This is a genomic window from Pseudoalteromonas atlantica (assembly GCF_043641955.1).
Lineage (GTDB): Bacteria > Pseudomonadota > Gammaproteobacteria > Enterobacterales > Alteromonadaceae > Pseudoalteromonas > Pseudoalteromonas atlantica_A.
The window spans coordinates 1-57,671 of sequence record NZ_JBHZRV010000014.1 but is presented as its reverse complement, the minus strand read 5'-3'; the positions used below and the strand labels follow the sequence as shown (position 1 = coordinate 57,671).

At 40.3% G+C, this 57,671-nt stretch carries 53 protein-coding genes and 1 tRNA gene (1 of these 54 running past the window's edge); 34 read left to right on the top strand and 20 right to left on the bottom strand.

Annotated features, from left to right (window positions below; all coding sequences use genetic code 11):
- Positions 1–6, bottom strand: partial view of a cation:proton antiporter gene (locus ACHUE3_RS18510; protein ID WP_394193789.1) — the 5' portion only. 1,848 nt of this gene lie to the left of the window's left edge; 6 of the gene's 1,854 nt are visible here — the first part of the coding sequence; its start codon is at positions 4–6; its stop codon lies beyond the left edge, outside the window.
- Between the two features lie 894 nt (positions 7–900).
- Here ACHUE3_RS18510 and proB point away from each other — a divergent pair.
- Entirely contained in the window at positions 901–2,007 is a 1,107-nt protein-coding gene (gene proB, locus ACHUE3_RS18505; protein ID WP_135474746.1) for a glutamate 5-kinase, read from the top strand.
- Positions 2,004–3,251, top strand: coding sequence for a glutamate-5-semialdehyde dehydrogenase (locus tag ACHUE3_RS18500; RefSeq protein ID WP_394193788.1), 1,248 nt, complete (start codon positions 2,004–2,006; stop codon positions 3,249–3,251). The genes proB and ACHUE3_RS18500 overlap by 4 nt, the downstream gene beginning before the upstream one ends.
- Positions 3,252–3,633: 382 nt before the next feature.
- On the opposite strand, the gene ACHUE3_RS18495 is transcribed toward ACHUE3_RS18500, so the two are convergent.
- Positions 3,634–3,709, bottom strand: a tRNA-Ala gene (locus tag ACHUE3_RS18495).
- A gap of 172 nt (positions 3,710–3,881) precedes the next feature.
- Here ACHUE3_RS18495 and ACHUE3_RS18490 point away from each other — a divergent pair.
- Together ACHUE3_RS18490 and ACHUE3_RS18485 are read left to right on the top strand one after the other, a co-directional pair.
- Positions 3,882–4,268 carry a hypothetical protein gene (locus ACHUE3_RS18490; RefSeq protein WP_394193787.1) on the top strand — a complete coding sequence of 129 codons (387 nt, stop codon included), beginning with the start codon at positions 3,882–3,884 and terminating at the stop codon, positions 4,266–4,268.
- Complete coding sequence (locus ACHUE3_RS18485; RefSeq protein WP_394193786.1) at positions 4,269–4,769, top strand: prolyl-tRNA synthetase associated domain-containing protein; 501 nt, start codon at positions 4,269–4,271, stop codon at positions 4,767–4,769.
- Here ACHUE3_RS18485 and ACHUE3_RS18480 read toward each other — a convergent pair.
- On the bottom strand, positions 4,736–5,878 hold the full coding sequence (locus tag ACHUE3_RS18480; protein ID WP_394193785.1) for an MFS transporter: 1,143 nt from the start codon (positions 5,876–5,878) through the stop codon (positions 4,736–4,738). The genes ACHUE3_RS18485 and ACHUE3_RS18480 overlap by 34 nt on opposite strands.
- Positions 5,879–6,208: 330 nt before the next feature.
- Here ACHUE3_RS18480 and ACHUE3_RS18475 point away from each other — a divergent pair, with 330 nt between their 5' ends.
- From ACHUE3_RS18475 to ACHUE3_RS18460, 4 genes are all read left to right on the top strand, one after another.
- Positions 6,209–6,748 (top strand): DUF2058 domain-containing protein, encoded by a 540-nt coding sequence (locus ACHUE3_RS18475; protein WP_394193784.1) that lies wholly within the window; start codon positions 6,209–6,211, stop codon positions 6,746–6,748.
- 197 nt (positions 6,749–6,945) lie between these two features.
- Positions 6,946–7,269 carry a c-type cytochrome gene (locus ACHUE3_RS18470; protein ID WP_099296873.1) on the top strand — a complete coding sequence of 108 codons (324 nt, stop codon included), beginning with the start codon at positions 6,946–6,948 and terminating at the stop codon, positions 7,267–7,269.
- Between the two features lie 160 nt (positions 7,270–7,429).
- Positions 7,430–8,197 carry a class II aldolase/adducin family protein gene (locus ACHUE3_RS18465; RefSeq protein WP_099296872.1) on the top strand — a complete coding sequence of 256 codons (768 nt, stop codon included), beginning with the start codon at positions 7,430–7,432 and terminating at the stop codon, positions 8,195–8,197.
- 9 nt (positions 8,198–8,206) lie between these two features.
- On the top strand, positions 8,207–9,382 hold the full coding sequence (locus ACHUE3_RS18460; protein WP_058560482.1) for a mandelate racemase/muconate lactonizing enzyme family protein: 1,176 nt from the start codon (positions 8,207–8,209) through the stop codon (positions 9,380–9,382).
- Positions 9,383–9,560: 178 nt separating this feature from the next.
- On the opposite strand, the gene ACHUE3_RS18455 is transcribed toward ACHUE3_RS18460, so the two are convergent.
- The 9 genes from ACHUE3_RS18455 to zapB all read right to left on the bottom strand — a co-directional run bounded on the left by ACHUE3_RS18455 (position 9,561) and on the right by zapB (position 16,907).
- Positions 9,561–9,941, bottom strand: coding sequence for a hypothetical protein (locus tag ACHUE3_RS18455; protein ID WP_394193783.1), 381 nt, complete (start codon positions 9,939–9,941; stop codon positions 9,561–9,563).
- Between the two features lie 7 nt (positions 9,942–9,948).
- The gene (locus ACHUE3_RS18450) at positions 9,949–11,502 is read right to left on the bottom strand and encodes a S41 family peptidase (RefSeq protein WP_394193782.1); all 1,554 of its coding nucleotides are present in this window, start codon (positions 11,500–11,502) and stop codon (positions 9,949–9,951) included.
- A gap of 73 nt (positions 11,503–11,575) precedes the next feature.
- A complete protein-coding gene (locus ACHUE3_RS18445) occupies positions 11,576–12,415 on the bottom strand; it encodes an amidohydrolase family protein (RefSeq protein WP_394193781.1) in 840 nt (279 codons plus the stop codon).
- Between the two features lie 13 nt (positions 12,416–12,428).
- Entirely contained in the window at positions 12,429–13,157 is a 729-nt protein-coding gene (locus tag ACHUE3_RS18440; protein ID WP_394193780.1) for an SDR family NAD(P)-dependent oxidoreductase, read from the bottom strand.
- Positions 13,158–13,170: 13 nt separating this feature from the next.
- Entirely contained in the window at positions 13,171–13,659 is a 489-nt protein-coding gene (locus ACHUE3_RS18435; protein WP_394193779.1) for an FKBP-type peptidyl-prolyl cis-trans isomerase, read from the bottom strand.
- 71 nt (positions 13,660–13,730) lie between these two features.
- Complete coding sequence (locus ACHUE3_RS18430) at positions 13,731–15,200, bottom strand: transglycosylase SLT domain-containing protein (protein ID WP_394193778.1); 1,470 nt, start codon at positions 15,198–15,200, stop codon at positions 13,731–13,733.
- Positions 15,201–15,284: 84 nt separating this feature from the next.
- Positions 15,285–16,295, bottom strand: coding sequence for an MBL fold metallo-hydrolase (locus ACHUE3_RS18425; RefSeq protein ID WP_394193777.1), 1,011 nt, complete (start codon positions 16,293–16,295; stop codon positions 15,285–15,287).
- A gap of 82 nt (positions 16,296–16,377) precedes the next feature.
- On the bottom strand, positions 16,378–16,677 hold the full coding sequence (locus ACHUE3_RS18420) for a cell division protein ZapA (RefSeq protein ID WP_394193776.1): 300 nt from the start codon (positions 16,675–16,677) through the stop codon (positions 16,378–16,380).
- A complete protein-coding gene (gene zapB, locus ACHUE3_RS18415) occupies positions 16,677–16,907 on the bottom strand; it encodes a cell division protein ZapB (RefSeq protein ID WP_394193775.1) in 231 nt (76 codons plus the stop codon). The genes ACHUE3_RS18420 and zapB overlap by 1 nt, the downstream gene beginning before the upstream one ends.
- A 275-nt stretch (positions 16,908–17,182) precedes the next feature.
- Here zapB and ACHUE3_RS18410 point away from each other — a divergent pair, with 275 nt between their 5' ends.
- Positions 17,183–18,022 (top strand): 23S rRNA (adenine(2030)-N(6))-methyltransferase RlmJ, encoded by an 840-nt coding sequence (locus ACHUE3_RS18410; protein WP_394193774.1) that lies wholly within the window; start codon positions 17,183–17,185, stop codon positions 18,020–18,022.
- A 59-nt stretch (positions 18,023–18,081) separates the two neighbouring features.
- On the opposite strand, the gene ACHUE3_RS18405 is transcribed toward ACHUE3_RS18410, so the two are convergent.
- Positions 18,082–18,876, bottom strand: coding sequence for an META domain-containing protein (locus ACHUE3_RS18405; RefSeq protein ID WP_394193773.1), 795 nt, complete (start codon positions 18,874–18,876; stop codon positions 18,082–18,084).
- A 144-nt stretch (positions 18,877–19,020) separates the two neighbouring features.
- On the bottom strand, positions 19,021–19,587 hold the full coding sequence (locus ACHUE3_RS18400; RefSeq protein WP_394193772.1) for a PhnA domain-containing protein: 567 nt from the start codon (positions 19,585–19,587) through the stop codon (positions 19,021–19,023).
- A 265-nt stretch (positions 19,588–19,852) separates the two neighbouring features.
- On the opposite strand from ACHUE3_RS18400, the gene ACHUE3_RS18395 reads away from it, so the two are divergent.
- The 7 genes from ACHUE3_RS18395 (at position 19,853) to ACHUE3_RS18365 (ending at position 29,112) form a co-directional block, all read left to right on the top strand.
- Positions 19,853–21,127 carry an EAL and HDOD domain-containing protein gene (locus ACHUE3_RS18395; protein WP_394193771.1) on the top strand — a complete coding sequence of 425 codons (1,275 nt, stop codon included), beginning with the start codon at positions 19,853–19,855 and terminating at the stop codon, positions 21,125–21,127.
- A gap of 47 nt (positions 21,128–21,174) precedes the next feature.
- Positions 21,175–21,783 (top strand): paraquat-inducible protein A, encoded by a 609-nt coding sequence (locus ACHUE3_RS18390; protein WP_394193770.1) that lies wholly within the window; start codon positions 21,175–21,177, stop codon positions 21,781–21,783.
- Between the two features lie 76 nt (positions 21,784–21,859).
- Positions 21,860–22,231: a hypothetical protein gene (locus tag ACHUE3_RS18385; protein WP_394193769.1), complete on the top strand. Its 372-nt coding sequence runs from the start codon at positions 21,860–21,862 to the stop codon at positions 22,229–22,231.
- 96 nt (positions 22,232–22,327) lie between these two features.
- Positions 22,328–23,653 (top strand): TolC family protein, encoded by a 1,326-nt coding sequence (locus tag ACHUE3_RS18380; protein WP_394193768.1) that lies wholly within the window; start codon positions 22,328–22,330, stop codon positions 23,651–23,653.
- Complete coding sequence (locus tag ACHUE3_RS18375; protein WP_394193767.1) at positions 23,643–25,367, top strand: efflux RND transporter periplasmic adaptor subunit; 1,725 nt, start codon at positions 23,643–23,645, stop codon at positions 25,365–25,367. The genes ACHUE3_RS18380 and ACHUE3_RS18375 overlap by 11 nt, the downstream gene beginning before the upstream one ends.
- 8 nt (positions 25,368–25,375) lie before the next feature.
- Positions 25,376–28,495, top strand: a complete 3,120-nt coding sequence (locus tag ACHUE3_RS18370) for an efflux RND transporter permease subunit (protein ID WP_394193766.1) — start codon at positions 25,376–25,378, stop codon at positions 28,493–28,495.
- Between the two features lie 161 nt (positions 28,496–28,656).
- Positions 28,657–29,112: a hypothetical protein gene (locus ACHUE3_RS18365; RefSeq protein ID WP_394193765.1), complete on the top strand. Its 456-nt coding sequence runs from the start codon at positions 28,657–28,659 to the stop codon at positions 29,110–29,112.
- 37 nt (positions 29,113–29,149) lie between these two features.
- On the opposite strand, the gene ACHUE3_RS18360 is transcribed toward ACHUE3_RS18365, so the two are convergent.
- From ACHUE3_RS18360 to ACHUE3_RS18350, 3 genes are all read right to left on the bottom strand, one after another.
- Positions 29,150–30,637 (bottom strand): Ppx/GppA phosphatase family protein, encoded by a 1,488-nt coding sequence (locus ACHUE3_RS18360; protein WP_394193764.1) that lies wholly within the window; start codon positions 30,635–30,637, stop codon positions 29,150–29,152.
- On the bottom strand, positions 30,630–32,717 hold the full coding sequence (ppk1, locus tag ACHUE3_RS18355) for a polyphosphate kinase 1 (RefSeq protein ID WP_394193763.1): 2,088 nt from the start codon (positions 32,715–32,717) through the stop codon (positions 30,630–30,632). The genes ACHUE3_RS18360 and ppk1 overlap by 8 nt, the downstream gene beginning before the upstream one ends.
- A gap of 119 nt (positions 32,718–32,836) precedes the next feature.
- Positions 32,837–33,343, bottom strand: a complete 507-nt coding sequence (locus ACHUE3_RS18350) for a glycine cleavage system transcriptional repressor (RefSeq protein WP_394193762.1) — start codon at positions 33,341–33,343, stop codon at positions 32,837–32,839.
- Between the two features lie 376 nt (positions 33,344–33,719).
- Between ACHUE3_RS18350 and ACHUE3_RS18345 the strand changes: the two genes are divergently transcribed.
- The 10 genes from ACHUE3_RS18345 (at position 33,720) to ACHUE3_RS18300 (ending at position 44,544) form a co-directional block, all read left to right on the top strand.
- Positions 33,720–35,954, top strand: coding sequence for an ABC transporter permease subunit (locus ACHUE3_RS18345; RefSeq protein WP_394193761.1), 2,235 nt, complete (start codon positions 33,720–33,722; stop codon positions 35,952–35,954).
- Positions 35,955–35,969: 15 nt separating this feature from the next.
- A complete protein-coding gene (pstA, locus tag ACHUE3_RS18340) occupies positions 35,970–37,619 on the top strand; it encodes a phosphate ABC transporter permease PstA (protein ID WP_394193760.1) in 1,650 nt (549 codons plus the stop codon).
- Positions 37,620–37,638: 19 nt separating this feature from the next.
- Positions 37,639–38,466, top strand: a complete 828-nt coding sequence (pstB, locus tag ACHUE3_RS18335) for a phosphate ABC transporter ATP-binding protein PstB (RefSeq protein WP_058560459.1) — start codon at positions 37,639–37,641, stop codon at positions 38,464–38,466.
- Positions 38,467–38,520: 54 nt separating this feature from the next.
- Positions 38,521–39,222 (top strand): phosphate signaling complex protein PhoU, encoded by a 702-nt coding sequence (gene phoU / locus ACHUE3_RS18330; RefSeq protein WP_394193759.1) that lies wholly within the window; start codon positions 38,521–38,523, stop codon positions 39,220–39,222.
- A gap of 171 nt (positions 39,223–39,393) precedes the next feature.
- Entirely contained in the window at positions 39,394–40,071 is a 678-nt protein-coding gene (locus ACHUE3_RS18325) for a TIGR00153 family protein (protein ID WP_394193758.1), read from the top strand.
- A 39-nt stretch (positions 40,072–40,110) separates the two neighbouring features.
- The gene (locus tag ACHUE3_RS18320; RefSeq protein ID WP_394193757.1) at positions 40,111–41,379 is read left to right on the top strand and encodes an inorganic phosphate transporter; all 1,269 of its coding nucleotides are present in this window, start codon (positions 40,111–40,113) and stop codon (positions 41,377–41,379) included.
- A 93-nt stretch (positions 41,380–41,472) separates the two neighbouring features.
- On the top strand, positions 41,473–42,381 hold the full coding sequence (locus ACHUE3_RS18315) for a hydrogen peroxide-inducible genes activator (protein ID WP_394193756.1): 909 nt from the start codon (positions 41,473–41,475) through the stop codon (positions 42,379–42,381).
- A 122-nt stretch (positions 42,382–42,503) separates the two neighbouring features.
- Positions 42,504–43,046 carry an RNA polymerase sigma factor gene (locus ACHUE3_RS18310; RefSeq protein WP_394193755.1) on the top strand — a complete coding sequence of 181 codons (543 nt, stop codon included), beginning with the start codon at positions 42,504–42,506 and terminating at the stop codon, positions 43,044–43,046.
- Positions 43,039–43,623, top strand: coding sequence for a hypothetical protein (locus ACHUE3_RS18305; RefSeq protein WP_394193754.1), 585 nt, complete (start codon positions 43,039–43,041; stop codon positions 43,621–43,623). The genes ACHUE3_RS18310 and ACHUE3_RS18305 overlap by 8 nt, the downstream gene beginning before the upstream one ends.
- Positions 43,624–43,632: 9 nt before the next feature.
- Positions 43,633–44,544 (top strand): hypothetical protein, encoded by a 912-nt coding sequence (locus tag ACHUE3_RS18300; RefSeq protein ID WP_394193753.1) that lies wholly within the window; start codon positions 43,633–43,635, stop codon positions 44,542–44,544.
- Positions 44,545–44,570: 26 nt separating this feature from the next.
- On the opposite strand, the gene ACHUE3_RS18295 is transcribed toward ACHUE3_RS18300, so the two are convergent.
- The gene (locus ACHUE3_RS18295; RefSeq protein ID WP_394193752.1) at positions 44,571–44,795 is read right to left on the bottom strand and encodes a hypothetical protein; all 225 of its coding nucleotides are present in this window, start codon (positions 44,793–44,795) and stop codon (positions 44,571–44,573) included.
- Between the two features lie 211 nt (positions 44,796–45,006).
- Positions 45,007–47,523, bottom strand: coding sequence for a two-component system response regulator (locus ACHUE3_RS18290; protein ID WP_394193751.1), 2,517 nt, complete (start codon positions 47,521–47,523; stop codon positions 45,007–45,009).
- A gap of 162 nt (positions 47,524–47,685) precedes the next feature.
- Between ACHUE3_RS18290 and queA the strand changes: the two genes are divergently transcribed.
- The 8 genes from queA (at position 47,686) to ACHUE3_RS18250 (ending at position 56,574) form a co-directional block, all read left to right on the top strand.
- A complete protein-coding gene (queA, locus tag ACHUE3_RS18285; RefSeq protein ID WP_394193750.1) occupies positions 47,686–48,717 on the top strand; it encodes a tRNA preQ1(34) S-adenosylmethionine ribosyltransferase-isomerase QueA in 1,032 nt (343 codons plus the stop codon).
- A gap of 172 nt (positions 48,718–48,889) precedes the next feature.
- Positions 48,890–50,017 carry a tRNA guanosine(34) transglycosylase Tgt gene (tgt, locus tag ACHUE3_RS18280; protein ID WP_099296838.1) on the top strand — a complete coding sequence of 376 codons (1,128 nt, stop codon included), beginning with the start codon at positions 48,890–48,892 and terminating at the stop codon, positions 50,015–50,017.
- 36 nt (positions 50,018–50,053) lie between these two features.
- Positions 50,054–50,392 (top strand): preprotein translocase subunit YajC, encoded by a 339-nt coding sequence (gene yajC / locus ACHUE3_RS18275; protein WP_099296837.1) that lies wholly within the window; start codon positions 50,054–50,056, stop codon positions 50,390–50,392.
- Positions 50,393–50,414: 22 nt separating this feature from the next.
- Positions 50,415–52,274, top strand: coding sequence for a protein translocase subunit SecD (gene secD, locus ACHUE3_RS18270; RefSeq protein WP_394193749.1), 1,860 nt, complete (start codon positions 50,415–50,417; stop codon positions 52,272–52,274).
- A 9-nt stretch (positions 52,275–52,283) separates the two neighbouring features.
- On the top strand, positions 52,284–53,231 hold the full coding sequence (gene secF, locus ACHUE3_RS18265) for a protein translocase subunit SecF (protein WP_394193748.1): 948 nt from the start codon (positions 52,284–52,286) through the stop codon (positions 53,229–53,231).
- Positions 53,232–53,303: 72 nt separating this feature from the next.
- Positions 53,304–53,834 (top strand): hypothetical protein, encoded by a 531-nt coding sequence (locus ACHUE3_RS18260; RefSeq protein WP_394193747.1) that lies wholly within the window; start codon positions 53,304–53,306, stop codon positions 53,832–53,834.
- A 73-nt stretch (positions 53,835–53,907) separates the two neighbouring features.
- Positions 53,908–55,695, top strand: a complete 1,788-nt coding sequence (locus tag ACHUE3_RS18255) for a GGDEF domain-containing protein (protein WP_394193746.1) — start codon at positions 53,908–53,910, stop codon at positions 55,693–55,695.
- Between the two features lie 66 nt (positions 55,696–55,761).
- Positions 55,762–56,574 carry a substrate-binding periplasmic protein gene (locus tag ACHUE3_RS18250; protein ID WP_394193745.1) on the top strand — a complete coding sequence of 271 codons (813 nt, stop codon included), beginning with the start codon at positions 55,762–55,764 and terminating at the stop codon, positions 56,572–56,574.
- 39 nt (positions 56,575–56,613) lie between these two features.
- Here ACHUE3_RS18250 and suhB read toward each other — a convergent pair whose 3' ends face one another.
- Complete coding sequence (suhB, locus tag ACHUE3_RS18245) at positions 56,614–57,417, bottom strand: inositol-1-monophosphatase (RefSeq protein ID WP_394193744.1); 804 nt, start codon at positions 57,415–57,417, stop codon at positions 56,614–56,616.
- Between the last annotated feature and the right edge of the window lie 254 nt (positions 57,418–57,671).

Sequence of the window (57,671 nt, the reverse complement as noted above, 5' to 3'; positions counted from 1 at the left end):
TGACATATATAAAGTATTCCTTATCTATTACTTTGATTTAGAGAAAAGACTATCAAACTTATAATACAGGGATATACACGTGTATGATCATTTCTCCTAATAGAATTTTAGCTGCTTATGATTTTTTTGTAGAAAATATCGTGGTTATTGAGCTAGTCCGTTTCATTAAAAATTCATTATTCTTTAACATTATGAAATATATGGATAATTTATGCTCTCATCTTGATGTGATCCAAGCGCATAAAATATAACCTTGATCTTACAGTCGATTTTAGCGTATTATAGTTAGTGTTCAAACAATTTGTTATCTAAATAGTTCTGATTGAGCTATAAGCGAATACATATAGTTATTTTTAATTTAGTGCGAATAAAGCTAACTTAAATGCAGGTTACTATATTTATTTGTTTAAAAATCAATAGTTTTTTGTTTTGAATAAAATTTGTATGTAATTACTCATTTTTGGGTATTGGTTTACTTAAAAGCATATTGCCTTTAAAAGGCTATTTTTATATTTTGAGTTGAATTATTACCTGTTCAATATTTGGCACCCATCGTGGTGAACAAATCTCGGTCCTTAAGTCATCACCCTATCTGTTGGTGTATCTGACTTTAGAGGCTCTATGTATGTTGTTAATAAAGAAGCTTCACACAGCTTTTTACAGCGATGCATAAACAACACTTTTTATTTTACTTTATAACTGTTCAATCTAATGATTGGATGAAAGTTATGCTATATCTAAAATTCACTATTTCAGATAGAAATGGGTGTATTTTGCTGAGTGCTAAAAAGTGTATAGGAACATACAAATTGTAAACTCGCAGCTTAGTAATGATGCTAAGTGATTGTTTTCTTACTTCTCTTTGAGAAGTTACAGTTAAATGGAAAGTTGAAATACATTATGCAAAAGTTAAATTGGCGACGTATTGTACTTAAAGTGGGCAGCGCATTAATTGCCCCTGATCAAGATGGTTGTCGTTCACGTTATTTATTAACTATCGCACAGTTTATCGTTCGTTGTCGTAGTCGCGGCATTGAAGTTATTTTGGTTTCATCTGGCTCTGTTGCAGCCGGTGCTCATCTATTCCCTGATCAGCAAGAACGTACAGTGACCATGAAAAAAGCTATGGCAGCTGCTGGTCAAACAGAAATGATGGCAATGTGGGACCGTTTTTTCGATTTCCCTTCAGCACAAATTTTATTAACCCACGGTGATTTACGTGACCGTGAACGTTATGAAAGCATCCGTGAAACCGTATTCACATTATTAGAGCATGGTGTATTACCAATCATGAATGAAAATGACACGGTAACCACTGATGATTTAAAAGTTGGCGACAATGATAACTTATCAGCAATGGTTGCAGCTGCGGCAGATGCTGATGCATTGATGATATTTTCGGATGTTGATGGGTTATACAATAAAAACCCGAACTTACATGATGATGCTGTATTGCTTCCTGAGATAGAGTCTATAGACGAATCTATATACGCTATGGCTGGGTGCGCGACCAGCGCAGTGGGTACAGGTGGTATGAAAACGAAGATAGAAGCCGCAGAAAAAGCAACTTCACATGGTATTACTACATACATTATTAATGGTTTTAAAGAGCAAACATTTAACCAGTTATTAGAGGGTATAAACCCTGGAACAGTCTTTTTACCTTATGAAAAACCAATGCAAGAAGCTGTGCATTGGATGACTCACACGGCAAATGAGCAAGGTGAAGTTGTGGTCGAAGGTTCATTTGATGAATCTCTTGAAGGTGAAACAGGCTGTATTCGCGGTGACGAAATCGTTGCCGTGCATGGTGAGTTTGCTATTGGTGATACTATCTTAGTTCGTAGTAACGATGGTACACGCTTAGCTAAAGCAACAGCTAATTACAGCAGTTGTTTATTGAATTTTATAGCCGATAACGAACAAAGCGAGTTTAGTGATAAGATGCAAGATTCGATTGGCCCAGTTATTTCAGAGAAAGATATCGCATTATTGGAGAAGTCATGAGTTTAATTACGGATATTTCACGTCAAGCAGCAAAAGCTGCACACCAGTTAGCTTTACTCGATACCGAGACAAAAAACCGTGTGTTGCTGGAAATGGCTAGTGCACTAAGAGAACAAAAAGCATTCATCATTAAAGAAAATGAGAGTGATTTAAGCGCGGCACGTGACAATAATTTAGCTGCATCAATGATTGACCGCTTAACGCTTAATGACGAACGTATTGAAGCAATGGCTGAGGGCATTGAAGTGATCGTTTCACTTGATGATCCAGTCGGTCAATTACGTGACATCACAGAGCGTCCAAATGGTATTAAAATTCGCAAAATGCGCGTACCGCTTGGTGTAGTGTGTATGATTTATGAAGCACGCCCAAATGTAACTGCTGATGCGGGCGCATTGTGCTTTAAATCAGGAAACGGCGTAATTTTACGCGGTGGTAAAGAAGCGCTTAAAAGTTCACAAGCAATCGCAAGCGTAATGCACCAGGTATTAGAGAATAATGACTTACCGGCTGCACTTATTTCTGTTATCCCAGATCCAGATCGTGGGTTATTAATGGAATTAATGCAACAAAGGGACAGCATTGATTTAATTATTCCACGTGGTGGCGAAGGCCTTATTAATTTTGTCACAGACAACAGTACTATTCCTGTTATTCAGCACTTTAAAGGTGTATGTCATTTATATGTAGATAAAGACGCTGATTTAGAAGTGGCGGTGAATTTACTACTCAATGGTAAAACACAACGTACTGGTGTATGTAACGCGCTAGAAGGTTTAGTAGTACATGAAGCAGTAGCCGATGAATTTTTAAACTTGTGTGCGGTTGTACTTCGTCAAGAAGGTGTGAAAATTAACGCCGACAGCAAAGCGGCACAATACTTTGATAATGCAACCGTGCTTGCTGATAATGAGTTTGGTCAAGAGTACCTTGATTTAGAAATTGCTATTCGTGTAGTGCCTGATTTTGCTGGAGCAATTGATCATATTGCTCAGTTTGGTTCAAACCACACTGAAGTTATTTGTACTAAAAACCAAGATGCGGCTAAATTATTCCAGCGTAGTGTTGATGCATCAGTTGTAATGGTTAACGCATCATCACGCTTTTCTGATGGCTCACAACTAGGTTTAGGTGCTGAGATCGGTATCGCTACATCTAAGTTGCACGCATATGGTCCTATGGGCTTAGAGTCACTTACAACTGAAAAATACTTAGTAGATGGCGAAGGTCAAGTTCGCGAATAATCTAATCCATACCGTTGTAATGGGCGGTAGAAAATTAAATCGGTGCTGACGAATGTTGGGGCCGATTTTTTTGCGCTAAATTATTAACCTGAACTCTGGATAATAAATCTATCTCCAGCGGCTACTTTCAACGCTAACTGCGTTGAATTTACTTGCAATAGGCTAGCTATTGACGCGTAAATTCGCCTTGTTATCGCTAAAACTCTCCGGCTGGAGACTAATAAATATATTTGTGATTTAATTTCAATATATTAGTACATCTCTTAACCAGAGTTCAGGTTAATTTATTAAAAAATTAAAATGATTTAATAGGATTCAATATTATTGGAAGATGATCTAGTTCAGATGGTGTTTGATTTATTCTTTAGAAGAGGTAGGAAAGTGGTGGAGCTAAGCAGGATCGAACTGCTGACCTCCTGCGTGCAAGGCAGGCGCTCTCCCAGCTGAGCTATAGCCCCACATTCCTAAAGTTACAAACTTTGTAACCTACTTGAGTTTCCCTTTCAAGCGGGACGAACTTTAATGAGATTTATAGATTTGGTCAAGTGTTTTTTAATTTTTTATGAAAATTCACGTAAGTAAAGTTTTTTTGATAGACTAGGGGCTAATAAAATACAGATAGAAACTAAAATGAAAAAATATACTTGGGTGTTACTCCTGTTTCTATTCGGTTGTGCAAGCCAACAAGAAGATGCGCCGTTTGAAATCAATAACAAGCAATTGTATAAAAAGTTAGATGATCAAGGTAATAAAATCTTCGCATATGTAGTGTCTGTAAAAGCAAATAGCAGAAAAAGCCGCAACTCTGATCGGCCTTTAACACGCAGCGAATTTAAACGATTTGCTGAGCAAGAGTATTTTGAAGAATCAAATAGTTTAAAGTTAGAGCTTGAAAACCAAGCTGTAGCAATGTTGAAAACAGAGTTAGAGCAACAGCAATATTGCCCTGATAAATATGAAATTGATGAAGTCATGTGGCGTGATTTAAGTGTTCAATTAAGAGGTCGTTGTTTATAAATGCTTGCAGATAAAAATAAGCTGATTGCATACCTTGCGCATTTAAGTATTGATTACCAAGTAATAGAGCATCCACCTTTGCACAGCAGCTTAGATGCGGATGCGTTTTTGGTCGAAAGGCCCGGTACCCGTTTAAAAAATTTATTCTTGCGTGATAATGAAGGGAAAAACCATTTCTTAGTGATTACGGCTCATGATAAGCAGCTTGATTTAAAAGCGTTAGCTAAATATCAAGGCTTATCCAGGTTGGGATTTGCCTCCGATGAGCGGCTAGCGCGCTATTTAAAAGTCGCTCCTGGGTGTGTGTCTATGCTTGCGCTTATGAATGATAAGCAAAATAATGTCACTGTTTGGCTAGATCAAGATATTTGGTTTGGTGATTTATTCCATTGCCACCCATTTGAAAATACGCAAACGTGGATTATGGCTAAAAGTGACTTAGAGCGCTTTTTTGCAAGCACTGGGCATCAACCTAAAGTGGCTTTTTTACCCGCTAAATAACTACTTAACACCAACATAAACCCGCAAAAGCATACCGCTAAAAGCGTAATCATGAACGCAATGTGTCCGTATTGTTGGTACACCAGCCCTGGTAAAAAGGAGCCTAGCGCTCCTCCACTATAATAAAAAGATACATAACCACCATTGGTCACACTAGCTGGTGCCTTGCTTATTTTATTTACCAAAGGTGCAGCGGTTGAGTGGATCATAAACATCGCAGCACAAAAACCGGTGAAAGCCACTAAGAAGATTATGAGTTGGTTACTCATTAAGATTAATATTGTCCCACAATAAAAAATAAACACTCCACTGAGTAAGTGCCAAGCCCCCGAACTGCGCTTTAATAACCAAGGTGTAGCAATCGATGCTAAGGCACCAATAAGATAGCCACTGTAAACAAAGCCAATATCGCGGGTATTAGTTATTAAAAAGGTGTCTTGTAAAATAAATGGGAGGTAATTAAGCAAAGCAGCAAAGCAAAAAAACATACAAAATACAGCACTGTAAAGTTTTAATATGGGTGCAGTTGCTAGCTGTTTTAAATAACTAAGTGGTGATTGCGGTTCTTTCGTTGCTTGGTATGTGCGGTTAGTCATTGTCAATGCAAGTAATATCAAACCGGCAGCTATCACGTAGTAAAAGCTTTGCCAACTCCACAAATCAGCAAACACCGCAGCTAGCACACGGCCAAAATATCCGCCTGCAATTGTACTGCCGATGTACAAACTCATCTTTTTTTGCATGCAATCTGCTTTATATGACATGCCAATATAGGTTGTCATGGCCGTGAGTGCGGCAGGTAAGATTAACCCCTGTATAAAGCGGATAAGTAAAAGTAGTTCAAATCGTGGAACTAAGGTAAAAATAATACAGCTGACTGCTAGCCCAAGCATCGCATAACGTAAAATCTGTAATGGATTATGCTTGGCGAGTATTAAGCCATATATGAGAGGGGCAATCGCCAATGGCACCATTGTTGCAGTCATCAAGCTGCCCGCAGCGGCAGGACTGACAGAAAATTGAGTCGCAAATAACCCTAAAAGTGGCTGGGGCGCATACAAAACAAAAAATATAAATAATGAGCACAGTAATAAATGAAAAATACGCATTTATTTAGCCTAATATTAAAAGCAGATAGCTTACGCTTAGTTGTCGTTAAATCAATTGCAAAAGCGATTTAAGTTATTATTTTAGATAAAGAAATACAATTTAATTGCGCTAAATCAGGTTTTGCACTTTTAGCTTTGCTACTTTATACCAATTCGCATAATTAAGCGGGTTGGTATTACCAGCATAAAGATGGTAAATCTTAAGTATTAATCCGTAGCGCAATTAATGGGTTGGCAAAATTGGTTGAATTCTAGCGCAACTCGTATCTTGAGGTGTGGTGGGTATCGGTATAAAATAATTCCAATATCAGTTTTTCATGGAACAAGACAATGGGTTCATTACAAGACCAGTTACTTCAGGCAGGGTTAACAACGTCGCACAAAGCGAAAGTTGCAAAAAGTGAGAAACGAAAGCAACAAAAAAAACAAAAGAAGGGCGCAACCAGTAACCCAAGTGATTTGCAAAAACATATTCAGCAAACAAAGTTAGAACAGCAAAAGAAAGCTGAAGAACTAAATCAAGCTCGCCAAGGTGATCTAAAGCAGCGTGAACAGGTTGCACGTGTTAAGCAAATATTAGAGCACCACAATCAAGATGAAATCCGAGGTGAGCGCACCTTTAATTTTACTTTTGAGAATAAAGTAAAAGAACTCGATGTAAATGAAAAAACTCAAAAAGCGTTATCAGGCGGGCGTTTAGCAATTTGTGTGCTTGAAGGTCAGTTTTATGTACTGGAAGATGAGCCAGCACGCAAAGTCGCTGAAGTTGATGAAAAGTATATCGTATTCCATGTTGAACCAGATGATAAAGATAAAGACGATAATGACCCATATGCTGACTTTGAAGTGCCAGATGATCTTGTGTGGTAGGTAATCTTGTAGGTGTCTCTTTAATGGTTTATGAAGTAGGTTATTTTTAACTATTATTGGTACAATAAGTAAAGTACACCTATGAGGTATCAGTGATCTACACAGTGTATGATTTACGTACAAATTAGCAAGTTAGTGTGCATGGTCTACACTTAATTAGATAAATTTCTAAACCGTTAAAAAGAAGAGAAAATATAATGAGCAAGATAAAAACACTACTTTTAGGGGCAAGCCTTGCTGTGGCTGCAAGTGCTTCATTTTCAACAATGGCTGCGGACGGTGAAGCGCTTTATACCGCTAAAAACTGTCAAACATGTCATGGCGCTGAAGGTAAATCACCTATCATGGCAATGTATCCTAAGCTAAATGGTCAAAACAAAGAATACTTACTCGCACAAATGAAAGACATAAAGTCAGGTGCTCGCGCAAATGGCATGAGCATGGCAATGAAAGCCATGGTTGCGAATGTATCTGAAGAAGAAATGGCAGCAATTGCTGATTACTTATCAAACGTTAAGTAGTTAACACGTTAAGCTGAATACTAGTTAACGCTTAAACAGCCACATCAATTTATTTGATGTGGCTGTTTTGTTTCTAACGGTTGATTGCAACCCTAGACTGCTTTAGACTTCTATACATCTATTTCGCATTGTACTCAGTGTGTTTATACAAGGCATAAATATGTTTGAATTACCGCAACTTGATTTAAAAAATAAAGTATCAGAACAGGAGTGGCAGTTACGTGTTGATTTAGCCGCTTGTTATCGTTTAGTTGATCACTTTCGTTGGGGTGATTTAATCTACACGCATTTATCGGCACGCCTACCTGGCACAGATCATTATCTTGTAAATGCGTTTGGTCTCACATTTGACGAAGTAACGGCATCAAACCTGGTGAAAGTGGATTTATCGGGCAATATATTAGATGACACTCCATTTAAAATTAATCCGGCTGGTTTTACTATTCACAGTGCTATTCATGAAGTGCGTGACGATGCCCACTGTGTTATTCACTTACATACTAAAGAAACCATCGCAGTAGCAACGCAAAAACAAGGCTTGTTGCCACTTAGTCAGTATTCGATGTTTTCATTACCGTCATTGTCTTATCATGGTTATGAAGGACTTGCAGTGAATGATGATGAAAGAAAACGACTGCAAGATGACCTTGCTAATACCAATCACATGTTATTAGTAAACCACGGTGGCTTAACTGTAGGGCCAACAGTAGGCGACGCCTTCATGCGCTTTTATGATTTACAGCGCGCGTGTGAAATTCAACTCGCACTGCAATCAAGCGGTGCAGATGTCACGCCAGTACCGCAAGCTATTATCGATAATATTTATAATCAAGCCAATGTTGTGCACAGTGGTAGTACGGGTGGTCAGTTAGCTTGGCCTGCAATGCTACGCAAAGCCTATCGTCTTGATCCAAGTTTTGCTAATTAAGGAATTTTCATGAAAGTTAATCGCGTTGAAGTATTTGATATTCATTGCCCTGAGCGTCCAGCGTGGACTCCTGTATTTGTTCGTATTCACACTGATGAAGGAATTAGCGGTGTTGGTGAGGCGGGTCTGGCGTACGATTTAGGCCATAGTGCCGCTGCTGCTATGATCAAAGAAATGGCTGATGCGTTTTTGATTGGTCATGACCCATTTCAAACAGAAAAGTTATGGTCACGTATGCTACGTGAAAGTTTTTGGGGTCTAGGTGGTGGTCCTGTCGTGTATGCCGCAATGAGCGCCATTGATACTGCACTTTGGGATATTAAAGGTAAAGCACTTGGTTTACCTGTTTACCAGTTACTCGGCGGTAAAGTTAACGATAAGCTACGTACTTACGCCTCGCAATTACAGTTTGACTGGGATAGCGAATTTAAAGCCCTAGTACAACCACAAGAATATGCAGAAGCCGCTTTAAAAGCGATTGCTGAAGGCTACGACGCAGTAAAAGTTGATCCTATTCAGTATGATAAAGATGGTAATACATATTATGATCGCACCAAGATCATTTCACGTGCTGAAATGAAACTATACCGCGCGCGTATGCAAGCTATTCGAGAAGCAGTAGGTGACGAAGTCGATATTATTTTTGAATGTCATAGTTTGCCAGGGGCAACATCTGCCATTCAAATCGGTGAGATAGCTGAAGAATTTGACTGCATGTATTACGAGGAACCAGTCAATTATTTAAACCACTCATTGCATGCAAAAGTTGCAGATAAAGTTGCCGTACCAATCGCTGGTGGTGAACGTTTATATAACCGTTGGGGTGTGCGCCCATACCTTGAAGATCAAAGCATCGACGTACTACAACCTGATATAGGTTTATGTGGCGGGTTTACCGAGACTAAAAAGGTGTGTGATTACGCTGATATTTTTGATGTGCGTATTCAAGCGCATGTGTGTGGCGGACCGGTTGCGACTGCTGCATCATTGCACCTTGAAACGGCTATTCCTAACTTTTTAATTCATGAACATCACACTTATGCAATCAAAAAGTGGAACCGCGAATTGTGTTTACAAGATCCACAGCCAAAAAATGGCTTCTTTGAAGTATCAGAAGAGCCAGGTTTAGGTATTGAGCTAAACGACGAGATTGTCATGCGTTCACAAAGAGTAGAGATCAAGTAAAAACCTGAATTACGAGAAGCAAGCTAAGCTTGCTTCTCGTAAATACTATTTTGATATAACCCTGCTAAGTAGACACGGGATTTTAATTCATTAACCTCTTGCTAGCACCTAGCACCTAGCACCTAGCACCTAGCACCTAGCACCTAGCACCTAGCACCTAGCACCTAGCACCTAGCATCTACTTATTATTCACCTTACATTTCACATTCGGCAATGGCTCAGTTGCTTTGCTATCCAAATGGCGAACAAAGCACAGATCATTTTTGATCAGTAGCTCAAATCTGTCAGGCATATTAAGTTGTCTACCCATAATTGGGTTACCTAATTCATCTGTTTTAGTGACGTTATCCACTACCATTAGGCTGCGTTGCATAAATACATCTTTTGCAACGGCAATATTATTGCTGCGCATGAGCCGCGCTATACCTTGCGCAATTAATTCGCTTTGCGGCTCTTGTAATAGTGCATGCTGTAATTTGGGCGTGGGCTTATCAGCTGATGCTGTACAACCCAATAACAAGGTGCTACTTAGTATGCAAATACCAAAGGTGCTTTTCATTATAAATTCACTCATTATCAGCTTTAGGTAACACTTTGTTCTGCTCTGCAAATGTGATGGCTCGTGTATCAATCACCTTAGGCGTGTCACTTTGATGTGAAGGCGCAAAACCTTGCAAGCTGGCCGTTGATGTAGGGATAGGGCAACTACCTGTTTCACGATAATTAAGCGCTGTTGCTAAAAGTGCTTCATCAGGGTCGCCTAACTGACGAGTAAAGTCATCAGCCACAGCACAACCAGGAACACGCACGGGTAAGCGTTCGGTGTTAACCGTATTTTGTGGGGCAAAGCCATTAGCATACTCACCAAAGCCCTTGTTGTTTTCACCGGTAAATTGAATGGTAAAATAGGTAACGTCGCAGTTATCGGTAGCATAAAACCCATACGGTTTACCGCAGGTACCAGCTCCAATTTGTATTACCTCAATATCAACCCCCCGCAAGCCGTTAATAATGGCTTCACTAGCTGAACATGTACTACTTGTTGTGAGTAAATAAACGCGCTCTAAGTTGAGGGTGGGTAGTTTAGTACCAGGGTTAAGACTTGGATTTTCAGCAAAGCCGACAAATTCATCGGTAAATAATACGGGCTCTAAACGCTGACCTGTTACAGGATTAAATACAGGGTGTTTATCGTTAAAAATAGTGCGTTCAAAAATTTTATTATTCGTATTCGCATCACCTGCAATCATATAAGCCACTTGGCTTGCCATTTGTAAAAAGCCACCGCCGTTGTAGCGAATATCGATGATTAAATCAGTGATATTATTGTTTTTTAAAGTATTAAACGCATCATATAAGGGTTTTTCTGCCACTGCATTATGGCTATTAAACTGAAAATAACCGACACTCCCATCAGCCAGTGTTTTTACGTTAGTTACCGGTTGCGTTGCTATTGATTGAGCGGTAAGCGTGACTTCTCGTATTTCTGATGTAGTAACGCTTTTGAACGTAAACGAGGTGACTTTACCCGACTCTTTAGGGAATAAGCCGGCATTGATCGTGTCGACGTCCTCTTGTGTGCTGGCATTTACAAAGTCGACACCGTCTACTTCTATGATTTCAAAGCCACGTGTGAGGTTCGCTCGACTAGCGGGGGAATTAGCCTCTGTGTAGCTAATAACTGCTTGGCGAGGTGCTGTTGGGCTAATTAACTTAGTTTTAAATCCATAACCAAAAGTGATTCCAGACTGACTTTGTGCTTGCCATTGCGGCGTGGGTAAGCTGGAATGAAAGTTGTCTTTATTAGCGCCGGAGTTAGTGATTTCTTCAGTCTTTAATAGTTTAAAGTAATCAGCAACAGAGTCGGTTAGTGCGGGATCGCGGTCAACAATTTCATCATACCAAAGGTAGGTTTCATTACTCCATGAGCGTAGCCAATGCTTCTCATTAAGCGCTTGGCATTGCTGCTGAAAATTGCGCGATGATTTAAATTCACCTTGTGTCCAATTAATTACTGTTGGCCCTGAAGAGTTGCTGTCAGAGGAACCTGAGCCACACCCTGATAAAACACCCAGTGATAGGGCTGACACGACAGCTAGTTTATATTGTGACTTATTCATTAATCGTACTCGCACTTAACTACGTTTAGTAGAATATAGCGCTTTTTATTTGTACAAGATAGCCACATTAAATTTAAAGCTGGTAAAAGCGAAGTGCGTTGTCGTAACTCAACTTTTGCCACAAAATTGGATTTTTACATAGTGCATGATGGCTTTGCCAAATAGCCTCATAACTATGCTGTATTTGGCAAACCGGGAAGTTGCTAGCAAACATCACGCGTAACTCGCCAAATTGCTGGAATATAAAATCAAAACACCTAAGTTGCTGTATTTTTGAAAGAGTAAGCAGTTCAAACCCCGAATATTTAATATATACGTTTTGTTTAGGTGCTAAAGCTGCAACTCCTGTTTTCCAGTCATCTATTTTTTGAGGTAACCCGGCATGATTAATAACTATTCGTAGGTTGGGTAGCTGTGCGCAGTAGTCAGCAACGCGCTGGCTAACAGAGGTGTTTTCTAACTCAAATTGCGCTTCAAAATGTAACCCTAACTTGGCTAAGTAAGCCAGATTAGTAACAGTGTTAGGGTTAAGCAAACGCGAGCTTTCCTCTGCTTCTGTGATGTCTCTGATACCAACAAGCGATGGGTGTAGTAAACTTGCGATTGCTTGTTGGAAAGTTTCAGGGCAATCATCAATTTTTGCATAACCAATTGCTTTATATTGAGTCTGTGCTAAATGCTTACTGAGCCAATTTAACTCTTCAATTGGGTGATTATTATTAAACCCAGCCTCTATGTGAACAAGGGCCTTTAACTCAAATGGGCAATGCTGCATTAACTTAGCAGCAGTGATGGGCGCTTTTATTTGGTCAAGGTGTGGCCATGGAGGCGGTGTGCCTCCTTGTAACCACGTGTATTCACCTTCAATTAGATTGAAAAAATGCACATGAGGGTCAATTATTTTATTATGCATTTTATTAACCTAACTATTGGGCTGTGTAGCCGCCATCAATGTTTTGCAAGCTGCCGGTGATAAAGCTTGCATTGTCACTTGCTAAAAATGCTGTTAATGCGGCTACTTCCTCAGGCTGCCCTAATCGACCTAATGGTTGTAATGCAGCTTCTTGGGCAACGATATCAGCTTTATTGGCGCCACTACTTTTGCAGTAGGCGTCAATAGCATTATGAAATAAAGGTGTTTCAATTGTGCCTGGGCATACAGCATTAGCACGAATGTTAAAGGCTGCATAATCTAAAGCCGTTGTTTTTGCCATCGATGCAAGGGCGTGCTTTGTCAGGTTATAAGCAAAAGAATTGCTTTTGCCAATACTTGCTTGATCAGAGGCGATAAAAATTATCGCCCCATTTTTTTGCGCTTTCATGCTCGGTAATACTGCCTTTACAGCGGCGTATGCCCCTTTAACATTGAGCGCAAACAAAGAATCAAAAGTTGCTTCGTCGGTGTCTTCTATAGTTGCGCTAAGATGCTTACCTGCGTTCGATACGAGCACATCAATACGGCCTTGGCTTTGCGCTATTTTTGCGATTGCCAGCTCTACTTGTGCGCTCTGGCTAACATCACAGTCGTGCCAAGTACCATATTCACCATTTTGAATGTCTAAGTTAAATACCTTGAAGCCATCACTTTCTAAGCGCTGACAAATAGCACGACCAATACCTAAGCTTCCACCGGTTACTATTGCAACTTTTGTCATTATTTGTCCTTAATTAGTGATTGTGACCACAGCCGCCTTCGCTATGAACGTGGCCATGAGACAGCTCTTCACTCGTGGCTTCACGTACCGAAATAACGTCTACATCAAACGTTAATGTTTTGCCTGCAAATGGGTGGTTTAAATCACAATCAGCATTAAAACGGCCAACTTTAACAATAGTAACTTGGTGCTTACCTTGGTTTGAATGCACCATAGCAGTCATGCCTGGTTTCCATACTTTGGTATCGCCTTGTAAGTGCTTAAGTGGGATGCGTTGAATTAAATCATCAACGCGTTCGCCATAAGATTCACTTGGTGCTAATGTCACGGTTAAATTGTCGCCGGCAGATTTTCCTTCAAGGGCTTTTTCAAGACCAGGTAGCATACCTTCAAGGCCATGAATATAGCTAAGTGGCGCGTCGTTTTTACTACTTTCAAGTTGCTCACCCGCTTCACTTAAGGTGTAGTGAAACTCAACTGCTGAATTTTTACTGATTTGCATGCCAATCTCTTATAGAAAAATATAGATAAAGGCTAATTTTACGCTAATTGTGACAGATCTGAAACTATTGACTATTGCGACTTATTTAAGGTTTTTTCTAACCCCGAAAGCATGCCTTCGTCATTAATTTGGGAAGTGGGCTTTGTAGCTTGAGGTAAATGAAGTACTAACAAAGCACCGGGCTTTAAAATACTTGATGCGCTAAGCTGGTTCCACTGAGCTAAATCTTTGTGAGGCACATCATATAACTGGCTTATTCCCCATATAGTGTCGCCGGGTTTTACTTGATATTCCACGGCTATGGTGGGTATGGCGATTTCAGTGTGTTCAAGGTATGGGCTGATTTTATAATCTATTGTTAAGGTGTCAGGCATGGTGCGTGGCTGGCCGACAATTAACGTTTCACCAATATTAATTAGGTTTGATAGTTTATTATTCATCATCTTTAACTTTTTAACTGGCATGTCAAAGCGACGCGCAATGGCATACAAAGTATCCCCTTGTTTTACGATATACTCTCCTGCAAAGTTACGTTTAAAAAATTGACTCGTCAGAAGGTTTTGCTGTGCCATAGGGATTAAAAGGGTATGAGGTCCATTCGGTGAGCTTTGATTTTTTAAATACCCAGAGTTGAGCTTATGAAGTTGCTTACGACCAATCCCAGATAAATTAGCGATAACTGAAAAATCAAACTGCTGGCCAACGTCAAATTCTGTTGTGATTGCTTTGTTGGCTAACTTAGGGCGCTTTAGGCCTTGATTGGGGTTTTGTACTAAGTAACTTAGAGCAAGTAGCTTTGGTACATATTCAGCGGTTTCTTTGGGTAAATTTAATGACCAATAATCAGTGCTTTTACCACGTTTTTTATTTTCTGCTATAGCACGTTTTACTCTGCCTTCACCGGTATTATATGCAGCTAAAGCATGTAACCAATTACCATTAAAACGTTTGTGTAAGTATTTTAAATAGGCCAGTGCAGCGTCTGTAGATGCCAGCACGTCTTGGCGGCCATCGTACCATTGGTCTGACTTTACTCCAAAATGATGAGCCGTTGCGCCAACTAGTTGCCAAACACCAACAGCATGTTGGGATGAGCGTATGGCAGGTCTAAAGTCACTTTCTACAAAGGGTAATAAAGCGATTTCCATAGGGAGCTTTTGTTGCTCTACTTTTCGTACAATATGATATAAGTAAGGGGCGGCCCGTTTATTAACTGTTGTTAAATAATGAGGTTGTTTAACATACCACTTGATACGCTTTTTTAATGCTTTGTTGAGGTATATTTTAAACTGTAAATTGTGTGCAATATGCTGCCATAAATCTGTGTGGCGCTGATTTTGTGTTGCTATTGAAGTGATTTTTGGTGTTGTTTTCTCTGGCGCTTTTATACCTAACGGCACATCGCTAATGTGAGTTTTTAAGGCTGTAGTCGGTAGTGTGTTTGATGGCTTAAAATGATTAAAAATAACCGGGGCTTGAATTGTTTCATCAGATTCAACTGGGTGCTCGATTGTTTTACATCCGAAAAGCCAAAAAAACATTAGCAATAAAGCACAAAAATATCTGCACATAAAAACCACCCAACTTCAGTCCTTGTTTAAGTTTAGCACAACCCTGTGCGGCTGCTATTTTGACTGTTTAGCTCGTTTAAGTCCAGCTTGCAGAAACATTGGGTAAGCTTTGGCTGAAATACCATCGGTAATGTACTGGTTAGCAAATTGTTTTTTAAAACTTTGTTGAAGCTCAGTTAAGTTTTGTTCTGGGTTGTTTTGCACATGCTCTTGTATAGCAGTTAAAAAAGCGTGAGATTGCTGAAGGTTTTTTACTGTTAATGGTTCACCGTGGCCGGGTAAAATAATTTGCTCAATGGTGCTTGTAGTTAATCCTTTTAACAGTTCTTGCCAGCTAGTTAAATTTCCGTGCCCTGGGTAAGGTAAATAGTCGACAATATCTCCACCGATTAAAATTGTTTGCTGCTCTGCAAAAAGCATTAAATCAGCATCAGTATGTGCTTGGTAGGCATTGATTGTTATAGGGTAGTTACCCAAATCCAGTGTGAGTGAGTCAGTGACTGTTAAAGTAGGTGAATGCAATGCGTACTCTCGCCATCGCAGCAGCCGCTCTTTAGCTAGTTCAAGTTTATCACGCCAGGCTGGTTGTTTATCTTTAGGTTGCTCGGCCAAGCGCTGAAAGCTTAATTCAATACTTTGCTGGTAGTTATCTAACTTATTGGTATACGCCTGTTGAAAATCTGCAAAGTTTGTTGCTAATTTTTTGTGTGTAATTAATTTAGTATCAGGGTAATGATGCTGTAATACTGCCATTCCAAGTAGGTGATCGTCGTGAAAGTGGCTTGCGACTATATAACATAAAGGGACTTTAAGAGTTTGCTTTAGGTGTTTTACCGTTGCCTCAACTGCTGAAAAATTGCCACTAGCATCAAACATGAGTGCGCAACTATTGCCCTTGATTAGCACTTGGTTTGAATCGTAAAAACGTAAATTAGCGGGCTGTTGAAAAAAATCGACTTGGTTAGATATTTTTTTCCATTGCGCATTAGCCTGATTGACGGAAAAAAAACAACAGGCCATGACGAATAAGTGAGTTAAACGCGAGCGCAAAAAATGGTGAACCATGCATCCATACCTAAATTAGAGTTGCTTTTTATATGTGAATCATTTTTTAGCATATAAAAAAACAAGCGCATAGTGCGCTTGTTTATTTATGATTAGAGTCGTTTAAATATAAACTAAGTTTATCTATAAGCTCATCTTGTTGTTGTTGTGCTGTTGCTTGTTGCTTTTGCACTTCTAACAACTCGTGGCTGATGTTCAATGCTGCCATAAGCAAGGCTTTTTGATCGTTTCTTACGGTAGAGCGTTGTTTCATTTGCTCTACTAAATCATTGAGGTGCTTTGCAGCAGCAATCAGTGCTTCCTCTTGGCCTTGTGGGCAAGCAAATTGCTGCTCTTTGCCAAGTAGCTCAACAGTGACCCGCTGGTTTTGCAACTCAGACATTAGCTAGCCTGTTGGGCGCTTTGCAATTTCTCTAATAGGCCGCTGAGTGTTGAGCTTGTGTCTTTTTGCTTTTCTTCGCTATCAAGTACTTCAAGCTGTAAGGTTTCGTTTTCGTCAATTAGCTGACCATTTTTTTCAGTCAGGCTTTTTACTTCAGCTTGTAGCTCATTGTTACGAGTGATTAATTGGTCGATCAGTTGTTCGAGTTGAGAAAGAGTTTCGTTGTTCATAAAGGCGCTCATATAACTGTTATTAATAACTTGCAAATGTAAAGCAAAGTTACACTATATGCTAGCACTTACGCAGCTTTTAGCTGTTTTTTATTTGATGTTAAGGGGAAATTCAGCTGGCCAGCTTCTTTATTCAGAATTGGTTCACTTTAATTGCTTGTATTGTGATGTTTAAGGAGGATATTAATTTCATCATAAACTCGTATCTTAGATAAGCTTGGGTATAATGAGACCGTTCACAGCTCCTATCAATTGGTTATAGCGAAACTTAAATTATGCTCAGTTACAGACATTCATTTCATGCTGGAAATCCAGCCGATGTTCTTAAACACCTCGTGCTTGCGCAGGTATTAAGTTATCAAACAATTAAAGATAAGCCACTTGATTATATCGACACTCACTCAGGGGCGGGCTTTTTTGAATTAGCTTCTGCTGATGCACAAAAAACACAAGAATTTCAAGATGGCATAGCAAAGCTTTATCAGCACGGCAGTGATCACGAAGCTTTAAATGACTATATAGCATTGATCAAATCTTTTAATGAACAAGGAGAGCTTGCTTTTTATCCAGGCTCACCAAAAATAGCTGAACATTATTTACGCCGCCAAGATAAAGGTTGGTTTTTTGAGTTGCACCCTAGGGATCTGGTGTTACTCGAAGAAAACATGCAAGGCAAGCGCTCAATCCGTGTACGCGGTGAAAATGGTTTTGCGGGGCTTATTGGTTTGTTACCCCCAGCATCACGCAGAGCCTGCGTATTGATTGACCCACCTTATGAAATCAAAGACGACTACGATACAGTTGTTAAAACGTTAGTTAAAGCTCATCAGCGCTTTGCTACGGGTACTTACATGATTTGGTATCCAGTTGTTGATAGAGAACGTATTGATCGTATGGAAGAAGGGCTTATAGCTTCAGGAATGCGTAATATTCAATTATTTGAGCTAGCTACACAAGCAGATACTGACGAACATGGTATGACAGCATCAGGCATGATTGTAATTAACCCACCTTGGAAGTTAAAACAAACCATGGATGCAGTGTTACCTGAATTAGTGGGGTTGTTAAGCGATACTAGCGGCTTTTACCGCAGCGAACAATTAGTTGAAGAATAACCGTTTGAAGCTGTTTTAAAAAACGCCCAACTTTGCTTGAGCGTTTTTTATGCAAGAGTCTAATTAAAGTACGTTGCTTGGAAGGTTGCTGTGACTTCACCTGCAGCATTTTTCATTGTGAGTGTTTCACCATCAATAGCAAATTCGCTGGCGGTATCAAGAACTGCTGACATCGTTGTTTCAATATTCATTTGCTCAATACACATTTTTTGAGTGCTTGCTAATGGCTTGAAAGTAAGCGCTTGTTCACTTACTTCGTAGCTACCAGTAAAGTTATTACATCCTAAAAAGCCATGTGTAGTGCCATCGGCTTTAAATTGAATAAAAGGCTCTTTGGTCTTCACCTCAATAGCTTCACCATTGAAGCTTATAGCTTTCCAGTAAGTGTTTGTTAGGGTTACGTCTGGCTTAGGTGCAGCGGCTTTTGACACGATTACTTTATAAGGTTTATCTGTTTGCTGTTGTGCAAAAGGGTCATTATTGGTTGTGCTAATGTAAAGCAATTGGCCTTGGTTTTCGATACGTGCACTAACACTATAACGATGGCCAGCTTTAATTTTTGACTGCTCATATTGCAGCGACACATCATACGGCGGACCACCATTGAGCTCTATGACTTGTTCGCTGATTACGTCTGCTTTGACGTCCATTTTAGATACATCCAAAAGCTTAATTGTCAAAACGGAGCCTGGGCGTAACATACTGCGGTCTAAATAGGTGACTTGGGTGTTAAGAGTCGCCATTGTTTTTTGCTTTGTTGTATTGTCGGGGGCTTTTTCCTGAGTACAACCAGAAAGAGCAATACTTGCGGTTAATAACGCAACGCAGCCTAATGATGATTTTTGTAACGACATAAATTTTCCTTGAATGAGCTAAAGCTTGCAGCACACGCGACTGCATAGCAAATCAAGCGTATTCCTTTCACACTTAATCTTAGCTTAACTCACAAAAAAATGGGCGCATGGCCCATTTTGAAAAATTAAACTGCAAGGTTGAGCTTATTTTTTTACATACTTGGTCAAAATAACTATACGTTGACCGTCTACACGCCCTTCAATGTGTTCAGGGTTATTGGTTAAGCCAATATTACGCACGGCGGTACCACGTTTAGCAACCAAGCTACTTCCTTTAACATCAAGGTCTTTGATAAGAGTAACCGTATCGCCAGCTTGTAAAACTACACCATTACTATCAAGGTGTTTAATATCATCTTCTTCAGCAAGAACTTTTTGTGCCCAGCTCAGTGTGTCTTCTTCAAGATAGATCATATCTAAAGCGTCTTGCGCCCAGCCATTCTCTACTGCAAGGCGAGTTAGCATTCTATAAGCGACAACTTGCACGGCTGGAGTCTGGCTCCACATGCTGTCATTTAGGCAATGCCAATGTGTTGGTGTTAGCTCAGTAGTTGCTTCAATTTGCTCTTTACATGTTTGACAAACATAAATGCATTTATCTGAATGCGCTTCAGCGACTGGTGGTACTTCATAAACCGATAGGTTATTAGTACCACTGCATAACTCACATTGGTTATTGCTGCGCTCAATTAAAGTGTTTTCAATACTCATATTTTTAGATTCTTTTGGTGTGGGGCCGAGATAAGAGCTAAGTATACCACTGTAGACCATCACAATGACATATCCCCTATAAATGTAAGGGTATTTTTATTATTAAATTCATCAAATCAGAAAGTTCTGGTTGCTTTGATTGAGGGGAATAATTACTTTTAAACATAGTTTGTACATGCAAGCTTTTAAAAAATCACTATACTAATTTAATATATGAATACTAACTTGATGAACTTAAAAAGCAGTAGCATCAGAAGGGCTAGAAATGGCGAATACTAAAATAACAAAAACAATGCCCACAATGGTGACGCAGTATATTGCGCGTCAGCCAATTTTTAATACCGAAAAAGGCATTTTTGCTTACGAACTATTGTATCGTGATTCTGTTAATAATGTTTTTCCTGTTGGCACGTCTGATGGCCAAGCCACGGGGCGATTATTTTTTAACGCGCTCATGCTAATTGGTTTAGATAAACTAACAGCGAGTCAGTATGCTTTTATAAATTTATCTTCAGATGCATTATTGGAAGATTTTCCTCGGTTATTACATCCAAGTAGTGCAGTTATTGAAATCGTTGAGCGTGCCAGTAACATTGAGAAGGTTACCCACCGCGTTAAATCATTAAAAAGTGAAGGCTACACGTTTGCTCTTGATGATTATGACGGCGATGAAAAGTGGGAACCTCTTTTAGAGCTTGTTGACTATATAAAGCTAGAAGTTGAAGAGCCTATAATTAAGACCAACATGGTGTTAAAAAAGCTTAAACGCCGCTTTCCAGAGATAAAAATAATTGTTGAGCGTATAGAAACGCATGAGCAATTTTTGTCGTTAAAAAATGCAGGATGCGACCTTTTTCAAGGTTTCTTTTTTGCTCGTCCAGAAATGCTGACATATCAAAATGTTGAACCGTCAAAACTGGCAGTTTTTGATTTATTGAGGTGTACTTCACGCTTGGATCTTAATTTTGATGAAATACACCAGCGAATTGCAAAGGATGTAGGTCTTACCGCACGGATTTTAAAACTAGTTAATGGTCGTTCAGAGAGTAAGAACTTAGTTATTACGTCAATTTCACAAGCTGTTATTTACTTGGGGGAAGATGCTATTCGCCAATTTGTGCGAGTACTTGCTTTAAGTGAACTAGGGGTAGATAGGCCAACTGAATTAACTAAACTTGGCTTAATCCGTGCGCACTTTATGCAGCTAATGCTGGAGCCTGGCGGCAAAGACATGTCAGAGCAAGGTTACTTAGTGGGTTTAATTTCAATCCTTGATGCGGTCTTAAATATAGAGCTAGATGTTATCGCAAAAGAGTTCTGTTTAGGTGATGAGTTATCAGGTGCGCTGCTCAATTATAATGGAATGCTAGGGGCAACATTGCAATTGGTTCGTGCTGTTGAAGAAGAGAATTGGTCCTTAGCAGAACAGCTGCTTGAAACAATCCGCCCAGCTTCAAATATAGAGGTTGTCTATAATATTATGCTCAGTGCGCGAGAATATGGTGATGAGGTGTTAGCGTCTATTATTGAACAAGTATAATAGTTTCAGTACTATGCGATGCAATTAACCTTTTTTGAAGACGATTTATGCGTAAAATTTTACCATTAACAATTATACTTATAGCACTCGCATTATTATTACCAGGTATTACGCAACCGGTGTTAACTCTTGAGGGTAAAATAGACAAATCGCAATTAGCTCAAGTGGGCATTGAAATGCTGGCAGATGAAGGTGACCGTAATACCCGCAATATGCTGATGATGGCATCTAGTATGTTGGGGCTTGATAAACTTGAAGGTGAAATTAGCGCTTACCAAAAAACGCGGAGTATTTGGGGCACGGTTAATGAACTGGCCGATAACAAAAATTACTTAGTCGCAGCATTAGTGGCATTTTTCTCGATAGTGATCCCAACCTTAAAGTTATTAATACAATTGTTATATATTTTTTTACCAGTGAATAAATTCAAGCACATGCTCGGTCAAGTTATACAAGGTGTCACTAAGTGGAGCATGGTAGATGTATTTGTGATTGCCATAATCGTCGCCTATCTTGCAGGCAATGCCGATGGCCAAATGGGGGATTTGATCCACATGCATGCCGAACTTGGTGCAGGTTTTTGGTATTTCACCGGCTATTGTTTATTTGCCATCGCCGCCAGCAGCTTAATTAAAGTTACGCCAAAAAATAGTTAAACATTTGTGTTAACTAAGTAGTTATCATAAACTTCGCTAGAACCTAGAACCTAGAACCTAATTTATAAAAGGCATTGTGTTGCAACGTATTCACCAGAGTTTATTGGCCATCGTTTTGTTACTCACTTTAGTGGGTCAAGCTGTTGCGTCTGTAACTATGTCATGCGAAATGCCTCATATGAGCCAACCCCAGTCGCAAGTTGTTGATACTACTGATATGCACCATGATATGTCGGCAGGTATGATGAACATGGATTGCTGTGATGACGACGCAACAAACAACCAAGAATGCGCTTGCCCAATGAGCGCCTGTAGTACGCACTCTATGCTGAGTATGGGTAGTTTATTTACTGCAGTGCTACTCAGTGCCGAAAAAGTACAACTCTATACTCCGCAAGATCAACGTTATATAGCCAGTTCGTTATATCGCCCTCCTATGTCTGCTTAATCGCAGGATAGGTGCGTCTAAAATTTACTAAACCTCGGTTAAAGTCGCCTTTTCTGCTCCTAAATTAATCATTTTTTAATTTTTCTGGAGAGCAGTGTGAATCACTTTTCTATATTTAAAGCCAGTATTTTAGCTTTGCTGCTAGGTACTGCAACATCAGCATACAGTAACGGATTAAGCCTTGAACAAGCGCTCGATTATGCGCTTAATAACGAACCTTGGCTGACGGCCAATAAATATCAACAAGCTGCTGTACAAGCACAAAGCTTAGCCGCAGGCACGTTACCTGACCCGGTGTTAACCTTAGGGCTGATGAATTTACCAACGGATGGCTTTGCTTTCGATCAAGAAGGCATGACCCAGTTAAAAGTGGGTGTAAGCCAAATGTTTAGCCGTGGTGACAGCCTTAAACTCAAACAGCAAGCTTTAGCTCAATCAGCGCAGCAATATCCTTGGTTGCGTGCCGATAGACTTGCACAGGTTAAAACCTTAATTATTGAATCTTGGCTCAATGCTTATCGAGCTCAGCAAAGTATTGCGCTGATTGAGCAAGATAAAGGTTTGTTTACACAATTGATTGATATTACTGAATCAAGCTATGCCAGCTCGGTAGGTAAAACCCGCCAGCAAGATATTATTCGCGCGCAGTTAGAATTAACCCGCCTTGAAGACAAGTTAGTGATGCTAAAGCAGCAGTTTGAAAGTGCCAAAAAACGGATGTCGCAATGGCTACCGATGAGCATGTTAACTCAACCTGTGAGCGCTGAGCGTGGTGATATCAAGCTATTAGTAGACTTTACAGGGCTTAAATTTGATCAGCTCATGAAGTTGTTGATGGCACACCCTGCCATTGTTGCCATAGAGCAAAGCATTACTGCCAAGCAAACCGAAGTTGCAGTAGCTAAACAAGGCTATAAACCACAACTTGGCGTAAATATGGGTTATGGCTATCGCGATGACACACAGATGGGCGACTCCCGTGCCGATTTGTTTTCAGTGGGTATTAGTATTGATTTACCGCTATTTACCGACAATCGCCAAGACCAACAGGTCAATGCGGCGATTGCTATTGCTGAGTCGGTGAAAACAGAGAAATTGCTCGCACTACAAAAGCTCAAAGGGATGTATTTTAAAGAGTTTAGCCAGCTTGCAAGGCTACAGCAGCGTGACGCGCTTTATCAAACAAAGTTATTGCCGCAAATGGCAGAACAAGCACAAGCGACATTAAATGCTTATACCCGCGATGATGGTGATTTTTCAGAGGTAATGCGCGCCCGCATTAGCGAACTTAGCGCCAAAATAGACGCATTGAACATCCAAATAGATCGACAAATTATCATAGCTCGCTTGAATTATTACGCCAGCAGCAAAGATGCTGCTGTGATGGCTGAGTTATTAGGAGGAGCGCATAATGAATACTAATTTAAAATTGCTTATTGCCGCACTCGTTGGTGCAGCCATTGCGGCAACGAGTTTAACCTTACTGATGAGTGATAGTACAGACACAGTCAGCACTAACACACAGAAGAAACCCTTGTATTGGGTTGCCCCTATGGATAGTAATTATCGCCGTGATGAACCTGGGCTTTCACCAATGGGGATGGATCTAGTGCCTGTATATGCAGAAGGCGAAGGTGACGACCAAGATGGCCCCGGTGCTGTGACAATATCTCCTGCAGTAGTGAATAACCTTGGCGTTAGAACCGCAAAAGTACAGTTTAAGGCACTGCAAAGTGAAGTGAGAACTGTGGGCTACGTACAATATAATCAAGATCAGTTAGTACACATTCATCCGCGTGTTGAAGGCTGGGTCGAAACTTTATACGTTAAAGCCGCTGGCGATAAAGTTGAACAAGGTGAGCCACTGTATACCTTATATTCACCGCAGCTGGTAAATGCACAAGAAGAGTTTGTACTGGCAGTGAATCGTAATAATCCCGTGCTGATTCGCGCGGCCAAGGCGCGCTTAAAGGCATTAAATGTGTCAGACGGCTTTGTTGAGCGTTTACAGGCAAATAAAAAAGTGATGCAAAACATTACCTTTTACGCTCGTCAAAGCGGTGTGATGGATGAACTTAATATCCGCGAAGGTTTTTATGTGAAGCCTGGTACTTCAATGATGAGCATTGGTCAGCTTGATGAAGTGTGGGTCGAGGCAGAAATATTCGAACGCCAAGCGCAGCTTATAGAAGTGGGTTTACCGGTTACCATGACACTTGACTATATCGCAGGGCAAAGTTGGCGAGGCAGAGTTGATTATATTTACCCAACGCTAGATGCTAAAAACCGTACATTACGAGTTCGCTTACGCTTTAATAATCAAGATCATCAACTAAAGCCAAATATGTTCGCGCAAGTGAGCATTCATGGCAAAGCCGCACAGCAACAACTTATTGTGCCAAAAGATGCTGTTATTCGCACCGGCTCTCAAAACCGAGTCGTGGTGGCTTTAGGTGAAGGTCGCTTTAAATCAGTAGCAGTAGAGCTTGGTCGCAGCGATAGTAATAACACGGTTATTTTAGCGGGTATTAAAGCGGATGATGAGGTCGTCACCTCAGCGCAATTTTTGTTGGACTCTGAATCAAGTAAAAGCTCCGATTTTAAACGTATGCAAACACCAGCGCTCGTTACTAGCGTGTGGGGTAAAGGCGTGGTGAATAGTGTTATGGCAGGGCACCGCATGGTGAATATTAGCCATGAACCAATGGGTGAATTAGATTGGCCTAGTATGACCATGGACTTTACGGTTGCCGATGGCGTTGATTTTCAGGCGCTACAAGCAGAGCAAACTTTGCATTTTGAGCTAACTAAAAAAGCGGATGGTAACTACCTAATAAGCGCAATTCATATTATGGATTCAACTCATGTAATGAATGAAGCTGACAACATGGCTACGGTAACAGGCACTATCAATACTGTTGATAAAGCCAAACGAATTGCCAATATAAGCCGCGGCGCAATTAAAAAATGGAATCGTGGTCCTGCCACTATGGACTTTGTGTTTGCTGAAAATATCGATTTAACCGGCTTAGTCCCGCAGCAACAGCTGACTTTTACTTTTAGTGTACAGGCGGGCGAATTTATCATCCAGCGTATTGATATTCCATCAAGCATGCAAACACACAGTGGTCACTAGGGGGCATTATGATAGCAGCAGTTATTCGTTGGTCCGTTACTAATCGCTTTTTTGTCTTGTTACTCACAGCAATATTAATCGGTGGAGGTGTTTTTGCGGTAAAAAATACCCCTATTGATGCCTTACCTGATTTATCTGATGTGCAGGTGATTGTAAAAACATCATACCCTGGGCAAGCACCACAAGTAGTGCAAGATCAAGTCACATTTCCGCTGACCACTGCCATGCTTTCGGTGCCGGGAGCAGAAACAGTGAGGGGTTTTTCATTTTTTGGTGACTCCTACGTATATGTCATCTTTGATGAAAATACAGATTTGTACTGGGCACGAAGCCGAGTGCAAGAGTATCTAAGTCAAGTCTCTAGTCGCTTACCGGATACCGCTACCGCCGAGCTTGGCCCAGATGCCACGGGTGTTGGTTGGGTATATCTATACGCGCTGGTGGATAAAACTAATCAGCACGACATTAGCCAACTACGTAGCTTGCAAGATTGGTTTTTAAAGTTTGAATTGCAAACCGTACCCGGCGTGTCAGAGGTTGCTTCTGTTGGCGGTATGGTTAAGCAATACCAAGTTAGTGTAGAGCCAGATAAACTGCGTGCTTATGGTATTCCGCTAAGTTTAATCCAAACCGCTATTAAGCAAGGCAACCAAGAAATGGGCGCCTCGGTAATCGAAATGGCCGAAGCTGAATACATGGTAACCAGCACGGGTTATTTAAAAAGCGTAGCTGATTTAGAGTCTATACCGCTGGGCGTTAATGCCAATGGCACACCACTGCAATTGCGTGATGTCGCTGACATTCGCCTTGGCCCACAAATGCGCCGTGGTATTGCTGAGCTAAACGGTGAGGGTGAAGTTGCTGGTGGCGTAGTGGTGATGCGCTTTGGTGAAAACGCGCAAAAAACTATAGAGCGGGTAAAGGCAAAACTTGAATCGCTGAAAAAAGGTCTGCCTGATGGAGTGGAAATTGTGCCTGTGTATGACCGCTCTAATTTAATCAAAAGTGCAGTGGATAACCTCAGCAATAAATTGCTTGAAGAGTTAGTGGTCGTGGCACTTATTTGTATTGTGTTTTTGTTTCATGTGCGCTCATCATTAGTGGCAATAATTACTTTACCGCTGGGAATTCTAACTGCCTTTATCATTATGTATTGGCAAGGTATCAACGCTAATATTATGTCGCTCGGCGGTATTGCCATTGCTATTGGTGCAATGACCGATGGCGCAATCGTAATGATTGAAAACATGCATAAGCATATGGAAAAAACTCCACTAACCGATGAAAACCGTTGGCAAGTAGTTATAGATGCCGCCAGCGAAGTCGGCCCTGCGCTATTTTTTAGTTTAATGATCATTACCGTAAGCTTTATGCCGGTGTTTATTCTAGAAGCTCAAGAGGGGCGTATGTTTTCCCCTTTGGCGTATACTAAAACTTATGCCATGGCAGCCTCTGCAGGTCTTGCAATCACTTTAGTGCCCGTATTGATGGGTTATTTTATCCGTGGCAAAGTCATTTCAGAGCAGAAAAACCCGGTTAACCGTTTACTGGTCAACAGCTACAAACCATTACTGAATCTGGTTTTACTATTTCCTAAAGTGACCTTACTAATGGCTCTGTTAGTGGCGGTTATTGGTTTTTACCCAGTGAACAAAATAGGCAGTGAGTTTATTCCGCCGCTGGATGAAGGCGATTTAATGTATATGCCAACCACTTACCCAGGTTTGTCGATTGGTAAAGCGCGTCAGATTTTACAGCAAACCGATAAGCTCATCGCAACAGTACCAGAGGTACTAACGGTATTTGGTAAAGTTGGGCGGGCTGAAACGGCCACCGATCCTGCACCACTGACCATGATTGAAACCTTTATTCAGCTCAAACCTAAAGATCAATGGCGCGAAGGCATGACTTTAGAAAAGTTGAAAAAAGAACTCGATGGCTTGGTGAAGTTTCCAGGCTTAACTAATGCGTGGGTTATGCCAATCAAAACCCGCATTGATATGCTTGCAACAGGGATTAAAACGCCGGTAGGCATTAAAGTCGCGGGGCCAAATTTGAAGGAGATTCAAAAAATTGGTCAGCAGATTGAAGTTTTACTTAAAGATGTTCCCGGCACGGCTTCTGTTTATTCTGAGCGAGTAGCAGGTGGGCGTTATATCAAGGTGGATATCAACCGTGAAAAAGCCGCCCGTTATAGCTTAAATATTGCCGATGTGCAGCAAGTGGTTTCCACTGCAATTGGTGGAATGAACGTTACACAAACGGTCGAAGGGCAAGAACGTTATCCGGTAAACTTACGTTACCCGCAAGATTACCGTGATTCACCAGAGGCTCTCATGTTATTGCCAGTTGTTACGCCAACAGGTCAGCGTATTGCTCTTGCTGATGTGGCTGATATATTTATTGAAGACGGGCCTGCGGGCATTAAAAGTGAAAATGCACGGTTAAACGGATGGAGCTTTATTGATATTGATGGCATTGATATTGGCAGCTATGTAGACAATGCACGCCAAGTGCTTGACGAGCAATTAGTGTTGCCAACAGGTTACTCAATAACGTGGGCAGGGCAGTATGAGTACATGCAGCGCGCCAAAGATAAGCTCGCTTATGTGTTGCCACTGACTCTAGCGATAATAATTGTGCTGTTGTATCTCAACTTTAGAAGCTTTGCTGAAGTGGCAATAATTATGATCACGTTACCGCTGGCAATGATCGGTGGCGTTTGGCTCATGTATTTAGAAGGTTTTAACTTCTCAGTCGCTGTAGGTGTCGGGTTTATTGCCCTTGCCGGGGTCGCGGTGGAAATTGGCGTGATCATGTTGGTGTACTTAAACCAAGCTTATCAAGAAAAATCAGTACAAGCGCAGTTAGCTGGTAAAACACTTAGCTTTATTGAGCTTAAGCAAGCCATAGTTGAAGGTGCTGGTATGCGAGTACGTCCTGTGATGATGACCGTTGCCACAATTATCATCGGCTTACTCCCTGTGCTATATGGCACAGGAACAGGCAGTGAAGTAATGAGCCGTATTGCCGCTCCTATGGTCGGTGGTATGTTCAGCGCGATAGTATTGACATTGTTGGTTTTACCCGCGGTATATTTACTGTGGCGAAAGCAATCATTGAGGTAGTTTGAACGGTCTATAACTTTTACAGGTGGTGTGTAACTTGTACTTTTAAAAGTGCAACATGTTTCGCGCCACATGTATTTATTATTGATTTTAAAGGATTTAATTCTTTGGCATGAAACCCGCATTTAGTTACTAATCACGTGAGTAAAAAAGGAATACACATGCAAGTTAAAACAATACAAGAAGTGTACGATTGGACAATACTTTTTCACACCCAAATGGCAGCAAACTTCCATAGTGTGAAAGACAATCTTAATGAACATAATCAAATGTTGGTTGAATATTACTTGGAGTATGAAAAAAAATTAGCCGAGGATCTGGTTGGTTTTAAAGCGATCACTGAAATCAATACACTCGATACATACTGTTATGAGTATTTCGCTAAAAATCCAGAGTTGCTAACATTTAACGATCTTGATCAAGGTGAACAGGTCGATGAGCACGTTATTCAGGCATATTTAACGGAGCAACACCAAGCGGTGATTGAGTTATATGAGTACTTATTGTCGCGAGCTAAAACCCAAAACGGTAAAGAAAAAATAGCGCAGTTACTAGAGCTTGAACAGCAAGGCATCAAACAAATGATGCAAAGCTCAAATCGACATATGGATATGTAAAAATATACGGGTAGCACTGGCTACCCGTATATTTCAATCAGACAAAGTCGATTAAAAACCCCACCTTTTTCAAGTATTTTTGCTCTTGCTGTAAGTCAGCCAAAAGCAATGTTTGTTCGCTTAGCCACCCTACAGGGAATTGCAATAGCATACTATTTCCCTTTACAGTTACTGCCAGCTCTTGGTGTTGATCACTCAGGCGCTTCTGATTTAATAATACCGCTAACCTGAGTAATACAATGAGCTGTAAGATCTGAAAATGGGGTAACGAAAGTAGTTGAGGGAATGCTTCTAAGCGAATCTTTTTACGATAAAAACGTATCAAACAACTCAGTAATGTTTGCTGTTGCTGCGTAAAGCCAGGCAACTGGCTGTTTTCAACAACATATGCACTGTGCTTATGCAGACCTGATGAGTTAATACTCAAGCCTATTTCATGTAATTGTGCAGCCCAAACCAGTAACTGATGGTTATCTAGCGAGTCCAGTTGCCACTCTTTTTGCACTTGGATAAAAAGCCAATCAGCGGTGTTTGCGACTCGTCCAGCGTGCACTTTATCAATAGCATTTCTTTCACTTAAGTTAGCAATTGTATTGGTACGAATATCTTTTAGTGCCAACTTTTGCTGCATTTCATGAAGTAGCCCTTCACGTAATGAGAAGTCACTGTAATCCATTTCGTCGATGCTAAATAATTTAAAAATAGCGATTAAAATAGCCAATCCGCCGCAAATGCTGACTTGCCGCTCAGGACTTAACCCCGTGATAAGTAAGTTATCAATTGTTTTAGCTGCGATAAACTGTGTTTTTAATTCAAGTAATCGCTCTAGGGTAATAGTTTTTTGCTGTGGATCATTTGCAATGATCATTGCAAGAATCGACTTTATTGTTCCCGAAGTACCTACCACAGCGCTCCAGCTGGCACTCATATAGCTGGCATAAATAACCTCAAGTTCTTGTTCTGCTCTGATTTGCGCTTTATTAAAGCGTTTCCCATTAATGATCCCATCAGCAAAAAACTGTTTACTATAACTAACACACCCCATATTACGGCTACTGAGCAATGAGTGCTTAAAGTGTTTACCAATTATTAGTTCAGTACTGCCACCACCAATGTCGACAACTAAGCGATTTTCATCATGATGGATATAGTGCGCCACACCTTGATAAATTAAACGAGCCTCTTCCTGCCCTGATATAACATCAATATGATAAGGAAAAACCTTACTTGCTTGTGTTAAAAACGCATTAATGTTCTTGGCGCGCCTTAAAGTATACGTTGCCGCTATTTTTACATTACTCGCCGGGAAGTCCTGCAATGTAGTGGCGAACTGTTTTAATACGGCTAAAGCACGCTCGGTTGCAGCTTGGCTAAGTTGGTACTTATCATCCAACCCATCAGCTAAATATACGCGTTGTTTCTCTTTGTGTAGAATTTGCAAAGAGCCATCCACTTCTCTTGCTACCACTAAGTGAAAACTGTTTGAGCCTAAATCAACGGCAGCGATCGAAGGATAATCATTCATTATGGTAATTGTATTCCCATTTTTTTAAGAGGTCATGGATTGCTATTTGCGAGCGAATCTTTTTGCGGTTACCGCGTTTAACATAGAGATTTTTTTGTTCACTATCAATAATACGTGCTTTTGTGCGGTCTTTAAATTGTAAGTCGATGATATCAATAATGAGTTGTTTCAACTTTTCATCGTAAATGGGAACACCCACTTCAACACGATGATCTAAGTTTCTTGTCATCCAATCTGCTGATGAGATATATACTTTTTCTTCGCCTTTAGTACCAAATATCATGACTCTAGGGTGCTCTAAAAAGCGATCGACAATACTTATTACACGAATATTATCGCTAAAATTTGCAATGCCGGGGACTAAAGAGCACATGCCACGTACTATGATCTTAATCTTGACCCCTTTGCGCGCAGCGAAATATAGATTATCAATCAATTCTTTATCGACAAGGTTATTGACTTTAATCGATATTTTGCCCGATTTACCATTCTCGACGTTTGTTACTTCTTGTAAAATCAATTCATTAAGAACTGTTCGTGCATTAACAGGCGAGATCATTAAGTGCTCAAAAACAAACGGTTTATAGCTGTTCTCTATAAATTTAAATACGCTGTCACTTTCATCACAAATGCCGCTATGCTTGGTAAATAAACTAAAGTCAGTGTAAATTTTAGCGGTTTTCTCGTGAAAATTGCCGGTGCCTATGTGTGCATACTTTACAATTTGGCCTTTTTCACGGCGGTGGATAATACATAGTTTACTGTGTACTTTTAATGCGGGGATACCAAAAATAACTTTAATGCCTGCAGCGCTTAATACCTTTGCCCATTTAATGTTATTTTCTTCATCAAAGCGTGCTTTTAGTTCCACCATTACGGTGACTTTTTTTCCATTTTTTGCCGCATTAATTAGTGATGAAATCAACCGTGATTTACTGGCTACACGATAAATATTTACTTTTATTTGAGTCACTTTTGGGTCAAACGCAGCCTGACGTACATATTCAAGTAAGTGATTAAAGGTGTGGTAAGGGTAGTAGAGTAAAATATCCTGCTGAGTAATCGCGTCAAACACACTTGCATGGGTGTTAAATGAGCTGCTTTGTAAAACAGGTAAGTTTTTATTTTCTAGATATTGGCGCCCTATATTAGGGAAGCCGATAAAGTCCCTAAAGTTACGATAGCGTCCACCGGGTATGAGGGCATCATGATGGGTGACGCCTAAACGCTTTTTCATCACTTTAAGCATCGACTCAGGCATTACTTGATCATATACCAGCCTAACAGGCTCTGCATAAACTCGTTGCTTTAAGCCTTTGGACATTTTATCAAGAATGCCTTCTTCAAGTTCGTCGTCTAAGTTGTACTCGGCATCACGGGTGAGTTTGATTGAGTGGCCTTGTATTTCGTTAAAACTAAAAAAGTTACTAAATACATCGTTAATAAAAAACAAAATAATATCATCGAGTAATACAATTGTTTTGTGACGACGCGTTTTCTCAGGAGGTAAAATTACAAACCTAGGGACTCTATCGGTTGGTACTTCGAGCATCGCATAATGGCTCTTGTCACTGAGCATTTCGACAAAAATGTAGGTCATTGTATCGTTGATGTGATCAGAGTAATCTTTATTTTCATCCAGCATGATGGGAGAAATATGCTGAAGAACTTTGTCATGAAAAAAGGTTTTTAACCAATTGATATGAAAATCACTGAGCGCCTCTGGGCGATCAACGTGGATGTTATGATCATTTAAGTCGCAGAGGATTTGCTGGTGAATGGCATTGAATTTTTTGGTTAATTGCAGAATTTTTTGCTGAATCTCAGCAAGTAATATCTCGTCTTCATCAAAGTTAGTATCAGGCAATTTATTGAGTAGTATTCTGCGTTTTACATCAGCAACACGAACTCTAAAAAACTCATCTAAATTATTAGAAAAAATCCCTAAAAAGCGCATGCGCTCTATAATAGGGTTACTTTCGTCAGCAGCTTCTTGCAACACTCGGTCATTAAATGACAGCCAACTTAACTCAGGGGCAAAGTAGGTGATTGTTTGCGACACATTTGAGCAAGCATTCATGATTCATTCCTTAAATAACGTCTCCTTAAAAGATAGTACAAAAAGATGACATTATCATGACAAACATGTCACTTACATTACACGTTTGTCATGGGAATTTACTAAGGTCGGAAGAAGGTTTACGCTGACTCAATGTCGACGATCAAATCTGCTGTAATAGCTTCTAACGCATTAACAACTTCGTCTTTATTCATGCCCTCAGGAAGTTCAATTGTTGCCACTGCGCTGAAGATCGGCACCCCCCAATTTGGCGCGCTTTGCTGTTTAGAGTTTAAGTGAGTAATACTGGCGCCCTTATGTCGAATAACACTGGCAAGCTCTTGCACTATCCCTGGGCGGTCATTGCCCGTGATAACAAAGTTCAGTGTCTCAGCAGGAGTATTTTCAAGTGCTTCTACACCATTTTCAATTTTGACCTCTAGGTCTGGCAATTCATCAAGTGCAACTTGTAACTCTTTAAGGTGCTCTTCGGGAACTGTCACTTCTAAAATTCCTGCAAAGTGGCCTGCTAAATGACTTAAGTTACTTGTTAACCAGTTTCCATGATGACTTAAAATAGCAGTCGAAATGTCTTCTACAAGGCCGGGGCGATCGTGCCCTAAAATAGTAATAACTAATTGCTTCATGAGTAGGTTCCTAAAATTGCCGTTATAAAAATGCACGGGCATGAAATAGTTGAATGATTATTATGTTTATAAAGCCAAGTTGAGTATTGACTCAGTTGGTTATTTTGTCCAACTTTTGTAAGGTTTGGTTCCAATTTGAGACAAAGAAAAGTAGGTTGTTAATACTTACTTTAGTTAACCCACTGTTTATTATGTAGTATTTAAAAGGTGAAATTTTCTCATCTTGATGGTGGGATGCTAATTTATTGATAAATAGTAAGGTTTACAGCCATAGGTTATAACTTCAATAGCAAATTAACCCTATTATGACGTCTGTAACATTATTGTCATCTTGGTGAAATATAATGTGCCAACGTTAAGTTTTAAAGGTGTTTCGATGACTTCCAATCCGAATAAACCGTCTTTCAATACGGATAGAAGCCGTCTATTTAAAGACCGGTTTGCCCAATTTAGCATTACTGCTGGCGGTATAATGGTATTAATAGCGCTGCTGTTAATATTTTTCTATTTGCTATATGTAGTCCAACCTATTTTTGAATCAGCGAAAGTAGAAACGCGTGATAGCTTTGGATTGAATAATGCTGAGCAGATTGTCGGCTTAGGTGTAGAAGAGCAAACTGAGGTTGCGTTTTTACTCTCCAAAACAGGTGCTGTTGATTTCTACAGTGTAGAAAAGCAAACGTTCGGCAAAAAGCTAACAAGCCTACCAGTAACTTTAGATGCCAAGGTATCAAGTTTTGCCAAAAGTGCTCCGTTTCAAGGGCAGTATGCTTATGGTTTGGAAAATGGTTCTGCGGTCATCGTTGTACCAAAGTTTCTAGTTACTTTTCCAAACAACAAACGCAAACTAACACCGCGCTTAGATTATCCATTAGGTGAATTGTCACTGGTTGTAGATGAGCAAGGTGCAGCCATTTCTCAGTTTGCATTTAGCCATTATGAAGAGAAAACAGCCATTGTGGCGCAGACAGTTGATAAACGCGTAATGTTTAGCAGCTTTGTTGCTGAAGAGAATATGTTCACGGGCGAAATTGAATGGCAAGTTGAACGCACAGATTTAGATGTTGATGGGCGTATTGATCAACTACTTATGTCACCAGATACAACGCGTACTTTTGTTCGCACGGCAAATCAAATTTATATCTATGATACGCGCTTCCCGAGCGACGTTGAGCTGATTCAAGTTTTGGCTGCTAATGAAGAAAATGCAAATTTAGTGTCTGCAGAGCTTCTAGCCGGTGCTAACTCATTGATGCTTGCTAATGATAACGGTGAAGTCTCGCAGTGGTTTGAAGTCAACACGGATGACGGTCGTGAGTATCAAAAGATTCGTGCTTTTGAAACAACAAAACAAAACAAGCTAGATATCTTCGCTGAGTTTTACCGCCGTACTTTCTTTACTACTAGTTCAAATGGTGAATTAGGCTTGTATTACACCACGAGTGAAGCAAAACTTTGGCAAGGTAAAGTAAGCGATGGTGCGATTGAAAACTTTGCAATTGCGCCGCGTTCAAATGCAGCACTTATTTTAGCCGACAACAAGCTAACAGTTGTTGATATTCATAACGAACACCCAGAGGTTACATGGTCAGCTTTATGGCAAGAGGTATGGTACGAAGGTTACCCTGAGCCTGGTTATATTTGGCAATCAACCTCTGCCAGCGATGACTTTGAATCGAAGTTTTCTTTAGTACCTATCTCATTCGGTACAATTAAAGCGGCAATGTATGCCATGTTATTTGCTGTGCCGATTGCATTGTCAGCGGCTATTTATACAGCATACTTCATGTCGAGTGAATTACGTAAAGTAGTTAAGCCTACCGTCGAAATTATGGAAGCATTACCCACGGTAATCTTAGGTTTCTTAGCTGGTTTATGGCTTGCACCATTAATTGAAGAGCACTTACCAGCCATAGTTGGTTTATTGATTATGCTTCCGCTAGGTATTATTGCAACAGCTTATGGCTGGACAAAGCTACCTGCTGGTATTCGTCATCGAATTCCTGAAGGGTCGCATTCAATCTTACTTATTCCGGTCGTGCTATTAATTGGTTGGTTAGCGTTTGCGATGAGCGGCGCAATAGAATTGTGGATGTTTGATGGTAACGTTCGTCAATACCTAACTAATGAATTAGGAATGACATTTGACCAACGTAACTCATTAGTTGTTGGTATTGCGATGGGCTTTGCTGTTATACCCACTATTTTTTCGATTGCTGAAGATGCGGTATTCAGTGTTCCTAAGCACCTTTCGAATGGCTCACTTGCTTTAGGCGCAACACAATGGCAGACGTTGGTTAGCGTTGTGCTTTTAACTGCCAGCCCAGGTATCTTCTCTGCGGTGATGATGGGACTCGGTCGCGCAGTAGGTGAAACCATGATTGTGCTTATGGCAACAGGTAACACACCAATTATGGATTGGAGTATCTTCCAAGGTATGCGTACGCTAGCGGCCAATATTGCAGTTGAAATGCCAGAATCTGAAGTGGGAAGTTCACATTATAGAATCCTCTTCTTAGCGGCATTTGTATTATTCATATTTACTTTTATTTTCAACACAGTAGCTGAGTTTGTTCGTCAGCAGCTGCGTGATAAATACAGCTCAATGTAATTGGAGAAACACGACATGGTAAAGCAGTGGTTTAAGTCAGGTTCTCCTTGGATATGGATGACAGGTGGTGCGGTAAGTATCAGCTTGATATCTGTTCTTGGATTATTAGCAATGATTGCATGGAAAGGGTTAAGCTTTTTCTGGCCTTCACAGGTGATGCAATTTGAGCTTGATGGCTCAGTAACAAAACAAACCGTGATTGGTGAAGTATATGACCGAGAAATGGTGCCTAAGTCTCGCCTTGAAGCAATGGGCGTGGATTTATCAGGTTTTAACAAAGAAAACCTAGAACGTTTACTTATTAAAACAGGTAATCGTGAATATGTAGATTTAGATTTCCGTTGGGTACTTGAAACGGATATAAAATCAAAGACGACTCCTGCGGACCTTGCAGTATTTGAACGTAGTAAAAATGGTAATTTTTACGGCTATATTGAAACAGTGATAAAAGACGGGCAAGTCATTACTGACAATAAAAAACAAGTACTGGAAGAGCTGGTTGATCGCGCAGTAGATTTAAATGATCAAGCTGCAGATCTACAAGACGGTGAAATCGGCCATATAAATTATGAGCTAGAACGTTTACGTCTTCAGGAGAAGTCTTACCTATTGGATGATGCCTTGACTGATGAGCGAGTCGCAGAGCTTGCTCAACAACGTGCAGAGCTTAGAGCTGATTACTTGGTGCTAGAAAAACAACTTTTTGCACTTCGTAACCAAGCAAAGCGCGATAAAGTAACCGCTAAAGATATGCGCGGCGAAAGTGTCACAATACCACTTTACCAAGTGCTCGATTTTTGGTTACCAAACGATATGGGTTTCTTTGCAAAGCTAGGCCACTACTTTGTGCAGTTAGGCAAGTTTATTTCAGATGACCCACGTGAAGCTAATACCGAAGGGGGCGTTTTCCCAGCTATATTTGGTACGGTATTCATGGTAATGCTAATGGCAGTTATTGTGACGCCATTTGGTGTAGTTGCTGCAATTTACTTACATGAATATGCAGCAAAGAATGCCGTGACAAAAATGATTCGAATCGCGGTGATTAACTTAGCGGGTGTACCATCAATTGTATATGGTGTATTCGGCTTAGGCTTCTTTGTTTATGTATTAGGCGGAAGCTTAGACCAACTATTCTACCCAGAAGCTGCGCCTAGCCCAGTATTTGGTACACCGGGTGTGATGTGGTCAGCATTAACGCTTGCGATTCTTACATTGCCTGTTGTTATTGTTTCGACAGAGGAAGGTTTATCACGTATTCCTAGTACTGTACGTCACGGTTCACTTGCACTAGGCGCTACGCAAGCAGAAACGTTATGGCGGATTATTGTGCCAATGGCTAGCCCTGCAATTATGACAGGGTTAATATTAGCCGTTGCTCGCGCAGCGGGTGAAGTAGCGCCATTAATGTTAGTTGGTGTGGTGAAGATGGCACCGACATTACCGCTTGATGGTAACTTCCCATATTTTCACTTAGATAGAAAGTTTATGCACTTAGGCTTCCATATATACGATGTTGGCTTTCAAAGCCCTAACGTTGAAGCGGCTCGTCCGTTGGTTTACGCCACTGCATTCTTATTAGTATCAGTGATCATCACATTGAATATCACAGCAATCGGCATACGTAATCACTTACGTGAAAAATACCGTTCGCTTGAGCATTAATTAGTAAAGGTAAAAAGACATGATTACAGTCGCTCCACAAGTAAACCAGTCAGGCACAAGCTTGAAGTTGGATTTAGAGAATTTAGGTAAAGAGCAAACAGCACTCGAGATCAAGGACTTGGATCTTTACTATGGTGATAAACAAGCATTAAGCTCGGTTAATATGAAGATACCTAAGGGGCAGGTAACCGCATTTATCGGGCCATCGGGTTGTGGTAAGTCAACGTTACTGCGTTGTATTAATCGTATGAATGATTTAGTTGATATTTGCCGAATTGAAGGTGAAATATTACTTCACGGTCAAAATATATATGACAAAAGTGTAGACGTAGCCGCGCTTCGTCGTAATGTAGGTATGGTGTTTCAACGCCCAAACCCATTCCCTAAATCAATTTACGAGAATGTAGTTTATGGCCTACGCTTACAAGGTATTAAAGAAAAGCGTAAATTAGACGAAGTAGTTGAACAATCTTTACGAGGCGCTGCGCTATGGGATGAAGTAAAAGACAGACTTCACGACAGTGCATTTGGCCTTTCGGGTGGTCAGCAACAGCGTTTAGTGATTGCGCGTTCAATTGCAATTGAACCAGAAGTATTGTTGTTGGATGAACCAACGTCGGCACTTGATCCAATTTCAACATTGGTCATTGAAGAGTTAATAAACGACTTAAAGAATAAATTTACCGTTGTAATTGTTACACATAACATGCAACAAGCAGCGCGTGTATCAGATCAAACTGCATTTATGTACATGGGTGAGTTAATAGAGTATTCCGATACAAATACGCTATTTACCACACCAAATAAAAAGAAAACTGAAGACTATATTACAGGTCGTTACGGCTAGTAATTTGTGTCGAGTGTTTTGCAGTCATAAACGAATTTGATAAGAAGGTTAATAATGGAACACAATATCAATAAGCACATTTCAGGTCGCTTTAATCAAGAGCTTGAAAATGTTCGTAACCATGTGTTGAGCATGGGTGGTTTAGTTGAACAGCAATTAAACAGTGCGCTTGATGCGGTTAGTAATGGCGATGCAGAACTTGCTCGTAAAGTGCGTGAAAACGACTACAAAGTTAACGCGATGGAAGTTAACATTGACGAAGAATGTACCCGCATCATTGCTCGTCGCCAACCAGCGGCAAGTGACTTGCGTTTAGTGATTGCAATAGCTAAGACGATTGCAGATCTAGAGCGCATTGGCGATGAAGCTGAGCGTATTGCAAAAGTTGCATTAGATTCATTTACTAAAGATCAGCAAGATTTATTAGTGAATATTGAGAATATGGGCCGCCAAGTGTCTAAAATGTTGCATGATGTTTTGGATGCATTTGCCCGTATGGATGTACAAAAAGCATTTGAAGTACACAAAGAAGATGCCAAAGTTGACCGTGAGTATGAAGCTATAACACGCCAAATCATGACGTATATGATGGAAGACCCACGCTCAATTCCAAAAATTATGGATTTAGTTTGGTCTGTGCGCTCATTAGAGCGCATTGGTGATAGATGCCAAAACATTGCAGAATACATAATTTATTTTGTTAATGGAAAAGATATTCGTCATACATCTCAAGAAGATATAGAGAAATCACTTTAACTTTTAGTGGTTTGTTTATTGTAAAAAAACGGCAATTAGCCGTTTTTTTGTTTTTATATTGTAACTAATAATATGCTTAAGGGGCGGCTCAGTAATAAAAAGCGTTCACAAACGTTACGAATGCTGTAAAATTCACGCCGCAAAGCATACTAATTTGATTAAGGGTCAGCTATGCCTACTAACGCGTTTTTAGGAGTGTTCGCAAAATCTCCTATCAAGCCAATGGAAGATCACATCAAGAAGGTACATCAAGCAAGTAAAGCCTTGATCCCTTTTTTCAATCACGTATTTAAAGAAGAGTGGGCTCAAGCAGAAGAAATTCGCTTGGACATTCGTAATTTAGAACGTGAAGCCGACGACATGAAAAGAAATATACGTTTACAACTACCGCGTGGTTTATTTATGCCGGTAGAGCGTACAGATCTGCTTGAGCTCGTCACCCAGCAGGATAAAATTGCCAATAAAGCTAAAGACATTGCTGGTCGTGTAATTGGTCGTGAGATGACCATACCAAAAGAGATTCAAACTGATTTCTTAGCCTATGTAACGCGTTGTGTTGATGCGACTAAACAAGCATCAAAAGCAATTAATGAGTTAGATGAGCTATTAGAAACAGGGTTTAAGGGTCGCGAAGTGACCTTGGTTGAAAAAATGCTCGTTGAATTGGATGCAATAGAACAAGACACGGATGATATGCAAATCAAAATACGTCGCCAATTGCGCGTCGTAGAAGATGGACTTAATCCAGTTGATGTAATGTTTTTATACAAGATCATCGAATGGGTCGGCGAACTTGCTGATATAGCAGAGCGCGTAGGTTCACGTCTTGAGCTGATGTTAGCTCGGTAATTTACACTCAGTTCAATAACGAAAGATTAAGGTTACACAATGGATATCATTGCATCTTATGGCACGGTATTAATTTTAATTGCCGCTGCTGTCGGTTTTTTTATGGCTTATGGTATTGGTGCGAATGATGTTGCCAATGCAATGGGCACATCAGTTGGTTCAAAAGCACTTACAATCAAACAAGCAATCTTAATTGCTATGGTGTTTGAGTTTGCTGGTGCTTACTTGGCCGGTGGCGAGGTAACATCAACAATTCGTAAAGGTATTATCGACTCAACTCCATTCTTGGATATTCCTGAGTTGATGGTGCTGGGTATGATTTCAGCATTATTTGCAGCAGGTAGCTGGTTATTAATTGCGTCATTCTTAGGTTGGCCAGTATCAACGACTCACTCAATCATCGGTGCAATTATTGGTTTTGCGCTGGTTGCTGTGGGCAGTGAAGCAATTCAATGGGGTAAAGTAGCCGGTATCGTAGGAAGCTGGATTGTCACCCCTGCTATTTCAGGCTTTATCGCGTATCTCATTTTTATGAGTGCACAAAAGCTGATTTTTGATACAGACGCACCACTTAAAAATGCAAAACGTTTTGTACCAATATATATGGGCTTAGCGGGTTTCATTATGTCTTTAGTGACCATTAAGAAAGGCCTAAAACATATTGGTATTAATCTAGGTGCTGTTGAAGGTTATGCACTTGCTATCGGTATTGCTGTAGTTGTGGGTTTACTGGGTAAAGTTGCTATTTCTCGCTTAAAGATAGACCCGCAAGCCGACAAGAAAATGCAGTTCAACAATGTTGAAAAAGTGTTTGCTATCTTAATGGTCTTAACAGCTTGTTGTATGGCATTTGCCCATGGTTCAAACGATGTTGCTAATGCAATTGGTCCATTAGCTGCAGTTGTAAATATTGTTGAAAACAATGGTGAGATTGCTAAGAAAGCCGCACTTGCATGGTGGATATTACCACTAGGTGGTATTGGTATCGTTGCGGGTCTTGCTATTTTAGGTAAGAAAGTAATTAAAACAATTGGTGAAGGTATTACACATTTAACACCTAGCCGTGGTTTTGCTGCTGAACTTGCTGCTGCTTCAACCGTTGTTATTGCATCTGGTACTGGCTTGCCTATCTCAACCACACAAACCCTTGTTGGTGCGGTGTTAGGTGTAGGTATGGCCCGTGGTATCGCTGCACTTAATATGGGCGTAGTCAGAAACATTGTGGTTTCTTGGGTAATAACATTGCCAGTAGGCGCAGGTCTTGCTATTGTTATTTTCTACATATTAAGAACTGCGTTCGGAGTCTAATTCCCGTAGCTTTTAAGTAGCACAGACTTTTAGCTTGAAAAGATCTCAATGCCCTAGGTATTGGGGTCTTTTTATTTGTAGGTAACAAAAGTAATGACTAATTTACCCAGTATTAAGCAGTTGCAGTATCTATTAGCTGTGCATCAGCATCAACACTTCGGCCGTGCAGCAAGTGCATGTTTTATTGGTCAATCGACATTAAGTAGCGCAATTCAAACGCTTGAGGAAACCCTCGGCTGTCAGCTTATTGAACGTGAGAATCGCAGCTTAATGTTTACTGCTGTGGGCGAAGAAGTTGTTGAGCGCGCTCGAAAGATTATCGACGATACAATGAGTGTCAAAGAGTTAACTAAAAGTCATCTAAACCCACTGAGTGGCAAGTTGACTTTAGGTGTCATACCGACCATTGCAAGTTTTATAGCAGCGCCTCTTTATCATTTTTGTCAGCAGCAGTTTAGTGAGTTAGAGCTTGTGCTGGTTGAAGATACGAGTGATAACTTGCTAGACAAATTGGAACACGGCCACATAGATTTAGCGTTGTTAGCATTACCGTATGAAACAGATAAATTTCATACACAGGTGCTTGCGCAAGATCACTTTAGTTTAGTGCATCATGCTGATTATAAGCCGGCAGCAGGGATTGAAGATTTTAATTTGCTACCAGATGCCAGTGTATTTTTGCTTGAGCGGGAGCACTGTATGACAGGTCATGCACTGAGTGCGTGCCATCTTAATCGCTCAAGCTGTATTAACCCATTTGAGGCTGCAAGCTTACATACATTGTTGAGTATGGTTGAATACCAACTAGGGGTGACATTTTTACCTCAAATGGCGCTAAATGCGGGCATACTTGCAAATAAAAACATGCTTGCTACTCCCTCAAAAGGTGATGCGTACCGAGACATAGGTATTTTGTGGCGCAAAACAACAGGGCGAATTCGTGACTTTAGGCTCTTTAGCCAAGCGCTCAAAGAATTTTTAGCGAAACAATGTCAAGTTTGATTTATTAAACAAAAAGTTATGAAAAAGGCGCAATTTAATTGCGCTTTTTTTGTGGATCTTCAAACTATTCCTCTCATGTCCTCGACTAACATAATAAGTAAATAAACTAAAAACTGAGAATTGTGTTTTTCCAATCAGAAGAAACCTTAATCAAAAAAGCGCAGCAGGGTAATAAGCGAGCGTGGATCAAGCTCGTGAAGCAGCATGAGGGCTCCGTTTATAATTATTGTTTGCGTATATTAAGCAATCCTGATGATGCAATGGATCTGATGCAGGAAGTATTTATTTCTGTATATAAAAGTTTGCACAACTTTCGTGGTGACGCCAGTTTTAATACGTGGGTCTTTCAAATAGTACATCGTCGCGGGGTTGAGTTTTACCGTCGCCGGCATGTTTATCAGCCGCTTGATGATACCCCTGAGCAGACTTGTAAAAACGGTGAGCTTGAGCAAAATCAAATCGTGCAATTAGAGCATAATCAGCTCAAGGTAATGATGAATAACTTACCTTGGGAGCAGCGATTGGTAGTGGAGCTAAAGTTTTTTCAGCATTGTACATTTGAAGAAATTGCACTGCAGTTAGACATATCCACAAATACAGCTAAATCACGTTTGTACAGTGCATTGGGTAAATTAAAAGTTCATTTGGAGGCTGTTGATGGCTAATTTAGACACACTTTTTGAGCAATGGTTAGAGGGTAAGCCACTCACAAGTGAGGCGCTTGAGCAATTAAAAACAAGTGCACAGTACGGTGCAATGTTAGCACAAGCACAACGGTGGCAAGCGCAAAGCAGTGATTATAAACAGCAACCTGTGCCTGATTGGGACCGGTCATCTACGTTAGGTGTAAAGCCTCAGCGTAGTAAACAAAGTAACGCTGCTATATGGGCAGTCGCTGCATCTATTATGGTGTGCACTCTGGTGTACTTAGTGCCAAGTAAAAACACTGAAAGTGAATTGCAACTTGCCAAGCAAACAAAGTTATTGGAATCCCAGCAAAAGCAAATAGACCAACTACAAAATATTATTACTGCACAAAATGAGTTGCAACAACAGCGTATGTATCAATTAACCAAAGAAGCTATAGCGACCGGACGGGTAGAGCGCCAAGAAGACATTAATAGTTTAATTAGTTATATGAAAACTCAACGAGCGCAAGATCACGCTTATCTGCGGATGCAGTTAAATGATTTAGCCGAACAAGTACAAGGGCAGCCTTTGGCTGCTGTAGCAAAAAATTAGGAGTTAACCATGAATAAAAAAATGATGTGTAGTGTTATTACTTTTTTAGTTGGGTGCGCAAGTACTCAGTTATTGGCACAAACACCAGAACAACTGAGCGCGATTACCCGTGAAGTGAGTATTATGGAAAATATTCTCAGTGCGGCGTTAAAGCAAGATACAGATAAGAAGGTAAGATCTATTAATGCAAACTATTTTGCGAACCAAGGGGTTGTTTTTGAATTAGATATTCAAGGTAATAGGCGCTGGCAAACTATTTTTAGCGGAGCGCCAGATGCACCATTACCGCCGATGCCCGAGATTGACTTTGCTGATGTAAATGTAGAATTTATTAGTAAACAAGTGGAGATTATCAGTGAGCGAGCAGTTGAATCTTCGCGAGAAGCATATCAACAAGCAATGGAAGTTATGCGTGAAGGAGCTGAAAAAGTACGTGACATTGCACACAAAGAGCGCGATGTAAGTCGCGAGTTGCGAGACTTAGAACGTGAAAGACGCGATTTAGAGTTCGCTACACGCCATGACAACAGCGCTGAAACCAAAGAGTTAGCGCTGCGTAAAAAAAGTTTAGAGAAAGAAATTGCAGCACTTGAAAAGCAACAAACCAAGTTAACAAAGCAGCATCAAAAAATTCGCCAAGATATAAGTGCAAAGCAAGCTGAGCGAGAGAAGCAACAAGCTGTTGAACAAAAGCAAATGCTTGAACAAATTAGCAAGAGTATTAGCTTAACACTTTGTGATTATGGCAGTGGTTTACGCAGCCTACCAAATGATGAACATATCAGCTTTGTACTCAATGGTTTCGGCCACAAAAATAAGAATTTAATTAAGGTATTTAATAAAGCTGATATTAAAAAATGTGTTGTTGGTGATATCAAAGCAGGTGATTTAGCAGCTAAAGCAATTAGTTACCAATTTTAAAAAAATTCGCATAAAAAAGCAGTCATTTATAATGGCTGCTTTTCATTGTGTCCTTCAAATTCAAATTGTTTGTTGAGGTGGGTAATATCAGGCAGAAACAACAAATAAACCCAGACAACTAAATTAAAATACGGCACAAGGCCTAAGCAGGCAAACGTAGTTTTGGGGTAACCTTTTCTAGTGGCATATTTATAGCACTGGTACGCTATACCCAAGTTCACTATTAGTATTAACACGATCAATTGCATCATAACCTAGCTCCTTAATCGACAAAACCACTTAAAACAGTATGTCGTTTTATAATGGTATATGCTTGCCGATCTGTGATGTCTTGTTTATTTTTACCTATCGGTTTAACAACAAGACATTTAACAACGTCGAGTAAAAAGTATAGAAGAGTTACGGCTAGATGAAAGTATAAAATTGGTTAAAAGTGTATAAATTTGTAATGCTCAAGCTAGGTTATTGTTCGTAAAAAGTTTTATTTTTAGATATTTTTTCGAGCTCACCGGCTATTTTTTCTACCGGTTGAGGCCGTGCAATAAAGTAACCTTGCCCGTAATCAACACCTATATCTTTTAGTGCTAGGAAAATATCTTTATTTTCAACATACTCAGCTACAGAGCGCTTGTCTAGAGAGCGGCTAATATCATTAATGGCTTTAACCAAGGCTAAATCAATTGGATCATTGAGCATATCTCTTACAAATGAACCGTCAATTTTTACATGTTGTGCAGGCAGTTGCTTGAGGTAATTGAACGTGCTAAATCCAGTGCCAAAATCGTCAATTGAGAAGTGACAGCCAAGACGATTGAGTTTTTCAATCATCGCGCGAGTGGCCGTTAAGTTATTAATACTTGCTGACTCGGTGATTTCGAAGATCACCCGTGTCGGTGGCAAATTATAGTCTTTCAGTGTTGACTCAATATGAGGTAATAAGCGTTCATCTAAAAATGATTGCGCAGATAAGTTAATAGCTACTTGGCTGAGCTCTGGATGCTTGGCAATCGCAGCTATTGCATTACGAATAACGCACTGGTCCATCAGATATGTATCATTGAGAAGTTCAAGCGATGGTATAAACTGATTTGGGTAAACCAATTCATCGCCTAATTTTAAGCGTAACAGTGCTTCAAAGTATGCCACTTCGCCTTTTTTAAAGTCCCAAATAGGTTGATAATGCAACTCTATCTGATCTTGTTGTAAAGCTTGGCGTATGCTGTGTCCCCACTCAAGGCCTGCTTGGAGAGTGTTGTGGTTAGCGTCTTCTTTTGAATAACAGTGAACTAAATTTCTACCTAAGCTTTTTGCAACATAAAGTGCAATATCAGCTTGTTTTAAACACTCGCTAGGGTCGTTATTAGCCGCTGTAATTTGCGTTAAACCAATGGAGCAACTGATAGAGTATATTTGCTCTTCAGACTTAAACTGATGGCCATCAATCGCCATACAAATGCTTTCTGCAACTAGGTGCGCATCTAATAGGTTCATATTTTTCAAAATAACCGCAAACTCATCACCGCCAATACGACAAATTAAGTGTTCGTCTTTGATATTTGAAGTAAATAATTGTGCGACTTCCTTGAGCACAATGTCGCCTTGTTGGTGACCTTTGCTGTCGTTAATTATTTTAAAATGATCTAAATCTATGTATATAAGTGCATGTTCACTTTGGTCAAATGTGTATTCAGGCTGACAAATAAGGTTGAGCTGTTGGTCAAAGTAATAACGGTTGTGCAAGCCTGTTAATGTATCGTGCAGAGCTAAATGGCGTAGCTGCAGTTCCGCCTGTTTTCGTTCATGAATGTTGTCTATTGTGGCGGTTATACTGGTGGCGTTACTACTATTCTTAATAAGCTGTAAACGGCATTCAACCCAAATAGCGCGCCCATCTTTATGCTGGATCTGAATTTCTACTTTTTGCTGCTCTTTGCCGCCATTTAGAATGTTGCTGATAGTGCCGAGTAATTTTACTTTACATTCTTCTTCACAAAAGTCAGTTAATGACTTTGTTAAGGTGTGTTTAATACCAAAGCCAGATAGTGATTCCCATGCAGGATTGATAAACCGAATGAGACCTTGTTGGTCAAACTCAAGTACAACGGTGTTCAAATGTAATAATATGCGCTGATGGGCCGAAAAAAGTTCTTTATAGCGGCTTTGACTTTGACTCAATTGCTCCACTTTTTGGGCAAATTCAGCATAACTCACCATAAAGTCTTCGCGACGCGCGGCATGGTCACATACTTTGCTTAAAAACGTAGGCTCGTATGGCGTACGGATAAAGTCAGTAACCCCTGACAGCAGCAGTTGTTCAGCGTAATCAGCATCGCGCGTATCTATTATTGTTACGATGGCTTGTTTGGGATTGTGTTGTAGCATTTCTTCAACAAGCTTACTTGCCGCCACGGCATTTGCGGAGGTGGCATCCAACAACACTATTGAAAAGGTTTGCTGCAGGTAAATTGCCAAGGCTTGTTTATTTGTTGTTGTTCGTGTGCAAGCAAAGTTGAGCGCCAAAGTTTGCTCAATTTCGGCGGCTTTCTTATCGTCAAGCTCAATAAGTAAAAGGTTTAAGCGGCTACTTTTTTCTAAATGCGTTGATAATACATTAGCAAGTACCTGAGGTAACATGTCTTGGCGTTCAAACGGTAATACCGCATCAATGCCATAACTGCGCGCTGTTGTTTCAGCGATTCTTTCACAATAAATAGGGGGTGTTAGTACAATAGGTGTGTTTTTTGGCGTTTTCAATAGCCCAGAGCGAATCATCCGAGAGAAGCGCCAGCCGTCAATTTTACCGACATCTAAGCCAGTTATAATAATATCAACAGTCTGATTTTTTAGCAGCTCTAATGCTTGCTGGGTATCATCGACCTCAATGAAAGTAAACACATTAAGCTTGCTTAGAGTCGACCTAATAGTCTGCCGTTCAGCCATACTGGCGTTTAAAATCAGCAACTGGAGCTGCTTAGCCATGACGTCACTACCTCTTATTCAACCTACGTTAATTCAGTAGATTAGGATAATGCCATTTTCCCTTAACCACAAGAAAACATTCCTGGGTTTTTAAACTTAGTTGAGCAATGCGTTTGATAGGGTTAAACTTGGCGCGAATTTTTTGATCTGGATGTATATGTTATGCGCGTAGCAGACTTTAGTTTTGACCTACCTGATGAACTTATTGCTCGTTTTCCAAAAGAAGACAGAACAAGTAGCCGTTTACTGACTTTAGATGGCCCAACAGGGGCACTTGAGCACAAAGTATTTAGTGATATTTTAGAATTAGTAAATGAAAACGATTTACTGGTATTTAACAATACTAAAGTTATTCCTGCTCGTATGTATGGGCAAAAAGAATCTGGCGGTAAAGTTGAAGTACTTGTTGAGCGGGTATTAGACGAGCACAGAGTGCTGGCTCATGTGCGTGCAAGTAAATCGCCTAAAGAAGGCTCAGTCATTACCTTAGAAGGTAAGGCAAAAGCAATCATGGTAGGTCGCCATGCTGAACTGTTTGAGCTTAAATTTACCGACAGTGAAAATGTACTTGAGATTTTAAACGATATTGGCCACATGCCATTACCGCCTTACATTGACCGCCCAGATACAGAAGATGACCGTAAGCGTTATCAAACAGTGTATGGCGAAAAACCCGGTGCGGTAGCTGCGCCCACGGCAGGGCTGCATTTTGACGATAGTTTAATGGCTGCGTTAAAAGAAAAAGGCGTTAACATGGCCTTTGTTACGTTACACGTAGGTGCGGGGACTTTTCAGCCGGTACGCGTTGATTCTGTAGATGATCATATTATGCATTCTGAATATATTGAAGTGCCTGATGATGTTGTTGCTGCAGTTGCTAAAACCAAAGCAAACGGAGGGCGGGTTATAGCTGTTGGCACCACGTCTGTTCGTTCACTTGAGTCGGCGGCTAAAATTCATGGCGGTAAACTTGATACTTACTTTGGTGATACAGATATCTTTATTTATCCGGGATATCAATTTAACGTAGTCGATGCCATGGTCACTAACTTTCATTTATCTGAATCGACTTTGATTATGTTAGTGAGCGCTTTTTCAGGGCAAGACAATATTATGTCAGCATATCAAACAGCAATAGAACAAAAGTACCGCTTTTTTAGTTACGGTGATGCAATGTTTTTAACCCGCAAATAACGGTTAATCAAATGTCTTGAAAGCCCAGCCGCGTGTTGGGCTTTTTGATTTGAGTAATCGCTCTTTTAATTCTCACTTTTAGCCCAATTAATAGTATTGCGCTAACAAAAAGGTTAGAATCGAACGGTTAAATTATAGCTTGTTGGACTGTTTTTCCGACATTGAGGATGATATGAAATTTGAATTAGACCGTACTGACGGTAAAGCGCGCCGCGGCCGCTTGATTTTTGACCGAGGTGTTGTAGAAACACCAGCATTTATGCCTGTTGGTACCTACGGTACTGTTAAAGGCATGACCCCAGATGAAGTAAAAGATACTGGCGCACAAATTTGCTTAGGCAATACCTTTCACCTAATGCTGCGCCCTGGTACTGAAATCATCAAACAACATGGTGATTTACATGATTTTATGAATTGGGATCGTCCTATCCTAACTGATTCAGGTGGCTTCCAAGTTTTTAGCCTGGGCGCAATGCGTAAAATCTCTGAAGAAGGTGTTTTGTTTAGCTCACCAGTAAATGGTGAGAAAATCATGCTTTCGCCAGAAAAGGCAATGCAAGTACAGCGAGATTTGGGTTCAGATATTGTAATGATATTTGACGAATGTACGCCGTACCCAGCGACCGAAAAAGAAGCAAAAGATTCAATGGAATTATCACTTCGTTGGGCTAAGCGTTCGAAGGAAGGCCATGGTGATAACCCGTCTGCTTTATTTGGTATTATTCAAGGTGGTATGTACCCTGAGCTTCGCGCGCAGTCACAAAAGGGCCTTGAAGAAATAGGCTTTGATGGCTATGCATTAGGTGGTTTATCAGTGGGTGAGCCAAAAAATGAAATGATCAACATTCTTGATCATTGCGCCTACAAAATGCCTGAAAATAAACCGCGTTACTTAATGGGCGTAGGTAAACCAGAAGACTTAGTCGAAGCGGTACGCCGTGGTATTGATATGTTTGACTGTGTTATGCCAACACGAAATGCGCGTAATGGTCACTTATTTGTGACTGGCGGCATTGTTAAAATCCGTAACGCTGTACATAAAACAGATACCGGTCCGTTGGATCCAGAGTGTGATTGCCACACATGTAAAAACTATTCGCGTGCGTACTTACATCACCTTGATAAGTGTAACGAAATTTTAGGTGCACGACTAAACACAATCCATAACTTACGTTATTATCAACGTGTTATGGAAGGCTTACGCAATGCGATCAGCGAAGGTAAGCTTGATGAGTTTGTAAACGATTTTTATGCACGCAGAGGCCAAGAAGTGCCTGAGCTTGCTAATACCGAAAATTAAGAAATCAAATTTTATAAAAATTAAAGAGGAAGTGTTATGAGTTTATTTATTTCAAACGCCCACGCAAGTGCGGCAGGTGCAGCGCCAGCAGGCGGTGGTTACGAAATGCTGATCATGTTAGCAATTTTTGGTTTAGTGTTTTACTTTTTGATTTATCGTCCACAAGCTAAGCGCGTTAAAGAGCATAAAAGCTTAATGAATGCGATGGCAAAAGGTGATGAAGTACTGACCCAAGGTGGTTTAGTGGGTAAGATTGCTAAAATCGCAGAAGATAAAGATTTTATCGTTATTTCATTAAACGATCAAGCTGAAGTGACTGTGCAAAAATCAGCAGTTTCTGCAGTACTGCCTAAAGGCACAATGAAGTCGCTATAAATATAATAATAAGGACAGACTCGTGTTAAACAAGTTTCCATTATGGAAGTATTTACTTGTTATCGCTGTGTTAGCAATGGGCCTTTTATATGCTTCACCAAACTTGTATGGCCGCGATCCGGCCATACAAGTTTCTGGCGCAAAAGGTGCAGATGTTGAACTCAGTACATTAGATACAGTAAATGGCATCCTCAAAGACAACAACGTAACGGTGAAATCTACAAAGCTTGAAAATGGACAAATTTTAGTTCGTTTCAAAAACGTAGAAGAGCAATTAAAAGCGCAAGATTTACTGCGTAATTCACTAAGCGAAGATTACATTTCAGCCATTAATATGGCCCCGGCGCAACCTCATTGGCTAAAAAGCCTTGGTGGTAACCCAATGAAGTTGGGCTTGGATTTAAGTGGCGGTGTTCACTTTACGATGGAAATCGACATGGTTACAGCCGTTGATAACGCGCTGGAACAAATGGAGCAAGATTATAAAAGTGACTTACGTGGTGAAAAGCTGCGTTATCGCTCTATTCGCCGAGTAGCAAACAGTGAACGTATGCGTGTAGAGATGCGTAGCGAAGAAGATAAAGACGCTGCTGAGCGTTTCTTACAAACTCGTTACCCACTTCATACCTTCATCAATGATAGTTCAAACGATAATGCGTTTTATGCCAATCTCAGTGATTTAAAGCTAAAAGAAATTCGTGACTATGCTATCAAGCAAAATGAAACAATTATTCGTAACCGTATCAACCAAATAGGTGTTGCAGAGCCTAACGTGCAGCGTCAAGGTGCTGAGCGTATTATCGTACAGTTACCTGGTGTTCAAGATACCGCACGTGCGAAAGAAATTCTTGGTGCAACAGCAACGCTTGAATTTCGTGAAGTAGACGAAAATGCAGATGTGTCAGCAGCAGCGCAAGGGCGTATTCCGCCAGGCACAGAAATGATCATGAGCCGTGATGGTTACCCTGTGGTGCTTAAAAAGCGCATCATTCTTGAAGGTAGCCACATTACAGGTGCACAATCAGGTGCTGACGAATATCAACGACCACAAGTAAGTATTACCCTTGATAGCAAAGGTGGCGCTAAAATGAATGCGTTTACCAAGCGTGCAATCGGTAAGCGTATGGCTACGGTATTTATTGAATATAAGCCATCAGGTAAAAAAGATGCCAACGGTAAAGCGCTTCCGCCTATTAAAGTGGAAGAGGTTATCAACGTTGCGACAATTCAGGCGCGTTTAGACCGTTCGTTCCGTATCACCGGTATTGATAACCCAGCAGAAGCGCATAACTTAAGTTTACTTCTACGCGCAGGTGCTCTAGTAGCGCCAATTCAAATCGTAGAAGAGCGTACTGTAGGACCAAGTTTAGGCCAAGAAAATATTGAAGCGGGTATGACCGCAGTTGCACTAGGGTTCTTGTTTGTTCTGGTGTTTATGCTGATCTATTACAAAGGCTTTGGTTTAGTTGCGAATATTGCACTAGCGGCAAATCTTGTATTGATCATTGGTGTTATGTCACTAATCCCTGGCGCAACGTTAACATTGCCTGGCATTGCAGGTATTGTATTAACGGTTGGTATGGCGGTTGATGCCAATGTACTAATATTTGAGCGTATTCGTGAAGAATTGGCAGATGGCCGTAGCCCTCAGCAAGCCGTTCATCATGGGTATGACAGTGCATTTAGTACTATATTTGATGCGAATATCACCACGTTAATTGCGGCGATTATCTTATTTGCTGTAGGTACAGGTCCAATAGCTGGCTTTGCCGTTACATTAGCAATAGGTATTCTTACTTCAATGTTTACAGCAATAGTGGGTACACGTGCCGTGATCAACTTATTTATCGGCGGTAAACGTGTCGATAAGCTGTCAATATAAGGAGCGATGATGCAAATTTTAAAATTAGGCGGTAGAACATTAAAGTTCATGTCGTTACGCAAAGTTGCAATGGGGATCTCAACGCTACTTATTTTGGCCTCAATAGCATCAATTTTTGTCAAAGGCTTAAACTTTGGCTTAGATTTTACCGGTGGTACAGCAGTCGAAGTTGGCTTTTCGCAGCCAGCGGATTTAAAAAAGGTGCGCTCAGTATTAGCTGAAAATGGTTTTGCTGATGCATCAGTGCAATTATTTGGTTCCAGCCAAGAAATCTTAGTCCGTTTAGCCCCTCGTGGTGACGACGTAAAAGCTGAGGTTATTGGTAACCAAGTAATTGCAGCGTTAAAAACTGCTGATGATAGCGTTGAAATGCGTCGTATCGAGTTTGTAGGCCCAAGTGTTGGTGAAGATTTAAAAGAGCAGGGTGGCCTTGCCATGTTAACTGCACTTATTTGTATCTTGATCTATGTTGCGTTTCGCTTTGAATGGCGTTTTGCATTAGGCGCAGTTGCAGCACTTATGCACGACGTGATTATTACGCTAGGTTTGTTCTCAGTACTTGGTTTGGAGTTTGATTTAACCATTCTTGCCGCGATACTTGCAGTAATAGGTTACTCACTTAACGATACTATTGTTGTATCTGACCGTATTCGTGAGAACTTCCGTAAAGTTCGTATCGATGACACCATTGAAATCATTGATATTTCACTTACACAAACCCTTAACCGTACTTTAGTGACTTCAATTACCACAATTCTGGTATTGATTTCATTGTTTGTATGGGGTGGTCAAACAATTCATGGCTTTGCTACTGCATTATTGTTTGGTGTGTTTATTGGTACTTATTCTTCTGTTTATGTTGCCAGTGCTGTTGCCATTGCAATGGGTGTAAGCAAAGAAGATTTAATTCCAGAAGTGATTGAAAAAGAAGGGGCAGACCTAGACCCAATGCCATAGGTTTAGATTTGCACTTATATAAAAGCCGCTTATTTAAGCGGCTTTTATTGTTGTTACGGATTGTGTTGATTTATGTTTAAGTTGTTTGTATTCGTGTGCTCGGTTTTTATATTAACGGCTTGCGATAAGCCCCAGCCAGAGCCGCAAGTAAAAACTGAAGCTAAAAAGCGACTCCCTTCAGAGGCTTTTCATGCCCAAGCTTCACATCTTCTTAATGCGATTAATATGGGCCAAGGCCTTGCTAGTTTAACGAAAGAATCTACTGCGCTTGTTGAAGTTTCAAATGCGCTATTAGATCAGTTTATGCAGCAGCACCCCCAATGCACAAATTACTTAACTGCGCTAAACGCGGCATTAGCAGAATTGACTTCTCCTGCACTTGAAAAAATAACAAGTAAACAATTGTCGAATTTAACACTCCCCAAATTTAATGACCCAATTTGTTACCATGCAAAAGCAGTATTAGTTCACGCTGTGACTATTCAAGTACTTAGTATTAAAGCAGATAAAAATGAGCAGATATTACTGGTACCTAAACATGAGATAATCTCAGCTTTAGCGCATTATGATCAGCTAAAAAAGAGCCTTAGCCAAAAGCCGTAAAGTTGACATAAAATTGTCATACATTATTGCTACTTTATGTGCCTCTTAATAATTTGTATTGGCTTGGTGATAGGTGAGTGAGCAGCAGCGTTCTTTAGAAAATATATTGCATAACAGTGATATAACAACTTTGTTTCAGCCTATATTCGATATTTCTGGCAAACAGATATTAGGTTACGAAGCATTGAGCCGAGGCCCCGCAGGCAGCTTACTTGAGATGCCAAGCGAATTGTTTAGCGCCGCTGTTAATTACGATAAAATATCTGAGTTGGAATTACTGTGCCGCTCAACAGCCATAGAAAGTTTTGTAAAACTAGGCTTAAAGGGCAAACTGTTTTTGAACGTAAGCCCCAAAACGCTACTTGACCCCTGCCATCCAAAAGGTGAAACACTTCACCTGATTGAAAAATTTGGACTCGCTGCCAGTCGCGTGGTTATTGAAGTAACAGAGCAAGAAAAAGTGGATGATGGCTTTTTACTGCTCAAAACCATTGCGCATTATCGTAAACTAGGCTTTTCAATTGCAATTGACGACCTTGGTGCTGGCTACTCTGGTTTAAAGCAATGGTCAGAGTTATGCCCAGACTTTGTCAAAATAGACCGCTACTTTATAGATCATTGCGATCAAAGTGTGGTGAAAAAAGAGTTTTTAAAATCGATTATAGAACTGGCCAAAGTAACGAATACAGAGGTTATTGCTGAGGGAATAGAGCGAATTGAAGAACTGTATTTATTAGAAAGCCTAGGTATAGTAAATGCTCAGGGTTTTTTACTTGAACGACCAAACACAAAACCAAGTGCTGAATTTAAAAGCCCACAGTTAGAACAGCTTAACTTTTTACCTTCAAGTAACCAATTTGAACAATCAATGGCCATAGGTTGGCTGGCTGTTGAACAAGCCGCGATTATCAGTGAAACTCGTTGTAAAGATGCTCATAAAATATTTGAACAAGACAAAACAATAATCAGCATTGCTGTTATAAACGAGCAACAGCAGCCTGTAGGGCTATTGCATAAAGACCAACTAACCGAAGTATTTGCTGCACCCTATGGCCATGCATTATACGGTAAACAACCTGTAACAGCGTTAATGCATAAGCAGCCACTTATAGTTGATGAAAATCAATTGTTAGATACCGTAAGCCAGCAAATTACAGAGCATGATTTTGATATTCGTCGCCACATAATCATTACACGTTCTGAGCAATATTTAGGTTTAGCACCGTTACGCGATATTTTAAAACATATTACAGAAGAAAAAATACGACACGCGCAACACGCAAACCCGCTTACTATGTTGCCAGGTAATGTTGCCATTAATGAAGCAATAGAGCACCGTTTACGCATTAAAAATAGCTTTTCACTTGCTTACATTGACTTAAATCACTTTAAACAATTTAACGATTTATATGGTTATGCCAGTGGTGATAGCGTCATTAAGTTATTAGCGAATGTCACGGTTCAAGCGTGCGCAAACATACCTAGCTTTGTTGGCCACATAGGTGGGGACGATTTTATGGTGGTGTTTGATAGTGATGACGCTGTTATGATTTGTAATTACATCATTAAACAATTTGAACTTGAATCTAGAGCCTTTTTTACGCCAGAGCATATTGCCAGCGGAGGGTATTGGGCCTGCAACCGCGAAGGTGAAAAAAAATTCGTACCGTTACTTACGTTATCTATTGGCCTCGTTGAACCTGATTTAGCATTGTGCAATAACAGTCATCAAGTTGCGGCTCTTGCTACTGACGCTAAGAAAGAAGCTAAACGTTACCGTGAAAGTCACTTATTTGTCTGTAAACGACGTAGCCCAGCTCCAGCTGTAGTAAGATTAACATCCGATATAAAAGTGTTATAAAATAGAACACTTGAGTATTTATTCAACTGGGTGTAGGTTAAAGAAAACCCACAGAAAATAATATCAATGACACAATCATTTTTTTATTTACTCATAAATAGCTTTATTTTTTATTGTGCAACACTATCCGCCCAGACTATCAATGTAGCGCAAGAACCCCGTGCTCAGTACAAGCGTGATGAATATTTAAGTACACTGCTGACTAAAGCCCTTGAAGCGGCGAATTATTCAGCTACATTGAACCATATTATTGTTCATCCCCACCAACAACGTACGCTCATCACGCTGCAAAACAGTGATGTTGATTTATATTGGAGTATGACAAGTCCTGAGCGAGAAACGTTGGCAATAGCTGTTAAAATTCCATTGTATCGAGGCTATATAGGTAAGCGCGCTTTAGTTACTCAACGTGCATTGCTGCCGCAGTTTAAAAATATAACAACGCTTGAACAACTCAAGCCTTTAACGGCAGTGCAAGGCCATGATTGGCCAGATACAAAGGTTTTATCACATAATGGATTAAATGTTCGGCCATTAGCTAATTATGAAGCTATGTTTGGTTTAACTGCTGCAGGACGCATTGATTACTTTCCTCGATCATTTATTGAAGTTAGTTCTGAGCTTAAAGAGGTAAATAATAGTGAACTGGCAATAGTGCCAAACATATATCTTCACTATCCTGCGGCCTTTTATTATTTTGTATCTAAAGAAAAACCAGAACTGGCTAACGCAATAGAGCAAGGGTTAACGAAAATGCAGAAGACGGGAGAGTTTTTAGCGCTATTCAATAAATATTTTAGCGATGACTTAAACGCATTACCCTTCGATGGAGCAAATGCGATAGAAATTAAGTTAGCTAACCCTCATTTTACACAATAAAAAAGGAGCCTTGGCTCCTTTTTTATTTGGTGCTGAATCTTAGCGTAGTAATGATTCAGTTAGAACTGGACGAATCTCACGAATAATCGCTTGTGTCAGTTTTGGTGCACCACAAATAAGGTTACCGCTTTGGTTATAGTTATTACCGCCAGCGAAATCTACAACCATACCGCCCGCTTCTTTAACCATTAGTTCACCTGCAGCGCTGTGCCAAGGCTTTAAGCCAATTTCAAAGAAACCATCAACGCGACCTGCTGCAACATATGCCATATCTAACGCAGTACAACCCGCACGACGAATATCAGCAGTGTGAACAAACAATGCTTTGAATGCTTCAGTGTATGCATCCATGTGGTGTTTGTTTTTATATGGGAAGCCGGTAGCAAGAACGGTACCTGCAAGAACAGTTGTTTTGCTAACACGAAGACGTTTGCTATTAAGCTGTGCGCCTTGACCACGTGAAGCAGTGAAAAGCTCGCCACGGATAGGGTCGTAAATTACAGCTTGGTCTAAACGACCTTTAACTTTTAGTGCGATAGAAATCGCGAAATGAGGAAGACCTTTGATGAAGTTTGTTGTGCCATCAATAGGATCTACAATCCATTGGTAATCTGCATCCTTGCCTTTGTGCTCACCTAATTCTTCGCCCACAATAGAGTGAGTAGGGTAAGACTGTAAAATAGTGTCACGGATTACGGCTTCAGCTTCTTTATCAATATTTGTAACTAAGTCGTTAGTGCCTTTTTGTTGCACTTCAACTTTTGATAAATCTTCACTTGCGCGAAGTAAAATTTTGCCTGCGTTACGCGCAGCGCGAACCGCAATGTTTAACATTGGATGCATGGTTTTACCTTTGGGTTGTAAAAGAACGTTTATATATTTTAAGCTGGCGTATTCTAGCGACTTTTGACACAAAGTAAACACCAAACCCCAAATAGTTCTGAGTGTTTTTTGTACTGGTATGAGTTGCAAGGTAAAAAGTACATAAAAAATTTGTACTGCCAGCTTAAACAAAGAATTTTTGATTAACCTAGAACCTAGAACCTAGAACCTAGAACCTAGAACCTAGAACCTAGAACCTAGAACCTAGAACCTAG

Coding starts and splice junctions, on each gene's coding strand:
- proB (WP_135474746.1), top strand. CDS start 901: ATGCAAAAGTTAAATTGGCGACGTATTGTACTTAAAGTGGGCAGCGCA.
- ACHUE3_RS18500 (WP_394193788.1), top strand. CDS start 2,004: ATGAGTTTAATTACGGATATTTCACGTCAAGCAGCAAAAGCTGCACAC.
- ACHUE3_RS18490 (WP_394193787.1), top strand. CDS start 3,882: ATGAAAAAATATACTTGGGTGTTACTCCTGTTTCTATTCGGTTGTGCA.
- ACHUE3_RS18485 (WP_394193786.1), top strand. CDS start 4,269: ATGCTTGCAGATAAAAATAAGCTGATTGCATACCTTGCGCATTTAAGT.
- ACHUE3_RS18480 (WP_394193785.1), bottom strand. CDS start 5,878: ATGCGTATTTTTCATTTATTACTGTGCTCATTATTTATATTTTTTGTT.
- ACHUE3_RS18475 (WP_394193784.1), top strand. CDS start 6,209: ATGGGTTCATTACAAGACCAGTTACTTCAGGCAGGGTTAACAACGTCG.
- ACHUE3_RS18470 (WP_099296873.1), top strand. CDS start 6,946: ATGAGCAAGATAAAAACACTACTTTTAGGGGCAAGCCTTGCTGTGGCT.
- ACHUE3_RS18465 (WP_099296872.1), top strand. CDS start 7,430: ATGTTTGAATTACCGCAACTTGATTTAAAAAATAAAGTATCAGAACAG.
- ACHUE3_RS18460 (WP_058560482.1), top strand. CDS start 8,207: ATGAAAGTTAATCGCGTTGAAGTATTTGATATTCATTGCCCTGAGCGT.
- ACHUE3_RS18455 (WP_394193783.1), bottom strand. CDS start 9,941: ATGAAAAGCACCTTTGGTATTTGCATACTAAGTAGCACCTTGTTATTG.
- ACHUE3_RS18450 (WP_394193782.1), bottom strand. CDS start 11,502: ATGAATAAGTCACAATATAAACTAGCTGTCGTGTCAGCCCTATCACTG.
- ACHUE3_RS18445 (WP_394193781.1), bottom strand. CDS start 12,415: ATGCATAATAAAATAATTGACCCTCATGTGCATTTTTTCAATCTAATT.
- ACHUE3_RS18440 (WP_394193780.1), bottom strand. CDS start 13,157: ATGACAAAAGTTGCAATAGTAACCGGTGGAAGCTTAGGTATTGGTCGT.
- ACHUE3_RS18435 (WP_394193779.1), bottom strand. CDS start 13,659: ATGCAAATCAGTAAAAATTCAGCAGTTGAGTTTCACTACACCTTAAGT.
- ACHUE3_RS18430 (WP_394193778.1), bottom strand. CDS start 15,200: ATGTTTTTTTGGCTTTTCGGATGTAAAACAATCGAGCACCCAGTTGAA.
- ACHUE3_RS18425 (WP_394193777.1), bottom strand. CDS start 16,295: ATGGTTCACCATTTTTTGCGCTCGCGTTTAACTCACTTATTCGTCATG.
- ACHUE3_RS18420 (WP_394193776.1), bottom strand. CDS start 16,677: ATGTCTGAGTTGCAAAACCAGCGGGTCACTGTTGAGCTACTTGGCAAA.
- zapB (WP_394193775.1), bottom strand. CDS start 16,907: ATGAACAACGAAACTCTTTCTCAACTCGAACAACTGATCGACCAATTA.
- ACHUE3_RS18410 (WP_394193774.1), top strand. CDS start 17,183: ATGCTCAGTTACAGACATTCATTTCATGCTGGAAATCCAGCCGATGTT.
- ACHUE3_RS18405 (WP_394193773.1), bottom strand. CDS start 18,876: ATGTCGTTACAAAAATCATCATTAGGCTGCGTTGCGTTATTAACCGCA.
- ACHUE3_RS18400 (WP_394193772.1), bottom strand. CDS start 19,587: ATGAGTATTGAAAACACTTTAATTGAGCGCAGCAATAACCAATGTGAG.
- ACHUE3_RS18395 (WP_394193771.1), top strand. CDS start 19,853: ATGGCGAATACTAAAATAACAAAAACAATGCCCACAATGGTGACGCAG.
- ACHUE3_RS18390 (WP_394193770.1), top strand. CDS start 21,175: ATGCGTAAAATTTTACCATTAACAATTATACTTATAGCACTCGCATTA.
- ACHUE3_RS18375 (WP_394193767.1), top strand. CDS start 23,643: ATGAATACTAATTTAAAATTGCTTATTGCCGCACTCGTTGGTGCAGCC.
- ACHUE3_RS18370 (WP_394193766.1), top strand. CDS start 25,376: ATGATAGCAGCAGTTATTCGTTGGTCCGTTACTAATCGCTTTTTTGTC.
- ACHUE3_RS18365 (WP_394193765.1), top strand. CDS start 28,657: ATGCAAGTTAAAACAATACAAGAAGTGTACGATTGGACAATACTTTTT.
- ACHUE3_RS18360 (WP_394193764.1), bottom strand. CDS start 30,637: ATGAATGATTATCCTTCGATCGCTGCCGTTGATTTAGGCTCAAACAGT.
- ppk1 (WP_394193763.1), bottom strand. CDS start 32,717: ATGAATGCTTGCTCAAATGTGTCGCAAACAATCACCTACTTTGCCCCT.
- ACHUE3_RS18350 (WP_394193762.1), bottom strand. CDS start 33,343: ATGAAGCAATTAGTTATTACTATTTTAGGGCACGATCGCCCCGGCCTT.
- ACHUE3_RS18345 (WP_394193761.1), top strand. CDS start 33,720: ATGACTTCCAATCCGAATAAACCGTCTTTCAATACGGATAGAAGCCGT.
- pstA (WP_394193760.1), top strand. CDS start 35,970: ATGGTAAAGCAGTGGTTTAAGTCAGGTTCTCCTTGGATATGGATGACA.
- pstB (WP_058560459.1), top strand. CDS start 37,639: ATGATTACAGTCGCTCCACAAGTAAACCAGTCAGGCACAAGCTTGAAG.
- phoU (WP_394193759.1), top strand. CDS start 38,521: ATGGAACACAATATCAATAAGCACATTTCAGGTCGCTTTAATCAAGAG.
- ACHUE3_RS18325 (WP_394193758.1), top strand. CDS start 39,394: ATGCCTACTAACGCGTTTTTAGGAGTGTTCGCAAAATCTCCTATCAAG.
- ACHUE3_RS18320 (WP_394193757.1), top strand. CDS start 40,111: ATGGATATCATTGCATCTTATGGCACGGTATTAATTTTAATTGCCGCT.
- ACHUE3_RS18315 (WP_394193756.1), top strand. CDS start 41,473: ATGACTAATTTACCCAGTATTAAGCAGTTGCAGTATCTATTAGCTGTG.
- ACHUE3_RS18305 (WP_394193754.1), top strand. CDS start 43,039: ATGGCTAATTTAGACACACTTTTTGAGCAATGGTTAGAGGGTAAGCCA.
- ACHUE3_RS18300 (WP_394193753.1), top strand. CDS start 43,633: ATGAATAAAAAAATGATGTGTAGTGTTATTACTTTTTTAGTTGGGTGC.
- ACHUE3_RS18295 (WP_394193752.1), bottom strand. CDS start 44,795: ATGATGCAATTGATCGTGTTAATACTAATAGTGAACTTGGGTATAGCG.
- ACHUE3_RS18290 (WP_394193751.1), bottom strand. CDS start 47,523: ATGGCTAAGCAGCTCCAGTTGCTGATTTTAAACGCCAGTATGGCTGAA.
- queA (WP_394193750.1), top strand. CDS start 47,686: ATGCGCGTAGCAGACTTTAGTTTTGACCTACCTGATGAACTTATTGCT.
- tgt (WP_099296838.1), top strand. CDS start 48,890: ATGAAATTTGAATTAGACCGTACTGACGGTAAAGCGCGCCGCGGCCGC.
- yajC (WP_099296837.1), top strand. CDS start 50,054: ATGAGTTTATTTATTTCAAACGCCCACGCAAGTGCGGCAGGTGCAGCG.
- secF (WP_394193748.1), top strand. CDS start 52,284: ATGCAAATTTTAAAATTAGGCGGTAGAACATTAAAGTTCATGTCGTTA.
- ACHUE3_RS18260 (WP_394193747.1), top strand. CDS start 53,304: ATGTTTAAGTTGTTTGTATTCGTGTGCTCGGTTTTTATATTAACGGCT.
- ACHUE3_RS18250 (WP_394193745.1), top strand. CDS start 55,762: ATGACACAATCATTTTTTTATTTACTCATAAATAGCTTTATTTTTTAT.
- suhB (WP_394193744.1), bottom strand. CDS start 57,417: ATGCATCCAATGTTAAACATTGCGGTTCGCGCTGCGCGTAACGCAGGC.